Annotated in this window: 53 protein-coding genes and 2 tRNA genes (2 of these 55 running past the window's edge); 26 read left to right on the top strand and 29 right to left on the bottom strand. The window is 75.0% G+C overall.

Going from position 1 to position 55,848, the window contains the following annotated elements; translation table 11 throughout:
• The 4 genes from CHC11_RS19545 to CHC11_RS19535 form a co-directional block, all read right to left on the bottom strand.
• A protein-coding gene (locus tag CHC11_RS19545) for an MFS transporter (protein WP_089313198.1) crosses the window boundary here: on the bottom strand, window positions 1-1,174 show its 5' portion. Its footprint begins 32 nt before the window's first position; only the first 1,174 of its 1,206 coding nucleotides appear in the window; it begins with the start codon at window positions 1,172-1,174; its stop codon lies beyond the left edge, outside the window.
• Complete coding sequence (locus CHC11_RS19540) at window positions 1,171-1,929, bottom strand: DeoR/GlpR family DNA-binding transcription regulator (RefSeq protein ID WP_089313197.1); 759 nt, start codon at window positions 1,927-1,929, stop codon at window positions 1,171-1,173. Before CHC11_RS19540 ends, CHC11_RS19545 begins: the two co-directional genes overlap by 4 nt.
• A gap of 76 nt (window positions 1,930-2,005) precedes the next feature.
• Window positions 2,006-2,173 (bottom strand): hypothetical protein, encoded by a 168-nt coding sequence (locus tag CHC11_RS41410; RefSeq protein ID WP_179278906.1) that lies wholly within the window; start codon window positions 2,171-2,173, stop codon window positions 2,006-2,008.
• Between the two features lie 58 nt (window positions 2,174-2,231).
• Window positions 2,232-3,047 carry a glycerophosphodiester phosphodiesterase family protein gene (locus CHC11_RS19535; protein ID WP_089313196.1) on the bottom strand — a complete coding sequence of 272 codons (816 nt, stop codon included), beginning with the start codon at window positions 3,045-3,047 and terminating at the stop codon, window positions 2,232-2,234.
• 114 nt (window positions 3,048-3,161) lie between these two features.
• Between CHC11_RS19535 and CHC11_RS19530 the strand changes: the two genes are divergently transcribed.
• Window positions 3,162-3,380, top strand: coding sequence for an EF-hand domain-containing protein (locus CHC11_RS19530; RefSeq protein WP_089313195.1), 219 nt, complete (start codon window positions 3,162-3,164; stop codon window positions 3,378-3,380).
• 18 nt (window positions 3,381-3,398) lie between these two features.
• Here CHC11_RS19530 and CHC11_RS42765 read toward each other — a convergent pair whose 3' ends face one another.
• The 6 genes from CHC11_RS42765 to CHC11_RS19495 all read right to left on the bottom strand — a co-directional run bounded on the left by CHC11_RS42765 (window position 3,399) and on the right by CHC11_RS19495 (window position 9,728).
• Window positions 3,399-5,228 carry an MFS transporter gene (locus CHC11_RS42765; RefSeq protein WP_245919452.1) on the bottom strand — a complete coding sequence of 610 codons (1,830 nt, stop codon included), beginning with the start codon at window positions 5,226-5,228 and terminating at the stop codon, window positions 3,399-3,401.
• Window positions 5,229-5,545: 317 nt separating this feature from the next.
• Complete coding sequence (locus CHC11_RS19515; protein WP_089313194.1) at window positions 5,546-6,097, bottom strand: TrmH family RNA methyltransferase; 552 nt, start codon at window positions 6,095-6,097, stop codon at window positions 5,546-5,548.
• Window positions 6,094-6,708, bottom strand: a complete 615-nt coding sequence (locus CHC11_RS19510; protein WP_089313193.1) for a class I SAM-dependent methyltransferase — start codon at window positions 6,706-6,708, stop codon at window positions 6,094-6,096. The genes CHC11_RS19515 and CHC11_RS19510 overlap by 4 nt, the downstream gene beginning before the upstream one ends.
• A gap of 49 nt (window positions 6,709-6,757) precedes the next feature.
• A complete protein-coding gene (locus tag CHC11_RS19505; protein ID WP_089313192.1) occupies window positions 6,758-7,705 on the bottom strand; it encodes a VWA domain-containing protein in 948 nt (315 codons plus the stop codon).
• Window positions 7,702-8,715 carry a DUF58 domain-containing protein gene (locus CHC11_RS19500; protein ID WP_089313191.1) on the bottom strand — a complete coding sequence of 338 codons (1,014 nt, stop codon included), beginning with the start codon at window positions 8,713-8,715 and terminating at the stop codon, window positions 7,702-7,704. Before CHC11_RS19500 ends, CHC11_RS19505 begins: the two co-directional genes overlap by 4 nt.
• The gene (locus tag CHC11_RS19495) at window positions 8,712-9,728 is read right to left on the bottom strand and encodes an AAA family ATPase (RefSeq protein ID WP_089313190.1); all 1,017 of its coding nucleotides are present in this window, start codon (window positions 9,726-9,728) and stop codon (window positions 8,712-8,714) included. Before CHC11_RS19495 ends, CHC11_RS19500 begins: the two co-directional genes overlap by 4 nt.
• A gap of 765 nt (window positions 9,729-10,493) precedes the next feature.
• Here CHC11_RS19495 and CHC11_RS41405 point away from each other — a divergent pair.
• The 3 genes from CHC11_RS41405 to CHC11_RS19480 all read left to right on the top strand — a co-directional run bounded on the left by CHC11_RS41405 (window position 10,494) and on the right by CHC11_RS19480 (window position 13,176).
• The gene (locus CHC11_RS41405) at window positions 10,494-10,670 is read left to right on the top strand and encodes a hypothetical protein (protein ID WP_179278905.1); all 177 of its coding nucleotides are present in this window, start codon (window positions 10,494-10,496) and stop codon (window positions 10,668-10,670) included.
• 121 nt (window positions 10,671-10,791) lie between these two features.
• Window positions 10,792-11,433, top strand: coding sequence for a LysE family translocator (locus CHC11_RS19485; protein WP_089313188.1), 642 nt, complete (start codon window positions 10,792-10,794; stop codon window positions 11,431-11,433).
• A 96-nt stretch (window positions 11,434-11,529) separates the two neighbouring features.
• Window positions 11,530-13,176: a DUF885 domain-containing protein gene (locus CHC11_RS19480; RefSeq protein WP_089313187.1), complete on the top strand. Its 1,647-nt coding sequence runs from the start codon at window positions 11,530-11,532 to the stop codon at window positions 13,174-13,176.
• Window positions 13,177-13,267: 91 nt separating this feature from the next.
• Here CHC11_RS19480 and CHC11_RS19475 read toward each other — a convergent pair whose 3' ends face one another.
• The 3 genes from CHC11_RS19475 to CHC11_RS19465 form a co-directional block, all read right to left on the bottom strand.
• Window positions 13,268-13,615 (bottom strand): hypothetical protein, encoded by a 348-nt coding sequence (locus CHC11_RS19475; protein ID WP_089313186.1) that lies wholly within the window; start codon window positions 13,613-13,615, stop codon window positions 13,268-13,270.
• A gap of 190 nt (window positions 13,616-13,805) precedes the next feature.
• The gene (locus CHC11_RS19470; RefSeq protein ID WP_089313185.1) at window positions 13,806-14,720 is read right to left on the bottom strand and encodes an alpha/beta hydrolase; all 915 of its coding nucleotides are present in this window, start codon (window positions 14,718-14,720) and stop codon (window positions 13,806-13,808) included.
• A 130-nt stretch (window positions 14,721-14,850) separates the two neighbouring features.
• Window positions 14,851-16,311: a benzaldehyde dehydrogenase gene (locus CHC11_RS19465; protein WP_089313184.1), complete on the bottom strand. Its 1,461-nt coding sequence runs from the start codon at window positions 16,309-16,311 to the stop codon at window positions 14,851-14,853.
• Window positions 16,312-16,657: 346 nt separating this feature from the next.
• Between CHC11_RS19465 and CHC11_RS19460 the strand changes: the two genes are divergently transcribed.
• Both CHC11_RS19460 and CHC11_RS19455 read left to right on the top strand, forming a co-directional pair.
• A tRNA-Cys gene (locus CHC11_RS19460) sits at window positions 16,658-16,730 on the top strand.
• A gap of 40 nt (window positions 16,731-16,770) precedes the next feature.
• Window positions 16,771-16,843, top strand: a tRNA-Arg gene (locus CHC11_RS19455).
• 46 nt (window positions 16,844-16,889) lie between these two features.
• Here CHC11_RS19455 and CHC11_RS19450 read toward each other — a convergent pair.
• Window positions 16,890-17,336: a hypothetical protein gene (locus tag CHC11_RS19450; RefSeq protein ID WP_089313183.1), complete on the bottom strand. Its 447-nt coding sequence runs from the start codon at window positions 17,334-17,336 to the stop codon at window positions 16,890-16,892.
• 188 nt (window positions 17,337-17,524) lie between these two features.
• Window positions 17,525-18,250, bottom strand: coding sequence for a TetR/AcrR family transcriptional regulator (locus CHC11_RS19445; protein WP_089313182.1), 726 nt, complete (start codon window positions 18,248-18,250; stop codon window positions 17,525-17,527).
• 94 nt (window positions 18,251-18,344) lie between these two features.
• Here CHC11_RS19445 and CHC11_RS19440 point away from each other — a divergent pair, with 94 nt between their 5' ends.
• Both CHC11_RS19440 and CHC11_RS19435 read left to right on the top strand, forming a co-directional pair.
• Window positions 18,345-19,352, top strand: a complete 1,008-nt coding sequence (locus CHC11_RS19440; protein ID WP_245919450.1) for an ATP-binding cassette domain-containing protein — start codon at window positions 18,345-18,347, stop codon at window positions 19,350-19,352.
• Window positions 19,349-20,176 carry an ABC transporter permease gene (locus CHC11_RS19435; protein ID WP_089313180.1) on the top strand — a complete coding sequence of 276 codons (828 nt, stop codon included), beginning with the start codon at window positions 19,349-19,351 and terminating at the stop codon, window positions 20,174-20,176. Before CHC11_RS19440 ends, CHC11_RS19435 begins: the two co-directional genes overlap by 4 nt.
• 126 nt (window positions 20,177-20,302) lie before the next feature.
• On the opposite strand, the gene CHC11_RS19430 is transcribed toward CHC11_RS19435, so the two are convergent.
• Entirely contained in the window at window positions 20,303-20,818 is a 516-nt protein-coding gene (locus tag CHC11_RS19430) for a GNAT family N-acetyltransferase (RefSeq protein WP_218826161.1), read from the bottom strand.
• On the bottom strand, window positions 20,815-21,942 hold the full coding sequence (gene rsgA / locus CHC11_RS19425) for a ribosome small subunit-dependent GTPase A (protein WP_089313178.1): 1,128 nt from the start codon (window positions 21,940-21,942) through the stop codon (window positions 20,815-20,817). The genes CHC11_RS19430 and rsgA overlap by 4 nt, the downstream gene beginning before the upstream one ends.
• Window positions 21,943-22,225: 283 nt before the next feature.
• Here rsgA and CHC11_RS19420 point away from each other — a divergent pair, with 283 nt between their 5' ends.
• From CHC11_RS19420 to CHC11_RS19380, 9 genes are all read left to right on the top strand, one after another.
• The gene (locus tag CHC11_RS19420) at window positions 22,226-23,236 is read left to right on the top strand and encodes a hypothetical protein (RefSeq protein WP_089313177.1); all 1,011 of its coding nucleotides are present in this window, start codon (window positions 22,226-22,228) and stop codon (window positions 23,234-23,236) included.
• 118 nt (window positions 23,237-23,354) lie between these two features.
• A complete protein-coding gene (locus tag CHC11_RS41400) occupies window positions 23,355-24,488 on the top strand; it encodes a hypothetical protein (RefSeq protein WP_089313176.1) in 1,134 nt (377 codons plus the stop codon).
• Between the two features lie 85 nt (window positions 24,489-24,573).
• On the top strand, window positions 24,574-25,311 hold the full coding sequence (locus CHC11_RS19410; RefSeq protein WP_089313175.1) for a response regulator transcription factor: 738 nt from the start codon (window positions 24,574-24,576) through the stop codon (window positions 25,309-25,311).
• Window positions 25,308-26,801 carry a sensor histidine kinase gene (locus CHC11_RS43475; RefSeq protein WP_281258345.1) on the top strand — a complete coding sequence of 498 codons (1,494 nt, stop codon included), beginning with the start codon at window positions 25,308-25,310 and terminating at the stop codon, window positions 26,799-26,801. Before CHC11_RS19410 ends, CHC11_RS43475 begins: the two co-directional genes overlap by 4 nt.
• A gap of 90 nt (window positions 26,802-26,891) precedes the next feature.
• Window positions 26,892-28,247, top strand: a complete 1,356-nt coding sequence (locus tag CHC11_RS19400; RefSeq protein WP_089313174.1) for a bifunctional glycosyltransferase family 2/GtrA family protein — start codon at window positions 26,892-26,894, stop codon at window positions 28,245-28,247.
• A complete protein-coding gene (locus tag CHC11_RS19395; protein WP_089313173.1) occupies window positions 28,244-30,334 on the top strand; it encodes an ArnT family glycosyltransferase in 2,091 nt (696 codons plus the stop codon). Before CHC11_RS19400 ends, CHC11_RS19395 begins: the two co-directional genes overlap by 4 nt.
• Before the next feature lie 15 nt (window positions 30,335-30,349).
• Complete coding sequence (locus CHC11_RS43470) at window positions 30,350-32,398, top strand: ArnT family glycosyltransferase (protein WP_089313172.1); 2,049 nt, start codon at window positions 30,350-30,352, stop codon at window positions 32,396-32,398.
• A 61-nt stretch (window positions 32,399-32,459) separates the two neighbouring features.
• Window positions 32,460-32,759, top strand: coding sequence for a 4a-hydroxytetrahydrobiopterin dehydratase (locus CHC11_RS19385; protein ID WP_089313171.1), 300 nt, complete (start codon window positions 32,460-32,462; stop codon window positions 32,757-32,759).
• A 7-nt stretch (window positions 32,760-32,766) separates the two neighbouring features.
• Window positions 32,767-33,240, top strand: a complete 474-nt coding sequence (locus CHC11_RS19380) for a TIGR00725 family protein (RefSeq protein WP_089313170.1) — start codon at window positions 32,767-32,769, stop codon at window positions 33,238-33,240.
• Here the strand turns inward: CHC11_RS19380 and CHC11_RS19375 are convergent.
• From CHC11_RS19375 to CHC11_RS19365, 3 genes are all read right to left on the bottom strand, one after another.
• Window positions 33,237-34,763 carry an MFS transporter gene (locus CHC11_RS19375; RefSeq protein WP_089313169.1) on the bottom strand — a complete coding sequence of 509 codons (1,527 nt, stop codon included), beginning with the start codon at window positions 34,761-34,763 and terminating at the stop codon, window positions 33,237-33,239. The two genes, CHC11_RS19380 and CHC11_RS19375, sit on opposite strands and share 4 nt — an antisense overlap.
• A gap of 83 nt (window positions 34,764-34,846) precedes the next feature.
• Window positions 34,847-35,641: a DUF6071 family protein gene (locus CHC11_RS19370; RefSeq protein ID WP_089313168.1), complete on the bottom strand. Its 795-nt coding sequence runs from the start codon at window positions 35,639-35,641 to the stop codon at window positions 34,847-34,849.
• Window positions 35,638-37,104 carry a carbamoyltransferase C-terminal domain-containing protein gene (locus CHC11_RS19365; protein ID WP_089313167.1) on the bottom strand — a complete coding sequence of 489 codons (1,467 nt, stop codon included), beginning with the start codon at window positions 37,102-37,104 and terminating at the stop codon, window positions 35,638-35,640. The genes CHC11_RS19370 and CHC11_RS19365 overlap by 4 nt, the downstream gene beginning before the upstream one ends.
• A gap of 276 nt (window positions 37,105-37,380) precedes the next feature.
• Here CHC11_RS19365 and CHC11_RS19360 point away from each other — a divergent pair, with 276 nt between their 5' ends.
• Window positions 37,381-39,054, top strand: coding sequence for an alpha-amylase family glycosyl hydrolase (locus tag CHC11_RS19360; protein WP_089313166.1), 1,674 nt, complete (start codon window positions 37,381-37,383; stop codon window positions 39,052-39,054).
• A 226-nt stretch (window positions 39,055-39,280) separates the two neighbouring features.
• Here CHC11_RS19360 and CHC11_RS19355 read toward each other — a convergent pair whose 3' ends face one another.
• From CHC11_RS19355 to CHC11_RS19345, 4 genes are all read right to left on the bottom strand, one after another.
• Complete coding sequence (locus CHC11_RS19355) at window positions 39,281-40,288, bottom strand: hypothetical protein (RefSeq protein WP_089313165.1); 1,008 nt, start codon at window positions 40,286-40,288, stop codon at window positions 39,281-39,283.
• Between the two features lie 318 nt (window positions 40,289-40,606).
• Window positions 40,607-41,398, bottom strand: a complete 792-nt coding sequence (locus CHC11_RS19350; protein ID WP_089313164.1) for an SDR family NAD(P)-dependent oxidoreductase — start codon at window positions 41,396-41,398, stop codon at window positions 40,607-40,609.
• An 11-nt stretch (window positions 41,399-41,409) separates the two neighbouring features.
• Window positions 41,410-41,568 carry a hypothetical protein gene (locus CHC11_RS41395; RefSeq protein WP_179278904.1) on the bottom strand — a complete coding sequence of 53 codons (159 nt, stop codon included), beginning with the start codon at window positions 41,566-41,568 and terminating at the stop codon, window positions 41,410-41,412.
• The gene (locus CHC11_RS19345; RefSeq protein WP_245919448.1) at window positions 41,565-43,433 is read right to left on the bottom strand and encodes a hypothetical protein; all 1,869 of its coding nucleotides are present in this window, start codon (window positions 43,431-43,433) and stop codon (window positions 41,565-41,567) included. Before CHC11_RS19345 ends, CHC11_RS41395 begins: the two co-directional genes overlap by 4 nt.
• Window positions 43,434-43,571: 138 nt before the next feature.
• Here CHC11_RS19345 and CHC11_RS19340 point away from each other — a divergent pair, with 138 nt between their 5' ends.
• The gene (locus CHC11_RS19340; protein WP_089313162.1) at window positions 43,572-44,000 is read left to right on the top strand and encodes a cupredoxin domain-containing protein; all 429 of its coding nucleotides are present in this window, start codon (window positions 43,572-43,574) and stop codon (window positions 43,998-44,000) included.
• Window positions 44,001-44,003: 3 nt separating this feature from the next.
• Window positions 44,004-45,317: a hypothetical protein gene (locus CHC11_RS19335; RefSeq protein WP_089313161.1), complete on the top strand. Its 1,314-nt coding sequence runs from the start codon at window positions 44,004-44,006 to the stop codon at window positions 45,315-45,317.
• 818 nt (window positions 45,318-46,135) lie between these two features.
• Here CHC11_RS19335 and CHC11_RS19325 read toward each other — a convergent pair.
• Window positions 46,136-46,660, bottom strand: a complete 525-nt coding sequence (locus CHC11_RS19325) for a pyridoxamine 5'-phosphate oxidase family protein (protein WP_089313159.1) — start codon at window positions 46,658-46,660, stop codon at window positions 46,136-46,138.
• Between the two features lie 93 nt (window positions 46,661-46,753).
• On the opposite strand from CHC11_RS19325, the gene CHC11_RS19320 reads away from it, so the two are divergent.
• Window positions 46,754-47,224, top strand: coding sequence for a PPOX class F420-dependent oxidoreductase (locus CHC11_RS19320; protein ID WP_089313158.1), 471 nt, complete (start codon window positions 46,754-46,756; stop codon window positions 47,222-47,224).
• Here CHC11_RS19320 and CHC11_RS19315 read toward each other — a convergent pair.
• On the bottom strand, window positions 47,221-49,551 hold the full coding sequence (locus CHC11_RS19315; protein ID WP_089313157.1) for an ATP-binding cassette domain-containing protein: 2,331 nt from the start codon (window positions 49,549-49,551) through the stop codon (window positions 47,221-47,223). The two genes, CHC11_RS19320 and CHC11_RS19315, sit on opposite strands and share 4 nt — an antisense overlap.
• A 62-nt stretch (window positions 49,552-49,613) precedes the next feature.
• Between CHC11_RS19315 and CHC11_RS19310 the strand changes: the two genes are divergently transcribed.
• The gene (locus tag CHC11_RS19310) at window positions 49,614-50,567 is read left to right on the top strand and encodes a helix-turn-helix transcriptional regulator (RefSeq protein WP_089313156.1); all 954 of its coding nucleotides are present in this window, start codon (window positions 49,614-49,616) and stop codon (window positions 50,565-50,567) included.
• 72 nt (window positions 50,568-50,639) lie between these two features.
• Here the strand turns inward: CHC11_RS19310 and CHC11_RS19305 are convergent, their stop codons facing one another.
• Complete coding sequence (locus tag CHC11_RS19305) at window positions 50,640-51,071, bottom strand: MarR family winged helix-turn-helix transcriptional regulator (protein WP_089313155.1); 432 nt, start codon at window positions 51,069-51,071, stop codon at window positions 50,640-50,642.
• A gap of 98 nt (window positions 51,072-51,169) precedes the next feature.
• Between CHC11_RS19305 and CHC11_RS19300 the strand changes: the two genes are divergently transcribed.
• On the top strand, window positions 51,170-52,024 hold the full coding sequence (locus tag CHC11_RS19300; protein WP_089313154.1) for an NAD(P)H-binding protein: 855 nt from the start codon (window positions 51,170-51,172) through the stop codon (window positions 52,022-52,024).
• A gap of 58 nt (window positions 52,025-52,082) precedes the next feature.
• Window positions 52,083-52,454 carry a VOC family protein gene (locus CHC11_RS19295; RefSeq protein ID WP_089313153.1) on the top strand — a complete coding sequence of 124 codons (372 nt, stop codon included), beginning with the start codon at window positions 52,083-52,085 and terminating at the stop codon, window positions 52,452-52,454.
• 13 nt (window positions 52,455-52,467) lie between these two features.
• Here the strand turns inward: CHC11_RS19295 and CHC11_RS19290 are convergent, their stop codons facing one another.
• Complete coding sequence (locus CHC11_RS19290; RefSeq protein ID WP_245919446.1) at window positions 52,468-53,844, bottom strand: cytochrome P450; 1,377 nt, start codon at window positions 53,842-53,844, stop codon at window positions 52,468-52,470.
• 59 nt (window positions 53,845-53,903) lie between these two features.
• On the opposite strand from CHC11_RS19290, the gene CHC11_RS19285 reads away from it, so the two are divergent.
• A complete protein-coding gene (locus tag CHC11_RS19285) occupies window positions 53,904-54,680 on the top strand; it encodes an IclR family transcriptional regulator (RefSeq protein ID WP_179278903.1) in 777 nt (258 codons plus the stop codon).
• A gap of 12 nt (window positions 54,681-54,692) precedes the next feature.
• Here CHC11_RS19285 and CHC11_RS19280 read toward each other — a convergent pair whose 3' ends face one another.
• Window positions 54,693-55,607, bottom strand: a complete 915-nt coding sequence (locus CHC11_RS19280; protein WP_089313151.1) for a LysR family transcriptional regulator — start codon at window positions 55,605-55,607, stop codon at window positions 54,693-54,695.
• An 84-nt stretch (window positions 55,608-55,691) separates the two neighbouring features.
• On the opposite strand from CHC11_RS19280, the gene CHC11_RS19275 reads away from it, so the two are divergent.
• On the top strand, window positions 55,692-55,848 hold the 5' end (the start) of the coding sequence (locus CHC11_RS19275) for an aminotransferase class V-fold PLP-dependent enzyme (protein ID WP_089313150.1). It continues 902 nt past the right edge of the window; 157 of the gene's 1,059 nt are visible here — the first part of the coding sequence; its start codon is at window positions 55,692-55,694; its stop codon lies beyond the right edge, outside the window.

Genomic DNA, 55,848 nt, shown 5'->3' with positions numbered 1-55,848 from the left:
GGCGCAGACCGGCGCCGGGCCGGGGGCGCACGAGCCCCGCCGCCGCGGCCGCGACGACGCACAGCGCCACCGGCAGGAGCAGCGTGAGGCCGAGCGGCACGGCGCGGGTGAGCGGGCCGATCACGGCGGGCCCCGCGAGCATCCCGAGGTAGCCGAGCCCGGCCACGCGGGAGACGTTGGCGCCCGAGGACCCCCGGTCATGGTGGCCCGCCGCGCTGAACAACTGGGGGACCGCTCCCGACAGCCCCGCCCCGAGCACGGCCCAGCCGATCAGGGCCGGCGCGGCCCAGGGCGACAGCGCCGCCACCGTCAGGCCGGACGCGGCCAGGACGGTGCCGTTGCGGAGGACGGCCACCGGCCCGTAGCGCGCGGCGACCCGGTCGGCCAGCAGGCGCCCGCCGGTCATGGCGGCGGAGAAGGCCCCGAACGCGAGCGCCGCGGTGCCGGGGGACGCGCCCAGATCGCGCAGGTGGAGCACGCTCCAGTCGTTGGCCACCCCCTCGCACAGCATGATCATGAAGGCGAGGGCGGCCAGCCCCCGGATCCGCCGGGGCGTCCGCCGGCGGGCCGGCGGGGCGGCGGTGTCCGGCGTTCCACCGGACCGCAGCAGCGCCGGAGCCGCCGCCGCGCCCACGGCCGTGCTCAGGATCGCGACCATGCCGAAGGTCGCCGCCGGGCTCCACCCCCAGGTGAGCGTCCGGGCGCCGGCCAGGGCGGCAAGCACTCCCCCGAGGGAGAAGGCCGCGTGGAAGGCGGCCATGACGGGCCTTCCGTAATCACGCTCGACCTGGACGGCGTGGGCGTTCATGGCGACGTCCAGCGCTCCGTGGGCGGCGCCGAGGACCAGCAGTGCCGCGCCGAGGGTCCAGGCGCCGCCCGCCAGGCCCGGCAGGACCAGCGCGGCACCGGCCGCCGCGGCGCTGAGCGGCGCCACCCCGCGGGCGCCGGCGCGGTCGGTGAGGGGGCCCGCGACCCGCATCCCGACGACCGCGCCGGCGCCGAGCAGCAGCAGGACCCGTCCGAGCACCGCGTGGTCGATCCCGGTCCGGTGCTCGATGGGCGGAATATGGACGATCCACATCCCCAGCAGGAATCCGGCCAGGGTGAAGTAGGCGAAGGTGGCCAGCCGGGCCGCCCGCAGTGATCCGCCCGTTCCGGCGGCGGCGCCGGTCATACGAGCCTGACGTCCACGCCGGCGTCCCGCAGCCGTGCGACGGCGGGGCCGGGGGCGGACCGGTCGGTGATCACCATGTCGAGGGCGGTGGCCGGGCAGACGAGGCCGAGGCCGCTGCGGCCGAACTTGGCCCCGTCGCATACCGCGACCGTGCGGCGGGCCGCCGCGATCGCCGCGCGCTTGACCGGGACCTCGTCCAGGTCGTGCGCCGTCAGCCCGTGCTCGGCCGACAGCCCGCACACGCCGAGGACGGTGGTGTCCACGCGCAGCGCGGCGAGCGAGGCCTCGGTGAGCGGCCCGGTGAAGGCCAGCGCCCCGGGCGTGGTCCGCCCGCCCGGGACCAGCAGCCGGATCTGGGCGGCCCCGCTGAGGGCGTTGGCGGCGTGCAGGTCCAGGGGGACGACGGTGAGCCGCCGCCCGGCGATCGTGCGGGCGACGGTCAGGGCGGTGGTCCCGGCGTCCAGGACGACGGCCTCGCCGTCGGCGAGGATCTCGTCGACCTCGGCGGCGATGCGCCGCTTGGTCTCCGCGGCCTCGTGCTCGCGCACGGCGAAGGGCATCGCCTCGCCGCGCAGCAGCAGGCTCACCGCGCCGCCCCGCACCCGGCGCAGTACGCCCCGCCCGGCGAGCACGTCGAGGTCGCGCCGGATGGTCATCTCCGATGCACCGGTCTCGTCGGCCAGGTCCGTGACGCTCACGCGCTCGGTGGTTCGCAACCGCTCGATGAGCATGTCCACCCGTTTCGAACTTTCCATGTGTTCAATCAACCAGGTTCAATGTTCGAAAGTCAATCGAAACCCGAGGAGTCGCCATGCCGTGCACCGTCTTCGACTACGCCGGCGTGATCAGCGCGTCCCCGCCCGTGGGCGCCGACTGCTGCCCGAGCCGGTGGAGGCGCCGCCCGGCCGGCTCGGGGCGGCCCGGGGCGAGGTGGTGTTCGTGGACGACCGCGAGGAGAACGTGCGGGCCGCCAGGATGCTCGGGATCCGCGCCGTGCACTTCACGGGCGTTCCGAGGCTGCGCCCCGACCTGGCCCGCGTCGCCGGGCAGCCGCGGGTCAGGACGGGGCGGGCGGCGGGTCCTGCTGGGACCACAGGCCGCGCGAGGCCATCACGTCGCGGAGGGTGACCAGCTCGTCGGTCATGATGCCGTCGATGCCGAGGTCCAGGAGGCGCTTCATGGTGGCGGCGTCGTTGACCGTCCAGGCGTGGACCTGCAGCCCGAGCCGGTGGGCGTGGTCGATGAACGCCTCGGTGACGAAGGGGACGGGGCCGAGGCCGTAGGGCACCTGGGCGCAGGCGACGCCGGTGGCGGCGAGGCGGACGAGCTTGGCGGTGGGGCCCCCGATGCTCTTGGCGCGCAGCGCCATGAGGCCGCGCGGGCCGAGCGCCATGCACACCTCGCGGTCGGTGAACTCGGGGAGCCGGGCGCGCATCTGCGCCAGCCGGCGGGTGGAGAACGACGTGATGCACACCCGGTCCCAGGCGCCGGTGCGGCGCAGCGTCTCGGCGAGCGGGCCGATGACGGGGGCGTCCTTCAGGTCGATGTTGACGCGCGCCCCGGGGAAGGAGCCGAGGACGTCCTCCAGGCGGGGGATGGGCTCGGTGCCGCCGATGCGGGCCCTGGCGACCTCGGCGTAGGGGAGCCGGGCGATGGCGCCGGTGCGGTCGGTGACCCGGTCGAGGGTGCGGTCGTGGAAGGCGACCACGACGCCGTCGGCGGTGGCGTGGGCGTCGGTCTCCAGGTAGCGGTAGCCGAGGTCGGTGGCGCGCTGGAACGCGGCCATCGAGTTCTCGGGGCGTCCGGCCGCGCCGCCGCGGTGGGCGAAGGGGATCGGGCCGGGATGGTCGAGGAATTCGTACGAGCGCCGCACCCGTCCGATTATGGCCGACCTCGCCGCCCGTTTTGACCTTACTGCGTAAAGGGCGGGGGCGGGGGCACCGCTGCTAGCGTCGGCGCCTCAATCGATCGGCGAGGGAGCACGAGCATGGCGGACGTGAACGACTACAGGGCGACCTTCGAGCTGGTGGACGTGGACGGCGACGGCTACATCTCGACGGCGGAGCTGAGGAACCTGATGACCCGGCTCGGGCAGGACGTCACCGAGACCCGCGCCGTGGAGGTGGTGGTGGCCGCCGACGCCAACCGGGACGGCAAGATCTCCCTGGAGGAGTTCGCCGCGCTGATGGAGCAGACCTCCCGGTGACGGCGGCGGCCGCGCGGGTCACCGCGCCCGGCGCCGCAGCTTGAGGGCGTTGTCGGTGCGGGTCATGGTGCGCCCGTCGGGCGCGGTCTGGACGCGTTCGTGCTCGTCGCTGCGCAGGACCTCCCAGTCGCCGTCCGGCAGGGCGAGGGACTCGAGGACCTCGTCGGGCGTGGGCAGGTGCACGCCCGGGTGGGCGTCGGGGTCCCACGGCGGGGGCCCGGCGTGCCCGACGACGAGCAGGACCCCGCCGGGGGCGACGGCAGCGGCGGCGGCCCGCAGGACCTCCTCACGGGGCATGTCGGCGGGGGAGTGCAGGAACTGCGCCGAGACCAGGTCGTAGGACCCCTCGGGGAACGAGGCGGCCAGGTCGCGGCACTGCCAGTCGACGCGGTCGGCGACGCCGGCCTCCGCGGCGTGGCCGGCGGCGCGCTCGAGCGCCACGCCGGAGATGTCGACGGCGGTGACGCGCCAGCCGCGGCGGGCGAGCCAGACGGCGTCGGCGCCCTCGCCGCATCCGAGGTCCAGGGCGGTGCCGGGCTCCAGTCCGGCGGCCTCCTGCACGAGGACGGCGTTGGGTTCGCCGCTCCATATGTGGTGGTGTTCGGAGTAGCGGGAGTCCCAGTACTCCTGGTGGGTGGTGTCGTCCATGCTCCGATCGTGCGCGGTGACCCCGCCTGGAGGCGAACTGCGTTGCCGTTTCGGCAAGACGAGCAGGACGAAGGGGACCAGGACGGCCGGGGCCGCGGCGACGGCGTAGCACGCCGGGAGCGGCAGCGCTTCCAGGGCCGCGCCCGTGGCGGCGGTGCCGCCGGACGCGCCGAGGTTCAGAGCGGTGTTGACCCAGGCCACGGCACGGGTCCGGGCGCCGGGCGGCGCGTCGGCGTCTGCGAGGAGGTAGGCGGTGGTCAGCGTCGGGGCGACGAACAGCCCGGCGGCGCACGCCGTCGCGGCCAGGATCGCGACGGACGGGGCGAGTCCCGCGGCGGCGAGGCCGAGACCGAGCGGGCAGGCGAGCACGGCGAGCCGGGACCGGCCGGGCGCCGAGCGGCTCAGCGCGCCGTAGGCGAGTCCGCCGAGGGTGCTGCCGACGGCGAGCGCGGCCTCCACCCAGGCGACCGCGGCGGGCTGGTGGTGCCGCTGGGTGAACGCGACGGCCAGCAGGCCGGTCGACCCGAGGACGACACCGGTGGCCGCGGCCGCGATGGCGGGCGCGAGCGGGAACACCCGCACGCGGACCGCGCGGTGATGCCGTTCCGGCCGCGGCGCCGCCGGGGACGCGGCCATCCCGACGGTTCCGGCGGCGATGAGGACGGCCCCGAGAGCGACCCCGAGGGACGGCGCGGCGACCGCGGCGAGCAGTCCCGCCAGGAGCGGGCCGGTGACGAAGACCAGCTCCTCCGACACGGTGTCGAGGCTGTAGGCGCGCCGCAGGAGCGGGCCGTCCGGTAGGAGGGCGCTCCACAGCGTCCGCATGACCACGCCGACCGGGGGCGCGGTGATGCCGCCGGCGACGGTCAGGACGGCGAGCAGCGGGACGGGCGCGCCAGGCCGCGAGGTCAGCACGGCGAGGGCGGCGAGGACGAGGGCGTAGGCGGCGGCCATGGGGACCAGGGCGCGGCGCGGCCCGTGCCGGTCGATGAGCGCGGCACGGGCCGGTGACACGAGGGAGATGGTGAGGCCGAGCAGGGCCAGCAGCCCGCCTGCCTGGGCGTAGGAGCCCGTGGTCGCTGTGAACGCCAGTGTGAGGGACAGGAAGACGGTCCCGTAGGACAGGCGTCCCAGGAAAGCGAAGGCGAAGGTGCGGGAGGCGTGGGGGGTGCGCAGCACGGCCGCGTAGGACGATGTCACGGGAGTCGTTCCTCAGAGGGGGTTGCGGGGACGCCGGAAGCCGCCACCGCACCTGCGGCGGCGGGAGCGTCTACCCGTATATGAGGAACTGCATGGCCCGATCGTAGCGCGCACCCGTCTAACGCGATATCCCCGCCCGCCTCGCGGGGGTCCCTAGGGCTGGGGCTCTCCCGTGGCCTCACTCGGCCGAGCCTCCTGCGTGCCCGCGCACCGGTCGGCCTTGTGAGAATCCACCACGGGGGTGTCGCCGAGGTCCCAGCCTAGGGCGAATGCGCTCGATCCGTCCGTGCCGGACCCCACCTGCGGAAGGGCCCGGGTCATGCGCTCCATTCGCGGCGGCGGGCTTCGGCGAGGGCGATGGCGGTGGCGACGGCGACGTTGAGGGAGCCGACGCGTCCGATCTGGGGGATGTAGGTGACGGCGTCGGCGGCGGTCAGGAGGGCGGGGGAGCAGCCGTGGTCCTCGCTGCCGATGGCCAGGCAGACGTCCCCGTCGAGGGGCGCCTCGTGCAGGGGGACGGCGTCGGCGGTCAGCTCCACCGCGACCAGGCGCAGGCCCGCCTCGCGGACGGCGGAGGCGGCCTCGGCGGCGGTGCCGGCGTGCTCCCAGGGGACGAGGCGGTCGGTGCCGAGGGCGGTCTTGGCGACGTTGCGGTGGGTGGGGGGAGTGGCGTTGCCGGCGAGCCAGAGGTGTTCGACGCCGAACACGGCGGCGCTGCGGATGATCGAGCCCATGTTGAAGGGCTGGGTGACCGATTCGACGAGCAGGTCGAGGCGGGCGCCGGTGCGGCGGCGCCAGTCGCGGTTGAGGCGCTTGACGTCGGTGGGGCGCAGCTGGCGGCGTCCCTGCGCGGGGTCGGGGGTGCTCATCGGGTGTGGCCTTCCGTGCGGGGTGCGACGCGCAGGACGCGATAGGCGGACCGGGAGGCGATCCGCTCGGTGGGGAAGCCCTGGCCGGCGAGCCACTTCTGGAGGGAGTCGGAGCCGAGGTGCTTCTGGACGACGAGGTGGGCGAGGCCGCCGGGCGCCAGGCGGGGGAGCCAGGTGAGGAGGAGGTCGTGCAGGGCGGCCTTGCCGATGCGGATCGGGGGGTTGGACCAGATCGCCGCGAACCGCAGCTCGGGGTCGGCTTCGTCCGCCAGACTGAACCTTACATTGTCAAGGCCGGCGGCTGTGGCATTGCCTCCAGCGAGTTCAATGGCCCGTTGGTTCACGTCTACTCCCAAAACCCTCGCCTGGGGCGACCGGCTGCCCATGGTGATGGCGATGGGACCGTATCCGCAGCCGAGATCGAGCAGGTCGCCGGTCGCCGGGGGTGCGGGGACGGTCTCCAGCAGCACGCGGGTGCCGGGGTCGACGCGGTCGGGGGAGAACATGCCGCTGTCGGTGTCGAGCCGCAGGTGCAGGTCCGGCAGGACGAGGTCGACGGTGCGTCGGCGGCTGGCGGCGCCCGGCCGCTCCGCGAAGTAGTGTTCCCCCACGTGCGCCGACCGTATCAGCGTTCGGGGCCCGCCCGTGCCGTGCGCGCGGTCAGGGGAGGCGGGAGAACCAGGCGAGTGACACGCCGCCGGCGGCGAAGGCGAACAGCAGCGCGATGCCGACGTAGCGGGCGGCGACGTCGCGGTGCTCGGTCCTGAAGCCGAGGGAGCTGCCGATGTTGGCGTAGACCTCGCGGAGCTGGTCGGCGTCGGCGGCCTCGTAGGCCTTGCCCTCGGTGCTCTCCGAGAGGCTCTTCAGGGTCTCCTTGTTGACCGAGACGCTGGTCGTCTCGCCTTCGATGTCGACGGTGCCGTAGGGGGTGCCGAAGGCGATGGTGGAGACAGGGACGTGGGCGAGGCGGCTGGCGTCGACGGCCTCCTGCACCGAGCGTCCGGTGGTGTTGTCCCCGTCGGACAGCAGGACGATGTGGGCGGGCGGCGGATCCTGGCGGGCCTGGGCGTCGAAGGACCGGACGGCCTGCAGGGAGGTGAACACCGCCTCGCCGATGGCGGTGCGCTTGGCCAGGACGAGCTGGTCGAGGGAGGCGACGGCGGCGTCGCGGTCGGCGGTCGGGGCGGCGATGAGGTTGGCGTTGCCGGCGAAGGCGACGACGCCGACGTTGAAGCGGCGGGGCAGGTCGCCGATGAACCGCTTGGCGGCGGCCTTGGCGGCGTCGAGGCGGCTGGGGGAGACGTCCCTGGCCATCATGGACAGCGACACGTCGACGGCGACCACGATGGTGGCGCGGTCGCGGGGGACCTTGACGGCGGTGGCGGGGCGCGCGAACCCGAACATCATGAAGGCGATCATGATGAGGAACAGGACGGCCGAGACGTGCCGGCGCCAGCCGGGGCGGCGGGGGGCGACCTGGGACAGCAGTGCGAGGTTGGTGAACCGGACGGCGTACTGGCGGCGGCGCAGCTGCAGGAGCAGGTAGGCGGCGGCCACGAGCGGCAGGAGGCCGAGGAGCCAGAGGCGTTCGGGTGACAGGAAGGTCATGGGCGCACTCCCGCGTTGGTGACGGGCCGGCCTCCGGCGCGGCGCTGGCGGAGGGCGAAGCGGGCGACGTCGGCGATCCAGTCGCGGTCGGTGCGCAGGACGAGGTGGTGGGCGCCGCAGCGGCGCAGGGCGGCGCGGGTGCGGTCGCGCTGGTCGGCGGCCGCGGCGGCGTAGCGTTCGCGGACGCGGCGGCTGAGGACGATCTCGTGGACGGTGCCGGTCTCGGGGTCGGTCATCTCGACGAGGCCGATGTCGGGCAGGTCGAGTTCGCGGGGGTCGATGATCTCGATGGCGAGGACCTGGTGGCGGGCGGTGAGGCGGCGCAGGGGGCGTTCCCAGGCGGGTCGGCCGTGGGGGCCGTCGGCGGCGGGGTCGGCGCCGTCGGGGGCGAGGAAGTCGGAGATGACGACGCGCAGGCCGCGGCGGGTCTGGCCGCGGTCGAGGGAGGCGACGGCGGCGGCGAGGTCGCGGGGCGGGGCGGTGGAGCCGGCGCGTGGTCCTGCGCCGTCGTCGACGGACTGGGCGTCGAGGACGGCTTGGAGGAGTGCGTACATGGCGGCCTTGCCGGTGCGGGCGGGCCAGCGGCGCATGCCGTCGTCGTGGAGGAGGTAGGCGCCGACGCGGTCGCCGAGGCGGACGGTGAGGAAGCCGACGGCGGCGAGGGCGGCGACGGCGAGGTCGCGTTTGATCATGGTGCCGGTGCCGAAGTCCATGCTGGGGGTGAGGTCGACCAGGGCCCAGGCTTCGAGTTCGTGGTCGGCGATGAGGTCGCGGACGTGGGGGGTGGTGGTGCGGGCGGTGACGGCCCAGTCCATGTGGCGGACGTCGTCCTCGCCGGGCTGGTAGAGGCGGGCTTCGGCGAGTTCGGTGCCGGGGCCAGGGAGCAGGCCGAGGTGCTCGCCGTTGAGGAGGCCGTCGAGGCGGCGGGTGACCTGGAGTTCGAGGCGGCGCAGGGTGCGTTCGGGGGCGAGGTGGGCGAGTTTGCCGCTGCGCCGGCGCCGGGGGGTCATGCGGTGGTCACCGCCGCCGCGCCGTGGTTCCAGACGACGCGGGGTGGGGGGACGGCGGCGAGGATCTGGTTGATGACGTCGGCGGTGTCGATGCCGTCGGCGAGGGCGTCGAAGGTGAGGACGATGCGGTGGGCCATGACGTCGCGGGCGACGGCGCGGACGTCGTCGGGCAGGACGTAGTCGCGTCCGGCGAGCAGGGCGAGGGCGCGGGCGGCGGCGGCGAGGCCGAGGGTGGCGCGGGGGCTGGCGCCGATGTCGATGACGCCGCGCAGGTCGGGGAGGCGGTACTGGTCGGGTTCGCGGGTGGCCATGACGAGCCGGACGATGTAGTCGGCGATGAGTTCGTGGACGGAGACCTCTTCGGCGGCGCGCTGGAGGCCGGCGAGGCGGTCGGTGTCGAGGATCTGGGCGGCTTCGGGGGGGTCGACGCTCATGCGCTGGAGGATCTGGAGTTCCTCGTGGGCGGCGGGGTGGTGGACGTCGACCCTCATGAGGAACCGGTCGCGCTGTGCTTCGGGGAGGGGGTAGACGCCTTCGGACTCGATGGGGTTCTGGGTGGCCAGGACGAGGAAGGGGCGGGGGAGGGGGTAGGTGTTGCCGCCGAGGGAGACCTGGCGTTCGGCCATGACCTCCAGGAGGGCCGACTGCACTTTGGCGGGGGCGCGGTTGATCTCGTCGGCGAGGACGAAGTTGACGAAGACGGGGCCGAGTTCGACGTCGAACTGCTCGGTGGAGGGGTGGTAGATGCGGGTGCCGACGATGTCGGAGGGGACGAGGTCGGGGGTGAACTGGAGGCGGGCGAAGGTGCCGCCGACGACGCGGGCGAGGGTGCCGACGGCGAGGGTCTTGGCGACGCCGGGGACGCCTTCCAGGAGGCAGTGGCCGCGGGCGAGGAGCGCGACGATCATGCGTTCGACCATGTGCTCCTGGCCGACGATGACCTTCTTGACTTCGGCGAGGGAGTACTGCAGGAGGACTGCGGCCTCGTCGACGTCGGTGGCGGCGATGGTCATGTGGGCGTCCCTCACTTGTCCGTCGTGTGCCCTGTCCTCGTGCGTCGGATGGGGTGCCTTACGACCCTACGCGATCACTTGTACCCGTTCGCCGGGGATACGTGCGTGCGGAGGGTGATCGGTTCGGAGGTGCGGCGGGGGGTGTTCCCGGGGCCGATCGTAGGGCGTCGTTGTTAGTGTTGCGGCCATGTCGAGGCCGTTGCCGCCGGGTGATCCCGCTCAGTTGGGGCCGTTCCGTCTGTCGGCGCGTTTGTCGGAGTCCGCTGCCGGGATCGTGTTCCTGGGGGTGGACGGCGAGGGGCGGCGCGCGAGTGTGGCGGTGCTGAACCGGGGTGCGGCGGGTGATGCGGCGGCGCGGGACCGGTTCCGTGCGGCGATCAATGCGGCGGTGCCGGGGCGGGGGCGTGCGGCGCGGGTCGCGGGTTCGGGGGAGGGGGCGCCGGTGGTGGCGGCGCAGCCGGATGGGCCGGCGCCGTGGGTGGCGACGTCGTATGAGGCGGATCGTGCGGGGGCGGAGCGGTTCTTGGAGCCGGTGGTGTTCCAGGGGTCGGGGCGTGGGCGGTGGGGTGGGCGCCGGCGTGGTCCGCAGTTCCAGCCGTACTGGTTGGGTTCGGGTGAGCCGGCGTTGGAGGGGCCGCGGCCGGTGCCGGGCGCGGGTCCGGTTCCGGTGGGGGAGCGTGCTCCGGAGCGGAATCTGGTGGCGGCCGTGGTGGGGTTGGCGGCGGCGTTGCTGGTGTTGGCGTTGTTGATGGGGGTGTTGTTCGCGTGCCAGCCGGTGGCGAAGGAGCCGCCGCCTCCGCCGCCGGAGCCGACGCCGTCGTTTCAGGTGCCGTCCCGGTCGCCGGTTCCCACGACGCCGGCTCCGTCGCCGTCGGTGCCGCCGCGGTCGCCGGGTCCGTCGTCGCCGGGTCCGTCGCCGTCGTCGGGTTCGGGTGGGGGTGACGGCGCTCCCTTGTAGGGGGCCTCGCAGGGGGTGTGGCGGGGTGTTCGCCCGCATGGAAAAGGCCGTTGTGCGGAGAAATGGGCGTTGCGTGGTGGTGCGGTGGGCCGACAGCATGGGGGGATGCTGGAGAGTCTGCTCGCGTTCGCGGGCGCGGCGGTGCTGATCGCGATGGCGCCGGGCCCGAGCACGGTCGTGATCATGCGTCAGTCGATGCGGTCGGGTCGGCGTGCGGGGCTGGCGGCGGTGCTGGGCAACGAGACGGGCGTGCTGCTGTGGGGGGTGGCGGCGGCGGTGGGGCTGTCGGCGCTGCTGTCGGCGTCGCGGCTGGCGTACGAGGGTTTGCGGGTCGCGGGTGCGGTGGTGCTGGTGTGGTTCGGGGTGCGGGCGTTGTGGCATGCGCGCCGTGGCGGTCCGGGCGCTGTGGGCGAGGATCTGGGCGCGGTGTCGGACGGGGCCGGGGGTTCGGGGTGGAGGTCTTACCGGCTGGGGTTGGTGACGAATTTCGCCAATCCGAAGGCGGGGGTGTTCGCGGTGTCGTTCCTGCCGCAGTTCGTGCCGGAGGGGTGGCCGGTCGCGGGGGTGCTGGTGGGGTTCTCGGTGCTGTGGGCGCTGATCGACCTGGTCTGGTACACGGCGGTGGTGTGGCTGGTGGGGGCGGCGCGGCGGGTGCTGGGGCGTCCCGTGGTGCGGCGGCGGCTGGACCAGGTGTCGGGTGTGGTGCTGGTGGGGCTGGGTGTGCGGCTTGCGGCCGAGGTCCGCTGAGGTTCTGCCGGCGGCCGGTGCCGAGGGCTGCCGGAGGCCGCCGGTTTGGCACTATCTCATGATCGCTTTTGGGGGCGCGGGTCGTAGCCTGGGGCGGTGACCGCTCTGGATGGCCTTGCCGACCGCTACGTGGACGAGTTCGCCGCGCTGGACCCGTGCCTGGCGGCGCTGATGGGGATCGCCGGGCAGGATGCGCGGCTGACCGACTACGGCCCGGACGGGCTGGAGGCGCGCGCGGAGCTGACACGGCGGACGCTGGCCGAGCTGGGCCGCGTCCCGGTGCGGGACGAGGCGGGGCGGATCGCGGCGGCGGTGCTGCGGGAGCGGCTGGAGGTCGAGGCGGCGCTGGACGAGGCGGGGGTGCGGGAGCAGTTCCTGGACACCACCGACGGGCCGGTCCAGCGGCTGCGGATGGCCGTGGAGCTGCTGGACCAGGGGCCGGACACCGACTGGGAGGCGGTGCGCGCGCGGATGGGGGCGCTGCCGGGGGCTCTGGCGGGGCTGCGGGCGTCGTTGCGGCGGGCGTGCGGGCGGGGCCGGGTGGCGGCGCGGCGGCAGGTGCTGCGCAGTGCCCGCGAGTGCGCGGAGACCCCGGCGTATCTGGCGGGCTTGGCGGAGCGGTACGGGGACGGGCCGCTGCGGGGCGCCCTGGGGGAGGCGGCGTCGGAGGCGTCGGCGGCGCTGGAGGGGTTCGCGTCGTTCCTGTCGGGGGAGCTGGCGGCGTGCGCGCCGGAGCGGGACGCGCTGGGCGCCGACCGGTACCGGCTGGGGGTGCGGGACTTCCTCGGGACGGATCTGGACCTGGCCGAGACGTACGCGTGGGGCTGGGAGGAGCTGGCGCGGATCGAGTCGGAGATGGCGGCCGCGGCGCGGGAGATCCTGCCGGGTGAGCCGCTGGGGGTGGTGATGGCGGCGCTGGACGCCGATCCGGTGCACCGGGTCGGGGGCGCCGATGCGTTCCGGGGGTGGATCCAGGAGCTGGCGGACCGGGCGATCGCCGATCTGGACGGGGTGCACTTCGACATTCCGGGGCCGCTGCGGCGGATCGAGTGCCGGATCCCGCCGGTGGAGGCGGGGATCTACTACCTGGCGCCGGCCGAGGACCTGTCCCGTCCGGGGACGGTGTTCTGGACGGTGGAGGACCCGTCCGCCGACATCGTCACCTGGACGGTGCCGACGACGATGTTCCACGAGGGGGTGCCGGGCCACCACCTCCAGTTGGGGGTGACGACTCTGAACCGGGGCCTGAACCGGTTCCAGCGCCTGTCGAGCGAGCTGCACCCGGGGCACTGCGAGGGGTGGGGGCTGTACGCGGAGCGGCTGATGGACGAGCTGGGCCACTACCGGGATCCGGCGCACCGGCTGGGGATGCTGGCGGGCGGGCAGCGGTTCCGGGCGGCGCGGGTGGTCCTGGACATCGGGTTGCATCTGGAGCTGCCGATCCCGGCGGGGGCGGGGTTCCATGAGGGGGAGCGGTGGACGCCCGAGCTGGGTTTGGAGTTCCTGCGGGCGCGTAAGGGGCCCGATCCCGATTCGGTGGTGGCGTTCGAGATCGACCGGTATCTGGGGCGTCCGGGGCAGGCGATCGCCTACAAGCTGGGGGAGAGGGTCTGGCTGGAGGCGCGGGAGGCGGCGCGGCGCCGGGAGGGCGCGGGCTTTGATCTGAAGGGGTTCCATCGGCGGGCGCTGGATCTGGGGCCGATGGGCCTGGACCTGCTGCGCGCGGAACTGGCCCGGTCGTGACCGGTGGCCCGGCAGGGTGTCGTGGGTGGAGTGTGCGATCGCGCCTGGCGGTGACGCAGGGCCCGGGGGAGGACGGGCGGGGCCGGCGGGGTCAGACGGGTTCGGAGGGGTTGAGGCGGTTGCGGCCGGGGGTGTTCCAGGTCTCGATGCCGGTCTCGCGGAGCCACCGCCGCTGGTTGGGCTGCAAGTCGGTCTCGGGGGTCTCGGCCGCGCCCAGTGCGCCGGCGCCCGCGGTGTCGGGTGCGGTGTCGGTCACGTAGTCGGTGATGTCGTCGGATCTGCCGATGTGGCAGGCCCGCTCGTCCCCGGGTTCGACGATGGTCTTGTGGTAGCGGGGCGGCCATTGCAGCAGCAGGCGGCGCCCGCATGTGGGGCAGGCCCACTCCTCCAGCCCGGTTTCCCCGGTCCGGACGCGGCGCAGCTCGTGGGTCCGGTACAACTTGCCTCTTCTCGAGCGTCGGCTGAGTTCCGGCATAGGTTCGTGCGTTAGTGATTGCCCGCGTTCAGCAGGCTAAACGACAGGCGAGCGGCTTTAAGGTCGGAAGTTCGTCGCGTCTGGCATGTCCGTAATTCGGGTCCGCGGCCGGCGGTGGCAGTGGTCCGGCCGGGTGCCCGGGGCCGGAGGGCGATCAGGTGAGGGCGCGGCGCACGGCGGCGCCGATCCGCGCGACGGCCTCGGCGGGGCGGCGCGCGAACGCCCCCCACCCGAGGAAGCCGTGGTCCAGGCCCGTCCCGGGCACGAGCGCGACGGGCACGCCGGCCTCCCGCAGCCGCGCGGCGTACGCCTCGGCCTGCGGGCGCAGCCGGTCGTGCTCGGCGGTCGCGATCACCGCCGGGGGCAGGCCCGACGGGTCGGGGTCCAGCAGCGGCGACACCTGCGGGCCGGTGCGGTCGGCGCCGCGCAGGTAGGCGTCCAGGGCGCGGCCGATGCCCGAGGGCGGGAACCGCAGCCCGTCGGGGTCGGGCAGCGGCGGCGGGACCTCGCGCAGGTCCAGCGCCGGGTACAGCAGGACCTGCAGGGCGGGCCGGGCGGGCCCCGCGGCGCGCAGCAGGCCGGCGGCCGCGGCGGCGAGCTGGCCGCCCGCGCTGTCCCCGGCCACCCCGACCCGGGCGGGGTCCAGGCCGAGGCGGGCCGCGTTCGCCGTGACCCAGCGGACGGCGGCGACGGCGTCGTGCAGCGCGGCCGGGAACGGGTCCTCGGGTGGGCGCCGGTATCCGGCCGACACCCACGCCACACCGCTGGCCACGGCCAGCGCCCGCACGACCGGGTCGTAGGACTCGACGTCGCCGAGCACCCATCCGCCGCCGTGCAGGTACACCAGAACCGGCGCCGGGCCGTCCCACGCCGGCCGGTAGAGCCGGGCGGGGATCGGGCCCGCGGGTCCCCGCACCGTCAGGTCCGCCACGGTGTCGACGGGCGGGCGCGGGGATCGGGCGAGGTCGGCGGCGTGCTCGCGGCGGGCGTCGCCGACCGTGCGGCCCGTCCCGCCGGGGGCGGCGAGGCGGGCCCGCAGGAACGCCAGGTATTCCGGATCGCGGCCCATCACCCCTCCTCGGCACCGAGCCTACGGGCCCGGGGTGATCCCGTCGGGTCCGGGAGAGCGGGGCTCCTGACCGGTCGCCGCTGGACTCGCGGCCGCGGCGCCGACCGGGGCCGCGGCTGCGGGCGCGGGGTCAGAAGGGGTAGGTGGCGATCTCGCCGCGGACCGTGACCCACTGCGTCTCGGTGAACGCCTCGATGTTGGCGTCCGGGCCGCCGAACCGCGACCCGTTGCCCGACGCCGCCACCCCGCCGAACGGCACGACCGGCTCGTCGTTGACCGTCTGGTCGTTGATGTGGACCAGCCCCGTCGGTACCGCGTCGGCGATCTTCATCGCCTGCCCGACGTCGCCGAGGATGCCCAGGGACAGGCCGTACTCGGTCGCCGACGCCAGCTCCACCGCCTCCTGCGGGGTGGAGAACGGCACCACCGGCGCGACCGGCCCGAACACCTCCTGGGCGTAGGCGGGCATGTCGGGCGTCACCTCGTCCAGCACGGTCGGGCGGTAGAACAGGCCCTCGTGGGTGCCGCCGGCCGCCAGCCGCGCCCCGGCCGCGACCGTCGCCTTGACCAGCTCGTCGACGTGCGCGAGCTGCCGGGCGTCGATGATCGGGCCGAGCGCGACCGGCCCGGCCGCCGGGTCGCCGACCGGGAGCTTGTCGGCCTTGTCGGCCAGCGCCGCCACGTACTCGGCGTGCAGGCTCTCGTGCACCAGGTGCCGCCCGGAGGTCATGCAGATCTGCCCCTGGTGCAGGAACGCGCCCCACGCGCCCGCCGACACCGCGTCGGCGACCCGCGCACCCGGCAGCACGATCAGCGCGTTGTTGCCGCCGAGCTCCAGGTGGGCGCGCTTGAGGAGCCGCCCGCACACCTCACCGATCTTGCGTCCGGCGGCGGTGGAGCCGGTGAACGACACCACCCGCACCTCCGGCGCCGCCACGACCGCCTCCCCGGCCTCGCGGCCGCCCGGCAGCAGGTGCAGCAGCCCTTCCGGCAGCCCCGCCTCCTGGAAGATCCGCGCGATGCTCACCCCGCCGCACACGGCCGTGCGCGGGTCCGGCTTGAGCAGCACGGCGTTGCCGAGCGCCAGCGCCGGCGCCACCGACCGCATCGCCAGGATCAGCGGGAAGTTGAACGGCGCGATCACGCTCACCACTCCGGCGGGGCGGCGCCGCGCCAGGCTCCACCGCGGCTGCGCCGACGGCAGCACCAGTCCCTGCGGGTGCGAGGCCAGCGCCGCCGCCTCGTAGCACAGGTTCGCCGCGAAATGCGTCTCCAGGTCCGCCTTCGGCGGGATCGACCCCGCCTCCCGCACGATCCAGTCGCCGATCTCGGCGGCGTGCTCCTCGAACAGCCGGCCCGCCGCGCGCAGCACCGCGGCGCGCTCCTCGTAGGTGCGGGCCGCCCAGTCACGCTGCGCCGCCGCCGCGGCCCGCGCCGCCCGCGCCACGTCCGCGGCGCCCGCCTGGCCCAGCGTGCCGAGCGTCCCGCCGGTCGCGGGCTCGCTCACCTCGAACACGCCGCCGTCGCCGGCCGCCGCCCAGCCGCCGTCGAAGATCTTCCCGGTCCACGCGCCAGGGTCGAGCAACGTCATCGTTCCTCCTCGCAGAAGGGGTGCCGCGCCGAAACTCCCACCCTCACCACCGGAGGAGCACGCCGGAACGTCAACGTTCCGCTCAGTGGAAACCGGCCGGGTGGAAAACCCGTTGCGGTGCGCCGCCGCGCGCGGGCACTCTGATCATGCAGCATCCGCACGGGCCCCGCGAAGGCGGGCCACGGCACCGGAGAAGGGAGGGACGGGAGATGACCCGCTGTCGCCGCGCACTCACCGCGCCCCGGTCCCGAACCACCGGCCGGACGCCCCGCTGATCCACCTGCGTTCCATGCCCCCCGGCGGGGGCGGCCCCGATTCCTCACCGGCCCGCAGGGGCCGGTCCCGTGACGCCGTGGCCGAGCGGCTCAGGCGGCGGTCCGCAGAACCGTCACACGTGGGTTCGAATCCCACCGGCGTCTCCCGTCCCGTCCCCGCTGTCACCCTGGGGGCGGGACCCCACTCCCCGTAGCTCAGCGGACAGAGCGCCGGCCTCCGAAGCCGGAAGCCGCAGGTTCGATTCCTGCCGGGGAGGCACCGCGCCCCCGCCGCGGGCGGGGGCCGGCCGAGCCGGGAACAGGTCAGCGGCCTCCGAGCGGGCCCGGTGCCGGGTTCGGCGCGGGCGGCCACACGAACACGTGGGCGTACCAGGCGCCCGCGTCGGCCCGCACGGGCCGCCTGCCGTAGGTGACGGCGATCGCGGCGACGTTGCAGTCGCGCCCGGCCTCCGCGCCGGGCGCGCCGCCGGGCCGCAGGACCTCGCCCAGCAGCAGCCTGACCGGCTCGTGCAGTTCCAGCCGCAGCACCAGCGAGCCGCGGCGGCGCGGGTCCGCCCGCGCCACCACGTCCTGGATCAGCGGCGCCAGCCGGTCGGTCAGGCTCGCCGTCGCCGGCCCCAGCCCCCACACGTGCAGGGCGCCCTGCACGATCCCGCGGACGCTGCTCGCCGCGGCCCGCCCTCCGGGCAGCGGCCACCTGCCGCTGTGGAGGGTCGGTCGCGGAGCACCCCGGGCGGGAATCACGGTCATGTGCCTCTCCGATCACGAACGAACTGCGGGCCCTGCGAGCCGCCGGGCCGAACGCAATCGTCACCTCGCCGGGTTCGTGCCCGGCCCGCCCCAGCTCATGCGCCCCCAACCCGGCCGATCCAACCCGGCCGATCCAAGCGCGGACCCCGTCGCCCCGCGGCCCCCTCGCCTCGGTGTGGCGGGTCCGGTCAGGCCGGGTCGGGCAGGGCGCCGGCGATGCAGTCCAGGACGCGCTCCAGCCCGTAGCGGAACTGGTCCTCGCCGGACATGTGGGGCAGGCGCGCGTCCTTCACGATGCGCTCGAACATCGGGTACCTGCCGGAGTCGAGCAGCTCGCGGACATAGGGGGCGCTCTGCATCATCCAGCGCTCGGGCGTCATCCCGCTCTGGCGCATCTCCCGCATCCACTCGATCTCGTTGCGCACCGTGCGCTCGATGTAGCCGTTCAGCATGTTCAGCAGGGCGACCATGTCGTCGATCGGGATGCCGACGTCCAGCGCGCCGAGGGCGAACTCCAGCAGCCGCAGCTGGTTGGGGCCGAGCGTGGCGCGCGGCCGGGCCAGGCCCGACAGCCAGGCGTGCCCGCGCCACACCGCGCGGGTGTTCTCGGCGATCAGCGTGAGGTCGGCGCGCCAGTCCCCGCTCGGCCGCTCGGGGATGTCCATCTCCAGCAGGACGTGGTCGGCCATCAGCTCGATCAGGTCCTCGCGGGAGGGCACGTAGCGGTACAGCGACATCGCGCCGGTGCCCAGTTCGGCGGCGATGCGGCGCATCGAGGCCGCCTCCAGGCCCTCGGCGTCGGCGATGCGGATCGCCGCCTCGGTGATCTGGGCGCGGCTGTAGGCCGGGCGCGGCCCCCGGCCCTGCCGCTCGGGTACCGACCAGATGCCGACGTGCCGTTCGCCGCCTGTCAAGGGACCTCCTCGTGACTCTCTCGAGCATCCTAGTTGCGTACGTCGTACTCAGTTGTCTACCGTAGTTGCGTACAACGTACCCAGAGGAGGGTTTGTGACCGACGAACCGATCGTGGTGGCCGAGGGGCTGCGCAAGCGCTTCGGGGACACCCAGGCCCTGGACGGCCTCGACCTGGCCGTCCCCGCCGGCACGGTCTGCGGGGTCCTCGGCCCCAACGGCGCGGGCAAGACCACCGCCGTGCGGATCCTGGCCACGCTCGCCGACGCCGACGCCGGGCACGCCCGCATCGCCGGCCACGACGTCGCCCGCGACCCCGACCGGGTCCGCGCCCGCATCGGCCTGGCCGGCCAGTACGCCGCCGTCGACGAGAAGCTCACCGGACGCGGCAACCTGCGCATGTTCGGCCGCCTCTACCACCTGCCCCGCCGCGAGGCCCACCGCCGCGCCGACGAGCTGCTGGAGCGGTTCGGGCTCGCCGAGGCCGCCGACCGGCAGGTCGCCGGCTACTCCGGCGGCATGCGCCGCCGCCTCGACCTGATCACCAGCCTGATCCTGCGGCCCCAGGTGCTGTTCCTGGACGAGCCCACCACCGGCCTGGACCCCCGCAGCCGCGGCGAGATCTGGGACGCCGTCCGCGGCCTGGTCGCCGACGGCACCACCGTGCTGCTCACCACCCAGTACCTGGACGAGGCCGACCGGCTCGCCGACGACATCGCCGTCGTCGACCACGGCCGCGTCATCGCCACCGGCACCCCCGACCGGCTCAAGGCCTCCGTCGGCGACCGCCTCGACGTCGTCCTGGACGACCCCGCCACGGCCGGCCGCGCCGCCGCGCTCCTGCGCACCCTCACCGGCAGCCACCCCGCCCTGGAAGGCGAGCGCCTCACGGTGCCGCTCACCGCCGGATCGGTGCGGCTGGCCGACGTCGTCCGCGAACTCGACCGCGCCGGAGTCACCGTCGGCGACGTCGGGCTGCGCCGCCCCACCCTCGACGAGGTGTTCCTGCGCCTCACCGGCAACACCGCCGGCACCGACACCCCCGGCACCGACACCGACACCGGCACCGACACCGCCGGGCGCCGCAAGGAGACCGTCCGATGACCGCCCTCACCGCCCCCGCCTCCCGTGCCGGACGGCTGCGCTGGGCCCTCACCGACGGCCTCACCCTCATCGGCCGCGAACTCGGCCGCATCCGCCAGGAACCCGGCGAGCTCATCGCCGCCCTGATCTTCCCCGCGGTCATGGTCGTGCTGTTCGGCTTCGTGTTCGGCAGCGCCATCTCCGTCCCCGGCGGCGGCAACTACCGCGAGTACCTGATGCCCGGCCTGTTCGCCATGGTCACCTTCACCTCCACCATGGCCGTCACGATGCGCGTCGCCACCGACGCCTCCCGCGGCGTCATGGACCGGTTCCGCTCCATGCCCATGGCCCGCGCCGCCGTCCCGTTCGGGCAGACCGGCGCCGAGATCCTCAACGGCGTCCTCGGCATGACCATCATGGCCGCCGCCGGCCTGGCCGTCGGCTGGCGCGCCCACAACGGCGTCTGGCAGACCGCCGAGGCGTTCCTGCTGCTGGCGCTGATGCGGTACGCGCTCAGCTGGGCCGGCTGCTACCTCGGCCTGGTGGTCAAGAACGAGCAGACCGCCGACCAGCTCATCCCGCTGGTCTTCCCCGTCACCATGCTGTCCAACTCCTTCGTCCCCACCGGCGGCATGCCCAAGGTCCTGCAGGTCATCGCCGAATGGAACCCCGTCAGCGCCCTCACCGCCGCCTGCCGCGAACTGTTCGGCAACCCCGGCGCGCCCGCCGGCGACCTCGCCTGGCCCCTCGCCCACCCCGTCCCCGCCACGATCGGCTGGGCGCTGCTCCTGCTCGCGGTGTTCGCGCCCCTGTCCGTGCGGACCTACCGCGTCCGCGGCCGCTGACCCCCGGCAGCCGGCCCCCGTGACAGGGGGACGGCGCCGCGGGCCGGAACCGCACCGCGACCCCCGGCCGGCCCGGGCCCCGCGCGGGGCCCGGGCCGACCGGGGGTCGGCAGGTCAACGCGCAGGTCAGACGCCGAACGGCGCCGGGTACCGCACCGTCCCCGACGGCACCGGGCCCGGCCCGTCCAGCACCAGCGCCATCAGCGCCTCGTCGGGCACCTCGAACTCAACGCCGACGCCCAGCCGCGACGCCCGCACGAACCCGAACCGCGGGTAGTACTCCGGATGCCCGAGCACCACCACCAGCCGCTCGCCCCCGGCCGCCGCGCGGGCCGCCGCCGCCTCCAGCACCGCCCGGACGGCCGCGCCGCCCGCGCCGCGCCGCTGCGCCCGCGGCAGGACCGCCACCGGCGCCAGCGCCAGAGCGCCCGCCCCGCCGACCGCGCACCGCGTCGCCAGCGCGTACCCGGCGACCCGGCCGTCCTCGTCCTCGGCCACCACCGACAGCTCCGGCACCCACGCCGCGTCCCGGCGCAGCGCGTCCACCAGATCCGCCTCGTGGACGGTCGGGAACGCCGCCCGCACCACCGCGCGGACCGCGCCCGCCTCGCCCGCCGCCTCCGGCCTGGTCGTCCAGCTCACCGGTCCCGCCCCCGCTCCCTGTACATCTGCCGCTGCCACCTGCTGATCGCCTTGGTGCGGTTCTCCCGCTCGGCGCGCAGCCGCTGGTCGGTGCGCGAGGCCGCCCACGCGTTCTCGCGCATCAGTTTGCGGTAGCTGTCGAGGCGGCGGCGCGGCAGCGCCCCGTCCTCGATCGCCTCCAGGACGGCGCAGCCCGGCTCGGACTCGTGCGCGCAGTCGCCGAACCTGCACCGCGCGGCCAGCTCCTCGACGTCGGCGAAGGCGCGCTCCAGCCCCTGCGACGCCTCGAACAGGCCCACGCCGCGCAGCCCGGGCGTGTCGATCAGGACGCCGCCGCCCGGCAGCGGCAGCAGCTCCCGCCGCACCGTGGTGTGGCGGCCCTTGCCGTCGGCCTCCCGGACCGCGCCCGTGGCCAGCGCCTCGGCGCCCAGCAGCGCGTTGCCCAGCGTGGACTTGCCCGCGCCCGACGGACCGACCAGCACCACCGTCCCCGGCAGGACGGCGCGGACGGCCTCCACGCCCTCACCGGTCGCGGCGCTGCAGGCCACCACGTCCACGCCCGGCGCGGCAGCGGCGACCTCAGCGGCGACCCCGGCGCGTTCCCCGGCGGCGTCGGGGACCCGGTCGGCCTTGGTGAGCACGACCACCGGCCGCGCCCCGCTCTCCCAGGCCAGCGCCAGCAGCCGCTCGATCCGCCCCAGATCCAGCGGGGCGGCCAGCGACACCGCGACCGCGACGGTGTCGACGTTGGCGGCCAGCACCTGGCCGCGCGAATCCCGCGACGCCGACGACCGCACGATCGCGGTACGGCGCGGCAGCAGCGCCGCCACCGCCGGCCGCCCGTCCGGGCCGCCGGGGCGCAGCGCCGCCCAGTCGCCCGTGCACGGCGCCGCCGACCGGTCACCGCCGGACCCGGCGGATCCACTGGACCCGGCGGACAGGACGGGCCCGGTGGAGGCCCGTGCCGGGCCGTTCTCGGTGACCACATCGCACAGGCCGCGGTCGACCGCGGCCACCCGCGCGGGGATCAGCCCCGCCGCGCGGTGAGAGGTGAACTCATGCTCCAGGGCGTCGTCCCAGCCGTAGGCGGCCAGAGGAGACGACCCCGTGAAAGAGGAAGACAACGGATCGGAACCCTTGCGTGAAGGGGCTTCGGCGTGACGGCGCCGCAGTCGGCGCGCAGTGGGACGGTCAGCCGGAGGCCCGGGAAACGAGGACGGGCTGAGTGCTGCTGCGGGCAGCAGCCACCGCGGCGACGGCCATAGGTCCTCATCCCCCTTCCGGTTCCGCCCCGGACACTACCGGCCCGCCCCCGCCCGGCCAACCGCTTTTCTCACCCGCTCGGGGGAGCGGCCTCGGCCGCGGCGGGGAGGCCCCGCGCGCCCCGCCGCGGCCACGATCGTGACCATGGCCACCACCCTCGCCGCACGCCTCTCGCCGCACGCCCTGGGACGCCGCCTGCCCGCGGCCGCGCTCGCCTGGGTCACCGCCTACGGCGCCCTGCGCGCCTACTGGGCCTCAGGGCACCGGCCGCACGACATGTCGCCCATCGGCACCGACCTCGTCGTCTTCACCGGATGGGCGGGCGCCGGACTGTGCGGGGCCGCCGCGCTCGCCCTGGCCGCCCTGACGCTCCCGCGCGCCGACCTCCTCGCCCGCGCGCCGCGCCTTGCGCTGGCGGGCGCCGCTTGGACCGCCGCGGCGTGCCTGGTCGCCTCCGGCGCGATGCTCCTGCTGGACGCGGTCGGCGCGGTCCTGCCCGGCCTGGGCCTTGGCTTCCACCCGCTCGGCGCGCTGTCGCGGGCCGCGGCCGTCACCGCCGGGGTCCTGACGGCCCTGTCCGCCCGCGCCTACACCGCCCGCACCCGCACCGGACCGGCCTGCGCCTCCTGCGCGCGTCCCGCGGCCGCGGGACGCGCCCTGCCCCGCACCCCCGCCTGGGCGTACGGGGCCGCCTACCTCGCCGTCGCCGGATGCCTCACCCGCATCGCCGCCCAGGCCGTCGTCGGGTTCGGCGAGTCGCCGCTGTCGGGCGGCGCCTCGGCGGTGCTGTTCGAGGCCGGGTTCGTGCTCGGCGGCTGCCTGCTGCCCCTCGCCCTCGTCCACCCCTTCGGACGGACCTGGCCGCGCCGGGTCCCCGTCCTGTCCGGGCGCGGCGTCCCCCGCCGGCTGGTGCTGTGGCCCGGCGCCGCGATCTCCGGCGGCCTGGTCGTCTACTTCGGGCTGATGCTGCTGCAGATGGCCTGGGAGCGGCTGCACGGCCGCAACCCGTTCCCGCCGGAAGGCGGCCTGGACCTGCCCGAGGCGTTCTTCTGGGTCGCCGTGCCCGCCTACTTCGCCTGGGGCGCCGGCATGGCCGCCGCCGCCCGCGCCTACGCCCGCCGCACCCGCACCCCCTGCCCGTCCTGCGGCCGCTGACCGCGCCCACCGGGGCGCGTCCCTGCCCGGGCGGCGGCGGAACGCGGCGCGGCGGCCGGAACTGGCGGCACTGTTCGGCAGTTATGGTGATTTGGGGGCGGGACCGCGATGAGGGGGCGTGACCGTGGACGACAACGACGAACGGCCGACCGGGCTCGACCGGGCCGACCGGGCCGACCGGGCCGCCGCCCGGCGGGTGCAGGAGACCTGGGACGGCCTGGCCCCGGCCGCCGCGCGGATCGCCACCGCGAGCGAGCCGGTCCGCGACGCCGCCCGCGGCGCGGCGGCGGTCGCCGCCGACCGCATCCTGGCGCAGGTGTCGGGGACGCCGGTGATGAGGGCCGTAGAGCAGGCCGCGCGGGACGCCGCCGTCAGGGCCGCCCGCGCCGCCGCCGAACGCGCCGTCACCGAGGCCCGCGCCGCCGCCGCGGCCAACCCCGCCACCGCCGGCGCGTTCGAGGCCGCCACCGCCGCGATGACCCTCGCCGAGCAGGCCGCCCGCCACCCCATGGCCGCCGCCGCGCGCCGCCTGGCCGCCCAGAGCCCCTTCGCCCGCGCCGCCACCGCCGCCGCCCTGGACGCCGCCGGCCGCACCGCCACGGCCCCCGCCGTGCAGGCCGCCACCCGGATGGTCGTGGACGCCGCCGTCGACACCGTCGCCGACGCCGCCGTGGACGCCCTCATGGCCGCCGGCCGCGACGTCGTCGCCCGCGTCGTCCGCCAGACCGCCGAGCAGGCCGCCCGCGACCTGGCCGCCGCGCTGCGCGACACCGCCCGCGGCGCCGCCCGGACCACCGGCGCCGCCGCCGACCTGGCGCCGCTGGCCGACCTGGCCGCCCGCGCCGGCCGCGACCCCGCCGTGCGCGACGCCGCCCGCGCCGCCGCCGGGCTGCTCACCGCCGCCGCCGGCAGCGCCCTGGCCCGCACCGCCCGCGACCTGGCCGCCCGCGCCGCGACCGCCGCCGTCGAGGCCGTCCTTCGCGAACTGCTCCGCGACGCCCTCAAGCTCGCCCTGCGCGACACCCTGCGCGGCATCATCGTCGAGGTGTCCCGCGACGTCGTCGTCGACGTCGCCAAGACCACCTGGACCACCGCCACCCGCCCCGCCCCGGCCGCCGCGACCGCCGTCGTCATCAAGGCCGCCACCGAGGCCGCCACCGAGGCCGCGGGCGGCGGCGACGCGTGGGCCGACGCCACCGGCGACACCGGCGACACCGGCGACACCGGCGCGCCCCCCGGCCTGGAACGCTGAACCGCCCCTCAGAAGATTCTGAAAGAACCATGAGAAACCAGCGCCGGTGGCCGGGCCGCCCACCGGCGCTGTTTACCGTGAGTACATGGAACCCGGCGCGCAGGACGCACCGCCCCCGCGGATCCTCGTGGTCGACGACGAACCCGCCGTCCGCGAGTCGCTGACCAGCAGCCTGGAGTTCGAGGGCTACCGGGTCACCGGCGCCGCCGACGGCGTCACCGCCCTGGACCAGGTCGAGCGCGAGACCCCCGACCTGGTCGTGCTGGACGTGCTCATGCCCCGCATGGACGGCCTGACCGCCTGCCGGCGGCTGCGCGCCCTCGGCGCCACCATGCCGGTGCTCATGCTCACCGCCCGCGACATGGTCGGCGACCGCGTCACCGGACTGGACGCCGGCGCCGACGACTACCTCGCCAAACCGTTCGACCTGGACGAACTGCTCGCCCGCGTCCGCGCCCTGCTGCGCCGCGCCGCCATGGCCGCCCCCGCCGCCCGCCCCGCCGCGGCCCCCGGCGACGTCCTGGCCTTCGACGACCTGCGCATGGACACCCTCACCCGCGAGGTCACCCGCGCCGGGCGACCCCTGGAACTGACCCGCACCGAGTACATGCTGCTGGAGATGTTCCTCACCCACCCCCGCCAGGTCCTCACCCGCGAGCAGATCCTGGAGACCGTCTGGGGGTTCGACTTCGAACCCGCCTCCAACTCCCTGGACGTGTACGTGATGTACCTGCGGCGCAAGACCGAGGCGGGCGGGCTGCCGCGGCTGGTGCACACCGTCCGCGGCGTCGGGTACGTGCTGCGCCCGGCGGCGTCCCCGTGAGCACCCGCGCGCCGGTCGCGCGGCGGCTCACCCGGCGGCTCACGCTGCGCGCCCGCATGGCGCTGCTCACCGCCGCGGCCGTCGCGCTGGCCGTCGCCGCCTGCGCCAGCGCGGGCTGGCTGCTGACCCGCAACCAGCTGTACCGCGAGCTGGACCGCCGCCTCGGCGCGGTGTCGGGCGGCCCGCCCGGCGCCCGGGACGGCGGCTACCGCGACGGGCAGCCCCCCTTCCACGGCCCCCGCCTGCCGCGCCGCCCCGAGGCGATCCTGGCCGCCTGCTCCTCCGACCCCACCGGCACCGGCGCCCAGAACCCGCCACCGGGCCCCTACGAGATCATGCAGCTGGTCCGCGCCGACGGGCGGCGCTGCACCGTCCCCGGCGCCGGCGCGCTGGAGGTCACCGCCGAGGACGCGCAGACCGCCCGCGGCGAACGCGACCACGTCTACCGCGACGGCACCGGCGTCACCGCCTCCGGGACCGAGAACGGCGTCCGGATCCTCACCCGCTCGTTCCGGCTGCCCGACGGCACCCCCGCCGCCGTGTCCTACGCCATCTCCCTCGACGAGGTCCAGGGGCCCCTGGACAACCTGGCGCTGCTGCTCACCGCCGTCACCGCGCTCGGCGTCCTGGTGTCGGCCGCAGCCGGCCTCATGATCGCCCGCGCGTCGCTGCGGCCCGTGGACGAGCTCACCGGCGCCGTCGAGCACATCGCCCGCACCGAGGACCTGGACACCCGCATCCCCGAGGAGGGCACCGACGAGATCGCCCGGCTCAGCCGCTCCTTCAACACCATGACCGCCGCCCTGGCCGCCTCCCGCGAGCGCCAGCAGCAGCTCATCGCCGACGCCGGGCACGAGCTGCGCACCCCCCTCACCAGCCTGCGCACCAACATCGACCTGCTGCTGCGCGCCGAGGCCGCCGGCCGCGACCTGCCCGAGGACGCCCGCCGCAGGCTGCTGGCCAGCGTCAGGGCGCAGATGCGGGAACTGTCCAGCCTCGTCGGGGACCTGCTGGAGCTCGCCCGGCCCGCCGACACCGCGCCCGTCCGCGAGACCGTCGCCCTGCACGAGGTCCTCGACCGCGCCGTCGAACGCGCCCGCCTGCGCGGCCCCGGCCTCACCATCACCTGCGACGCCCGGCCCTGGCACGTCCACGGCGACCCCGCCTCCCTGGAACGCGCCATCGTCAACCTCCTGGACAACGCCGTGAAGTTCAGCCCGCCCGGCGGCACCGTCACCGTCGCCCTCGACGGCGGCGAGCTCACCGTCCGCGACCACGGACCCGGCATCCCCGCCGCCGACCTGCCGCACGTGTTCGAACGGTTCTGGCGCTCCCCGTCGGCCCGCAGCCTGCCCGGCTCCGGGCTCGGACTGTCCATCGTCGCGCGCGTCGTCGCCGAACACGGCGGAAGCGTCGCCCTCCGACCCGCCCCCGGCGGCGGCACCCTCGCCCGCGTCGACCTGCCCGGCACCCCCGCCCCCGGCGACTGAACTCCCCGCCCGGCGGGCCCGGCGCGTTTCTCATGCGGCGTTAAGACACGGCTCACCGCCCTCCCACACCGGCCCCCGAACCTCGGTCCCATGAGTCACCTCATCACCGAACCGGGCACGCCCGCCGCGCCGCCCCCGCCGCCGCACGACCACGGCGGACGGGGACGGCTCGTCGAGGTGGTCGTTCCCGTCCACAACGAGGAACGCGTCCTTTCCGCCAGCGTCGAACGCCTGCACGCCTACCTCGCCGACACCCTCCCCTACCCCTTCCGGATCACCGTCGCCGACAACGCCAGCACCGACGCCACGTGGCCGATCGCCCGCGACCTGGCGGCCCGCCACCCCCGCGTCCGCGCCGTCCGCCTGCGCGACAAGGGCCGCGGCCGGGCCCTGCGCCACGTGTGGGGGACCAGCGACGCCGACGTCGTCGCCTACATGGACGTCGACCTGTCCACCGACCTGGACGCGTTCCTGCCGCTGGTCGCCCCCCTCATCTCCGGGCACAGCGACCTGGCCATCGGCTCCCGCCTGACCCGCGGCTCCGCCGTCGTGCGCGGCCCCCGCCGGGAAATCATCTCCCGCTGCTACAACCTGCTGCTGCGCACCGCCCTGGCCGCCCGCTTCACCGACGCCCAGTGCGGCTTCAAGGCCGCCCGCACCGAGATCGTGCAGGCGCTGCTGCCCTCGGTCGAGGACGAGGAGTGGTTCTTCGACACCGAACTGCTGCTGCTCGCCGAACGCAACGGGCTGCGCATCCACGAGGTCCCCGTCGACTGGGTCGACGACCCCGACAGCCGCGTCGACGTCCTGCGCACCGCCCGCGACGACCTGCGCGGCATGGCCCGCGTCGCCCGCCGCATGCTCACCGGCGCGTTCCGCGCCCCCGTCGGCGGGCGCCCCGGCCCCTCTGCGGCCATCGGCGGGGCCATCGGCGGGGCCACCGGCGCGCTCCCCGCCGGCATGGCCCGCCAACTGCCCGCCTTCGCCGTCATCGGCGTCCTCAGCACCCTCGCCCAGCTCATCCTGTTCGTCCTGCTGCGCCTCTTCCTCGGGCCGCTGTGGGCCAACGCGCTCTCCCTGTTGATCACCGCCGTCGGCAACACCGCCGCCAACCGCCGCTTCACCTTCGGCGTCACCGGAAACCGCCGCGCGCTGCGCCAGCAGCTCGAAGGCGGCGCCGCGTTCCTGCTCGGCCTGGCCCTCAGCACCGGCGGCCTGGCCCTGCTGCACGCCGCCGCGCCCGGCGCCGGACGCGCCGTCGAGGTCGCCGCGCTCGTCGCCGCCAACGCCCTGGCCACCCTCGTGCGGTTCCTGCTCATGCGCGCCTGGATCTTCCACCCCCGCCGCCTCGGCGACCACCCCGCCGCAACCGCCGCGGGACCTGTCGCGGGGCCCGCCGCCGCACCCGCACCCGCCGCCGACCGCACCGGAGGGACCACGGCATGACCTCCACCCTCACCCCGCCGCCCGCCACCGGGCACGCCGCGCCCCGCGGCCGCGCCCGCCGGCTGCTCCTCGGCCCCGCCGGCGACCCCCGCTGGGCGCGCCCCGCCCTGTGGGCCGTCCTGATCGTCGCGGCCGCCCTGTACGCGTGGGGGCTGTCGGCCGCCGGCGACGCCAACGCCTACTACTCCGCCGCCGTCAAGAGCGGCACCCAGAGCTGGAAGGCGTTCTTCTTCGGCTCCCTGGACGCCGGCTCCTACATCACCGTCGACAAACCCCCCATGGCGCTGTGGGCCATGGGCCTGGCCGCCCGCGTCCTCGGCTTCGGGACCTGGAGCCTGCTGCTCCCGCAGGTCGCCGCCGGCGTCGCCGCCGTCGCCGTGCTGTACGCGACGGTCCGCCGCGCCTTCGGGCACGCCGCCGCGCTCACCGCCGCCGCCGTCCTGGCCCTCACCCCGATCACCGTCGCGATCAACCGCGACAACAACCCCGACACCCTCCTGGTGCTGTTCCTGGTCGCCGCGGCCTGGGCCTGCCAGCGCGCCATCGACACCGGCCGGCTGCGGTCCCTGCTGCTCGCGGCGCTCCTCGTCGGATGCGGCTTCAACACCAAGATGCTGCAGGCGTTCCTGGTCGTCCCCGCGCTGGCCCTTGCCTACCTGGTCGCCGCGCGGCCCGGCGCGGCGCGCCGCACCGGGCACCTGCTCGCCGCCGGCGCCGTCCTGGCCGCCTCCTCCCTCTGGTGGACGCTGCTGGTCGACGCCGTCCCCGCCCGCTCCCGCCCCTACATCGGCGGCAGCACCGACGGCACCGCCTGGGACCTGGTCATCGGCTACAACGGCCTCGGCCGCATCCTCGGCCAGGGCGACGGCCCGGGCGGGCGCGGCGGCCCCGGAGGCGGCGGCGGATTCGGCGGCCAGTCCGGCGCCGGGCGGCTGTTCAACGACATCCTCGGCGGCCAGATCTCCTGGCTCGTCCCGTTCGCCGTCCTCGCCCTGGCCGCCGGCCTCGTCCTGCTGCGCCGACGCCCCCGCACCGACCCCGCACGCGCCGCGCTGCTGCTGTGGGGCGGGTGGCTCGCCGTCCACTACGTGGTGTTCAGCTTCGCCCAGGGCACCTTCCACCCCTACTACTCCACCGCCATGGCCCCCGCGATCGCCGCGCTCACCGGCGCCGGAGCCGTCCTGCTGACCGGCGCGCACCGCACGTCGCGGGCCTGGGCGTGGGCGCTGCCCGCGGGCGTCGCCGCCACCGGCGCGTGGGCGTTCGTCCTGCTGGACCGCACACCGTCCTGGAACCCGTGGCTGCGGTGGGCCGTCGCCGCCGCCACCGTCCTGGCCGTCGCCGCCCTGATCGCGGGACGGGCGGCCGCCGGCCGCGCCGGGACACGCGCCACCGTCGCCGGCCTGGCCCTCGCCGTGACCGCGGGCCTGGCGGGCCCGGGCGCCTACGCCGTCTCGGCCGCCTCCACCACCTCCAACGGCACCAACCCCCTGGCCGGGCCCGCCTCCGGCGGCGGCTTCGGCCGGCCCGGCGCCTTCCGCGGCGGCCGCGGCACACCCCCCGCCATGCCCGTGCCCGGCGCGCAAGCCCCCGGCGGGCGGATGCCGCCGTGGCAGGCCGGCGGCCAGAACGGGCAGGCCCCCGACGGGCAGGCCCCGGACGGGCGCGGGCAGCGGCCCGGCGGGTCCGGCGCGCGCGGCGGATTCGGCGGCGGGCCCGGCGGCGGCGCCGACACCCAGATGATCTCCTACCTGGAGAAGAACCAGGGCGGCGCCACCTGGCTGCTGGCCGTCTCCAGCGCCCAGGAGGCCTCCTCGATCATCCTGCGGACCGGGCGCCCCGTCATCGCCATGGGCGGCTTCACCGGCAGCGACCCCGCCATGACCGTCGCCAAGCTCCAGCAGTACGTCAAGGACGGCAAGCTCCGCTACATCATGCTCGGCGGCGGCATGGGCCCCGGCGGCGACACCGCCGTCACCGCCTGGGTCCAGAAGAACGCGACCCCCGTCGACGCGAGCGCCTACGGCGGCACCACCACCACCGCCACCGGCGGCTCCACCGGCGCCCGGCTGTACAAGCTCGGCTGAACAGGGAACACGCACATGACCACCACGATCCCGACCGCCCCGCCCGCGCCCCGCACCCCGCGCGGGTGGGGCGGCCTCCCGCGGCGGCTGCTGCGCGGCCCCGCCGCCGACCCCGCCTGGGCCAGGCCCGCGCTGCTGGCCCTGCTCACCGCCACCGGCGCCGCCTACATCTGGGGACTCGGCGCGTCCGGATGGGCCAACGCGTTCTACTCCGCCGCCGTCCAGGCCGGCGCCACCAGCTGGAAGGCGTTCTTCTTCGGCTCCTCCGACGCCGCCAACGCCATCACCGTCGACAAGCCGCCCGCCGCGCTGTGGCCGATGGCCCTGGCCGCCCGCGTGTTCGGCGTCAACACCTGGAGCATCCTCGTCCCGCAGGCGCTCATGGGCGTGGCGACCGTCGCGGCCCTGCACGCGGCCGTCCGCCGCCGCTTCCCCGCCTGGGCTGCCCTGCTCGCCGGCGCCGCGCTCGCCCTGACACCGGTGGCCGCGCTGATGTTCCGGTTCAACAACCCCGACGCCCTGCTGGTGCTGCTGCTGACCCTCGGCGCCCACGCCGCGCTGCGCGCCCAGGAGGGCGCGAGCACCCGCTGGCTGCTGCTCGCCGCCGCCTGCACCGGGACCGGGTTCCTGGCCAAGATGCTCCAGGCGTTCCTGGTCGTCCCGGTGTTCGCGCTGGTGTACCTGCTCGCCGCGCCCACGCCCTGGCGGCGGCGGCTGTGGCAGCTGGCCGCCGCCGGGGGAGTGCTGGTGGCCTCGGCCGGGTGGTGGGTCGCGGCCGTCGCGCTGGTGCCCGCCTCCGCCCGCCCCTACATCGGCGGATCGCAGCACGACTCCGTCCTGGAACTGGCCCTCGGCTACAACGGGCTCGGACGCCTCAACGGCGAGGAGACCGGCGGCCTCGGCAACCTCGACCAGGACGCCGGATGGGGCCGCATGTTCGGGTCCGTCATCGGCGGCCAGATCTCCTGGCTGCTGCCCGCCGCGCTCGTCCTGCTCGCCGCCGGGCTGTGGGCGACGCGCCGCGCGTCCCGCACCGACCCCGCCCGCGCCGCCCTGGCGCTGTGGGGCGGATGGCTCCTGCTCACCGCCGCGGTCTTCAGCTGGATGCAGGGCATCTTCCACGAGTACTACACCGTCGCGCTCGCGCCCGCGATCGCCGCGCTCACCGGCATGGGCGCCGCGCTGCTGTGGGAACGCCGCCGCGACCCCGAGGCCGCCGCGGTCCTGGCGGCGACGGTCGCCCTCACCGCCCTGTGGGCCCACGTGCTGCTCGGCCGGTCGCCGGACTGGCACCCCTGGCTCGCGCCCGCGGTCGCGGCCGCCGGGCTCCTGGCGGCGGTGGGGCTGGCGGCCGTGCGGCTGCTGCGCGGGCCCGTCCTGGCCGGGGTCGCCGCCCTGGCGGTCCTGGCCTGCCTCGCCGGGCCCGCCGCCTACGCCGCCGAGACCGCCCGTACCCCGCACACCGGCGCCATCGTGACCGCCGGCCCCGCCGCCTCCACCGGGTTCGGCCCCGGCCGCGGCGGCCCGGGCCGGGGTCCCGGCCGCGCCGGACCCGGCGGCTGGACCCGCGGACCCGGCGGCGGAGCCCCGCCCCAGGGCCCCGGCACCGCCGGGCGCCTGCCCGGCGGCCCCGGGCGCGGCGGGGGGCCGGGCGGCGCAGGCCCGGGCGGGGGACCGGGCGGGCTCCTAGACGCCGGGACCCCCGACGCCGCCGCCGCCTCCACCCTCAACGCCGGCGCCGCCTCCTACACCTGGGTCGCCGCCGCCGTCGGGTCCAACACCGCCGCCGGCTACCAGCTCGCCACCGGCCGGCCCGTGATGGCCGTCGGCGGGTTCAACGGCACCGACCCCGCCCCCACCCTCGCCGAGTTCCAGCGCCTCGCCCGCCAAGGCGAGATCCACTACTTCGTCGGCGCGGACCGCGGCCAAGGAGGCGGCCGGACACGCGGCGCCGGCAGCGGCAGCGACGCCGCCCGGCAGATCAGCGCATGGGTCGCCGCGCACTACACCCCCGCCACCGTCGGCGGCACCGTCCTGTACGACCTGACCCGAGCCGCGGGGTGACGGGGCGTCCCGCAGCGGGAAGAAGGAGGGGGAACGGCAGCAGCGAACAGGGAGTGACCCGATGGCCGACACGCTCGACGCCGACGAAGTCGCCGACCGCCTGCGCGGCCTGCCCGCCTGGAGCCGGGACGGCGACCGGATCCGCAGGCAGGTCACCGCGCCCTCGTTCGCGGCCGGGATCGAGGTGGTCGCCGGCGTCGCCCGCGCCGCCGAGGACGCCGACCACCACCCCGACATCGACATCCGCTGGCGCACCCTGACCTTCGCCCTGTCCACCCACAGCGCCGGCGGCCTCACCGGCAAGGACTTCGACCTCGCCGCGACGATCGACCGGATCGCCGCCCGGCACGGCGCCCGATAGCCGCGCGATGGCCGTGCAGGTCGCGGTGTGCGGGCCGGGCGAGTGCACCGAACGCCAGTGGGACCACGCCTACGAGACCGGCCGGATCCTCGCCGGGCGCGGCGCCGTGGTCGTGTGCGGCGGGCACGGCGGCGTGATGGCGGCCGCGGCCGCGGGCGCCCGCACCGCCGGCGGCATCGTGGTCGGGATCCTGCCCGCCGCCGACCGCGCCGCCGCCGGCCCCGACCTCACCGCCGCCGTCCCCACCGGCCTCGGCCAGGCCCGCAACAACGTCATCGTCAACGCCGCCGACGCCCTCATCGCCGTCGGCGGCTCCTGGGGGACGCTGTCGGAGATCGCTCTGGCCATGCGCGCGGGGCGCGTCCCCGTCGTGCAGCTCGGCGGCTGGCGCGTCCACGACGAGGACGGACGGCCCGTCGGCGGCATCGTGCACGCCGCCGACCCCGCCGCCGCCGTCCACGCCACCGGCCTGTGGCCCTAGCCCCGCGCCCCGTTCCGCTTCCGCGGGCCGGTCCGCGGGCCGCGCGGTCGAGCGCGCCGCATGGTGACCAGCGGAAGAGTGAGGCACGCGGCGGCCAGCAAGACGACGAACGCGACCGTCAACGCGGTGGTGTAGCCGTGCACCACGGCCGCGTCCGGGCGGGGGTGCGGACGCGAGGCGAGATAGGCCGAGGTGGCCGAGGCGGCCAGGGTGTTGAGCAGCGCGGTGCCCAGGGCGGCTCCGAGTTGCTGCGCGGCGTTGTAGGCGGCCGACGCGGCTCCGATGTCATGCCTGCGCATGCCCTCGGTGGCCAGGGCGGCGGTCGGCGGCATCACGCAACCGAGGCCGAGCCCGGTGAGCACGAGCGCGGGAAGCAGCGAGAACGCGAAGACGTCCGTGCCGCCCGCCGACAGGCGGGTCAGGATCAGCATCCCGGCGGCCGCGGTGAGCAGACCCGGCACGATCAGCACCGCGGGCCGGACGCGGCCGTGAAGTCTCCCGGCGACGAGCAGGGACCCGGCCAGCGTGGCCAGCGCGTTGATGATCAGTGTCAGTCCGGCCCGGACCGGCGAGTAGCCCAGCACCGTCTGGGTGTAGTAGCTCATGAACAGGTAGAAGCCGAACATCGCCACGAACATCAAGGTGATGGCGCAGAACGCGCCGGCGCGGGCGCGGTGCAGCAGGACCCGCATCGGCAGCAGCGGATGGGCCGCGCGGGCCTCGACGGCGGCGAACGCCGCCAGCAGCACCATCCCCCCGGCCAGGAGCGCCTGTACCTCGGCCGAGCCCCACCCCAGTGGTTCGGCCCGGTTGAACCCGTACACCATCGCGGCGAAGCCGGCGAGGCTGAGCAGCGCACCGGCGACGTCCAGCCGCCCTCGCTCGACGACCGGCCGATCCGCGGGCACCAGCATCATGCCGAGCGCGGCGAGCAGCGCCATGGGCACGTTGATGTACAGGCACCAGCGCCAGCTGGCGTACTCGGTCAGCAGACCTCCGGCGATCAGGCCGATCGCCGAGCCCGCCGCGCCGACCGCGGCGAAGACCCCGAACGCCCGGCCGCGGTCGCGTGCCTGGGTGAAGGTGGTCGTCAGCAGCGACAGGCCGGCGGGCGCGAGCGCGGCGGCGAAGCCCCCTTGCAGCGCCCGGGCCCCGAATAGCATCAGCGGATTCACCGCCGCGCCGCCCAGCGCCGACGACGCGGCGAAGCCGGCCAGCCCGATCAGGAAGGTGCGCCGGTGGCCGAGTACGCCGCTGACCCTGCCGCCGATCAGCAGCAGCCCCCCGAACGCCAGCGCGTATGCGGTGATGGCCCACTGCCGGTGCCCGTCCGACATCCCGAGCGCGTGCTGCGCCGACGGCAGCGCGATGTTCACGATCGTCCCGTCCAGGACCACCAGCAGCTGCGCCGCGCTCACCACCGCCAGCGTCCACCAGCGCCGCTTGGACGCGTGCTCCTGCCTGTCACCGGGTGCCTCGCCGGCACGCTCCGCCACCTGCGGTTTGTTGTCTCCGACATCCATGACTCCCAGCGTTTCGTTGAAGTCGCTCCGGAGACTTCCCGCCGCTCCCGGCTCATTCACCAGGGCCGGGCGGCCGGCAACCCTCAACCCGCCGCTGAACCCTCCCGGCCCACGGAAGCCGTGCGTCCGGTGGACGGCGCGGCCGGCGGAACCGCCGTGTCGATTCCCTGGGTGCGAAGCCAGCGGGTCATGGAGGCACCGAAGGCCGAGTGGCCCTCCTCGAGGGGGTGCTGCATGTCACCGGTGGGAAACCTGCCGGTGGTCTCGCCGTTGAAGGAGGTCCGGGAGTTCGTCGCCGTCCCGCCGTAGACGGCGGTGGGGTCCAGGCTCGCGAGGAGGGCCCTGCTCTGGTCGTCCGGGTCGAACCTCAGCACGTCCCAGGCGAAGACGTAGCGGGCGCATGCTCCGCGGGAGCGCAGATAGCCGTCGAGCATCAGCCAGTCCAGCGCGAAGTTGGTGAGGGCGCCCCGCTCACTCCACAGATGCCGGTAGTAGGCCTCCGACAGGCGGTCCTTGATCTGGATTCGCCATCTGCTCAGCCGGTGCCAGTGGAGTTCGTCGGGCAGGGCGGGCCGGAATCCGTGGCCTTTGTCGCGGGGCCGGGTGAAGCACTCGTGGCGGGACAGACCCGTCCACATGCAGATCACCAAGACGTCCTCGACGCGCACATGGTGCTGGGCGGCGAGGCGGTCGAGATTGGCCACCGTCGTGCGGACGACGCGCCGATTGGAGCCGCCGTCGCAGCCCAGGTTCACCCACGGGATCCCGAGGGCGTCGGCGACCAGCGCGGGCCAGGCGTCCTCCGCCCGCCCGAGTTCCGCTCCCCGGGTGTAGCTGCATCCGTTGGCGACGAGCAGACGTACCGGCCTTGACGTCAATGGACCCGCACTCCTTCCCGTTCGCCGAACCGTTCGGCGTCTCGCCAGGTGTTCACAAGGGGTTCGCCGCGAGAGTTGAGGCTGGTGTTGAGCAGCATCGGACAGCCCGAGGCGTCCTCCCATGCGGTGAGCAGGGCGTGGAGGGCCGGGTGCTGGTCGCGGGAGACGCTCTGGACCCGGCTGCTGCCGTCGACGTGGACCACCGCGGGGTGTTCCCCGGGGTTTCGGCACCGCGCGGTGAACTGCATGTACGGGGTGTGCCGCACGGGCACGTCGAAGTGATGGTGAAGTATCTCTTCCCGGATCATCGGGGCGAAGGGTCGGAACCGCTCGCGCCCCTTGACCCGGTTGACGCGGTCCCTCATGTCGGCCGGCCGCGGGTCGGCCAGTAGCGACCGGTTGCCCAGGGCGCGCGGCCCGAACTCGGCGGGGCCGTTGGCGACCGCGGCGATGCCCTCCGTGGTGAGGCTGCGGACCACGGCGGCGATGTCGAGCTCGCGGTCGATGCGGGTTCCGAGGTAAGGGCCCGGCCATCGCAGTGGCCGCCGCAGGTGCGCGGCCACCGCACCGACGCTGGATCCCGCGTCCCCGGGGTTGGGAAAGATCCACACCTCGGAGAAGCCCGCATCCCGGGCGACGACGGCGTTGGAGACGCAGTTCAGCGCCACCCCTCCCATGAGGATCAGGTTCGGGGAGCCGATCTCCTCGCGGGCCCAGACCGCCGCCCTGAGCATGACCCGCTCGGTGATCTCCTGGATGCTGGCGGCGAGATCCTCCGGTCGTGCGTCGGGCAGCCAGTCACCGATGCCACGGTGCACGTTGGCCCTGAGGGCGTAACCCGGCCCGTCGAGCCGGATCCAGGCGTCCACTATGTCGTCGACATGCCGGGGCTTTCCGAACGCGGCCATCCCCATGAGGATGTATTCATCCTCGTTCGGCTTGAAGCCGCAGCGCCGGGTGAACGCACTGTAGAGCAGGCCGAGGCTGTGGGGGTAGCGGCGCCGGTGGCGCAGGCGGAGCCCGTCCCGGGCGGTGTAACCGAAGATGCTGAAGCAGTCGAACTCGCCGATCGCATCGGCGACCACGACGGCCGCGGAGTCGAATCCGCTCGTGGCGATCCCGGCCCAGGCGTGCGACTCGTGGTGACTCGCGTACGTGACCGGGATGTTTCTCCGCAGGCCGATCGAGCGAAGGTAGCGGCTCGGCAGATCCGATCTCGACAGGGCGTGCTCCCACTGTCCGGCCCTCAGATGCCGAAGTTTCTTGACCAGGGGCCGTTCGTACCAGACCACCTGGTCCGGAGGGCCGAAGGCCCGGGCCTCATTGAGGAGACCGGAATGGAGCAGCGCGTCGTTCTTGGCGCGGGAATAGCGCTCTGAATGCCCCGCGAACAGCAGCCGGTCGTCATGAACAACGGCCAGGGCCGCATCATGTGAGAGCGCGGAGACCCCCCAGACGATCAAGGATTTCCTCGTTCATTTGTACATGAACGGGTCGTCATGCCGGAGCCGCCTTCTCTTCATGAACCATTTAATACGGTGAATGAAATTTCGGGCGGCATGCGACACGACGCCCCTGCCCCGGCCTGACACGGGTTCTCCCTCTGTTCGAAGCCGGCCGCCGAACCGTCAAGGCGGCGATCACCTGCAGTACATCATTTGTTTTCGGGTAGAGACAAGTAGGCGGTGCGTGCGGGGCAGGGCTGGCCCGACGAGCTCCCGCATGCCTATAGTCCCCCCATGATCGAGTCTCCGGACCTGTCCCGGGACACCGGTCCGCCCGTGCCCGCACCCGAGGCCGGCGCACCAGAGTCCATCGCCGCCACTTCACTTGAGAAGCCGGCAGGGCGTCGTTATCACCCCTCACCGGAGGATTGGCGAGCGGAAATCTTCTATTCGATCGTCACGGACCGCTTCCAGGCCACCGAACCGATCGCGGCCGAAGGAGATCTCGCGGACGGGACCTCGCGCCACGGCGGCGACCTGCGCGGACTGACCTCCCGGCTCGGCTACATTCGCGACCTGGGCGCCACCACCGTCCAACTGTCGCCCGTGGCGCTCAATGGATCCGGTGCCTATCACGGCTACGCCCCTCGGCACTTCATGGCCGTGGACCCGAGGCTGGGCACGCTCGCCGAACTCCGCCGGACCGTCGACACCGCCCACCGCCTCGGCCTCCGGGTCGTCCTCGACCTCGTCCTCAACCATGCCGGACCCGTCTTCGACTACGCGGACGGCAGCAACGCCTGGAAGGGCACTCGGGAGGCGGCCGACGTCGCGGCGAACGGCATCGCGATCCTGCCGCTCGAACTCGCCTCACCTCGGCATTTCTCCCGGCGCGGCGTCATCGACGACTGGGACGACACCGACCAGGAGACCCAAGGCGACTTCCCGCCGGACTACCGCAGGCTCGCAACGGAGAATCCCCGGACCCGGGAACTGCTCCAGTACATCGCCTGCTGGTGGATCAAAGAGACCGACATCGACGGTGTGCGCCTGGACGCGATCCGGCACATGGACCGCACTTTCATCCGAGATCTCAGCTCGGCCGTCAAGGACTATGCGCGGTCCCTGGGGAAAACGAATTTCGCGGTCATCGGAGAACACGCCAGCAGTGATAACACGCTCATCGCCTCCTGCTTCGAATCCGGGGTGAGCGCCATGTACAACTACGGCGAATACCGGCGGCAGAACCGGGCGCTTCACGGTCGCGGGCCCGCCCGCCTACTGGAGCACAGCTTCGAGAACGCGGCGAAGGCGTTCGGCGGCGACCACGGGTCCACCGTCAGATTCATCGACAACCACGATGTCTACCGGTTCCTCAGAGATGGCGAACCACTGGAACGACTCCGCGTCGCCCTGGCCTTCCTTCTCTTCTCGCTCGGCATTCCCATGCTCTACTACGGTACCGAGCGGGGATTCCGGCAAGCGTCCGGCAGCCTCGATCCGGAGAATCTCGCGGATCCCGCCGATCCGGGAAATCGGGAGGACATGTTCCCGGAGGGGAAATTCGTCTCGGCGAGTTCCTCCGGCGACGGGTTCGACCGGTCCTCGCCGGTGTTCGGCTGGACGCGGCGGCTGATCGAGATCCGCCGACGGTACGCCGCACTTCGCTTCGGGGAGCAGGAGGTCGTCTTCTCCGATCCCAGCGGGCCCGGGAACTACGCCTTCGTGCGCCGCCACGGCGAGGGGTCGGCGTTGGTCGTCCTCAACACCGCCGACCGGGCCCGCCGGCTGGACCTCTCAGCGGGCGTTGAACCGGGGGGTCCGCTGGTGGACGTCCTCGATCCCAGTGCCCCGGCGCAGGTCGGCGGACCGGGGGACGGCCCGCTGAGCATGACGGTGCCGCCCTTCGGCGTCAGCGTCCTCGTACAAGACCCAGGACACCGGAAGCTACGGCCAGAGGCGAAGTAGCCGCCTGACCGCGAATCGGGCGGACTCACCAACGCTGACCGGCGTGCCTTATGCCCCCGCCGTTCTGGTCGCACCTCCTGCCCACCGATGGGCGATCGGACGCACCGAGTCGACCTGATCTACCGCAGCCGCATCCCGTCGCCGTCGTCCAACGACGGTTTCGGCCCCCGCTCCCGAACGTGTCCCCGCCCTTGAAGCAGAAATTGATCTTGAGGTCCGGTTCCGCTCAGCCCAGCTCGTCTCCGGCGAGGTGGAGGAGGATGTTGATCAGGCGGGCGTTGAGGGGGAGATTCTCGGCGAGGTAGTCCGGGGTTCGGACATCCCAGGTGGTGGTCCGGAGGGCGATGGCTTGAGCACGGGGCTCGTCCTGGGTGATGAGCGCCAGGGCGAGGTCCAGAGTGGGGCTGGGTCCGGCCAAGGTGGCTCGGAAATCGGTGAACTGCTTGAGCTGCGTCGTGGCCGCCGACGGGTTGAGCGCGGCCAGAAGGAGTAGCCGGGCCTTGTGGGCTTGCGGCGACAGCTGCCACAAGGCCAGCAGGTCGGGGACGGCATCGGCAACGGCCCGGGTCGTCAGGGCCCCCGGGCTGTCGCCCTCGGGCTCGGAGAGTGCCCAGGCGTCCTGGGAGGCGATGTAGAGCAGGTCTTGAAGGAGTTCGAGACGGCGTTCGGGGAGAATGCTCGGCGAGAGTGCGATTTGCGCCAGGAACGGGATGGTGCGCTCCGTTGCCGAATACATGGTGTCCTGGTGCACGATGGCGCTGAAGTACTCATGCATGGCGTCCGACCAGCCCTCATCGTTGGCGGCCAGCGCTCGAAGAATGTCGGGCGTGTCGTCTGCGGAGCCGTATGCGTGGTCAAGGGAGGACCAGTCAACATCGTCCAGTCCGGTGAGCATGATCGGTTCACCCTCGCCTGACAGCGATCGGGGTCCTTGGTCCAGCTGCCGCGGGACCACGGCGCTCTGGGCTCGGGGCTGGGTGCGAGCGAAGGACGCCATGCGGAACTCCCGCACGTCCTCTCTCGTCCGGTCGACGAGCAGCCCGTCGAGGGAGCCGAGTTCCGGCGGACTCGGATGGCGGACACCGTAGGCGTCCGTCAGCCGCGCAACGAACCGGTGCTCCTCGGCCGTCCACCATTCGATGTCGTCGTCGGGATATGGCCCGTCGTCCCACGCCAGGACACGCCAGCCTGGTTCGTCACCCCAGCGGCCGCGGTAGGTGCAAGGGGTGAGCAAGACCTGGGTATAGCCCCGCTCAACAAAGACCTCCGCAATTCGCCGAGCCGTCGGCTCGTCGCGACTGCGACGTCAGCGGCTTTGCTCCAGCGCTCGAGAACCTGCGTGAATTCGGTCACGTTGCAGCATTCTAGGCAAGGCCGGAACAGGCCTCAGTCTCATGGCCGCGCAGGCGTTGCGCCTCATTTTGGCACTGCGCTCCCGCCGCACCGCGTTGACGTCCGGGGCGAGGACGTAGTCATTGTGATGGGCGCCCCGCTGGTCCGCGCCGCCGAGGGCTCGTCACCCGGAGACCACCCCGACCCGGTCTGGCGCGCCCTAGTGGGCGGAGAAGCCGCCGTCGACGAATATCGCCTGGCCGGTGACGTAGGCCGCTGACGGCGACGCCAGGAACACCGCCGCGCCGGCGAAGTCCTCCGCCAGGCCGTTGCGGCCGACCATCGTCCGGTCGGCGAGCGCCCGCACCTTCACCGGGTCCGACGACAGGCGCGCGTTCAGCGGCGTCATCACGAAGCCCGGCACCAGCGCGTTGGCGGTGACGCCGCGGCTCGACCACGCCTCGGCCTGCGAGCGGGCCAGCGCCACCAGCCCCGCCTTGGACACCCCGTAGGCGCCGCTGGTCACCGACGCCCGGAACGCCTGCTGCGAGGCGATGTGGATCAGCCGCCCGAAGCCGCGCTCGGCCATCCCCGGCCCGAACCGCTGCCCGAGCAGGAACGGCGCCTCCAGGTTCACCGCCATCGTGGTGTCCCACACGTCGGGGCCGAGTTCGTCCATCGGCGGCCGCAGGTTCACCCCCGCCGCGTTGACCAGGATGTCGGGCTCGCCGAACACCGCCGCCGCGGCGTCGGCGGCCTCGGCGACCGCGTCCCGCGACCCCAGGTCGGCGCTCACCTGCGCGGCCCGGCAGCCGTGCCCCTCCAGCTCCCGCACGGTCGCCGCCAGGTCGGCCTCCCGCCGCGCCACGACCACCACCGAGGCCCCGGCCCGCGCGAGCGCCCCGGCGATCGCCCGGCCGATGCCCGAGCTGCCGCCCGTCACCACCGCGACCCGGCCCTCCAGCGAGAACAGCTCGGACAGGTAGGGGAGGGGAGAGGGCCTGTCGCTCATGACCGCAGAGTCTACGGGCCGTCCGGCGGGCCGGCCGGCGGGTCGTCGCCGCGGCGGCGGTCCCGCCACACCACGAAGACGATCACCGCGACCACCACGAACGTCGGCACGAAGAACGGCACCGCCGTGATGATCGGATGGGACGCCAGGACCCCCTCGGCCGCCGTCATGCGCCCGCCTTCGCGCGCGCCCCGTCCCGGGCGCGCCCGGGACGGTCCGGCAGCCGCCGCGCGATCCGCGTCACGCCCCAGCCCAGCGACAGCACCAGTGCCAGGGTGCACAGCAGCACCACCGCCGAGCACGCCGCCCACAGCCAGCCCGGCACGTCGGTCTTCAGCTCCCGCTGCAGGATCGTCCGCTCGCCCTGCAGGTCCCGGGTGAAGCGCGGCGGCGCGGGCAGCTCCTTCGCGCCGATCGCCGGGTCGTCGGGCAGGTAGACCGGGACGCCCGCCAGCGCCCGCCCGTCATGGACGCGCACCAGCGTCTTCCACTCGCCGTGCAGCGGCATCGGCTCGCTCGTCCGGTAGACGCCCTCGCGCACCTTCACCAGGCGGTCGACGTGCAGGCCCCGCCCCTGCCAGCCCGTCACCGTCACCCAGGCCGGGCCGTCGACGGTGTTGGCGGGGGAGAACTCGACGCGCGCGTCGGCGGTGCGGTGCGCGGCGTCGCCGCGGACGCCGGTGAGGGTGACCGTGGCCGTGCGGCCCTGCGGGACCGTGACGACCAGGCCGTTGGCGACCGCCGCCGCCACCGCCAGGATCGCCGCCGCGAAGAGCCCGCGCGCCACCGCCGGCCGCGGCGTCCGCCCGCGCAGCCCCTCGGCCAGCAGCGCCCCGCACACGCCGCCCGCGACACCGCCCGCCACGGCCATCGCCATGCCCTCGGCCACGATGTCCGGCGTCCACGGCAGCCGGAACGCCGCCTGCCCGTAGGCGTACTCGGCGCCGAACCCGGCCGTGCCGATCAGCACGCCCGACACCGCTCCCAGCGCCAGCGGCCGCCGGGCCAGCACCAGCGCCGCGACCTCCACGCACACCGCCTCGGCGAAGTACAGCGGCACCGCCGCCCACAGCTCCCCGATCACCCCGCCGACCAGGACCGACACCCCGCCGCGCACCACCATGTAGAACGCCACGGCGAACACCGCGCCGCCGCGTCCGGCCCACAGCCGCGCCGCGACCAGCGCGCAGCCCGCCGCCAGCGCGATCAGCAGCGGCTGGTGGACGAGCCGGAACTGCGGCACCCCGAAGTCGTACTCGGCCTGGAACACCGACAGCCCGATCAGCAGCCCGCCCGCGTGCATGCAGCGCCGCACGTAGCGCAGCCACCCCGGCGGCTGCCCGGCGTCCCCGCAGGCTTGGCGGCCCTCCCGCTCCAGCACCATCATCGCCACCAGCGACAGCCCCGCCCCGCCGATCAGCATCAGGTGCGTCGGCCCCCACAGCGTCACGTCCTGCCCGAAGATGCGGTGCCACACGTCGTCGAGGGGGAATCCCAGCAGCGCGTAGAAGCCGGCGCCGGCCAGCAGCACGCCGCCCGCCGGGGCGTGCCAGTCCCGGGTGATCCGCACCGACGCGGCCCCGGGGCGCTCGCCCTTGGGCAGCACGACGGCCAGCACCCCGGCGGTGAAGATGCCGAACAACCCGATCAGGATGGGGTAGTGGGCGATGTTGGCCAGCGGCCCCTCGTCCCGGCCGTGCGAGATGTGCAGGGAGATGTCCCAGTACATTCCGAGCAGCGCGACCAGCAGCGACACCATCGCGACCGGGATCGGCAGCGCCGCCCACCCCGGGGTGCCGCGTCCCGGGCCGCGCGTCGCCAGGTCCGCCGCCCGCGCCAGCACCGTGATGCGGCCGCTGCGATGCCCCCATCCCAGCACCAGCAGCGCCGCCGTCAGCGCGGCCGCGGCGCTCGAGGCGATGAGGATCTGGTCGAGTGCCGCGCCGCCCGCCGGCTTGGCCGGCGCCTCGGCGAGCCGCGCCGCGACGCCCGCGCCGCTGATCGTCGCGCTCATGCCCGTCACGTGCTCCAACACCGCTGCTCCCTTGACGCACGAACCGGGACGTCCCTCTATCGACCGGGACGAACCCCTGACCGGAGTATGTCACTTCCCAATGTGTCATTGTCTAGTGTCACAATCTGTGGTGTGCACCACCGGAACGGAAGGGGAGACATGCGGCGGCCGACACGAACGAGAGCGATCGCGGCGCTGATCACGGCCACGGCGGCGCTGACGGCGGCGGCCGCCTGCGGCGAGCCCGCGCCCCGGGCCCCGTCAGGCGCGCGGTCCAGCGCCCCGCCCACCGCGCAGGGCGGCGCGCCGTCCGCGTCCGGGCCGGCCGCCGTCCGGATCGCCGTGACCGTGACCGGCGGGAAGGCGCACACCGCGCGGCGCCGCGTGAAGGTCCCGCGCGGCGCAACCGTCGAGATCACCGTCACCGGCGACACCGCCGACGAGTTCCACCTGCACGGCTACGACCGCGAGCTGGAGCTCCGGCCCGGCCGGGCGGCCACCCTGCGGTTCACCGCCGACACCCCGGGCGTGTTCGAGGCCGAGCTGCACCACTCCGGCGCCCGCGTCCTCGAGATCCAGGTCGGGTGACCCGTGCACGTGCTCGCCCACGGGCTCGGCGGCCGCACCGACCTGCCGCTGGACGCCGTCGCCGCCATCGCCGGCGGCGGCCTCGCCGTCGCGGCCTCCTTCCTCGCCCTTACCGCCGCGTGGAAACGGCCTCGGCTCCACCCGGACGCCGGGCGCCCGCTGCCCCCCGCCCTCGCACGCGCGCTGGACGCGCCCGCCCTCACCGCGGCCGGACGCGCCCTCGCGCTGGCCGCGGCCGCCCTGGTCGTCGCCGTCGCGTTCGCCGGTCCCGCCTCCGACGCCCGCAACCTCGCGCCGTGGGCACTGTTCGTGACGTTCTGGGTGGGCCTGGTCCCCGCCAGCGTCCTGCTCGGGCCCGTGTGGCGGCGCGTCAACCCGCTGCGGACCCTGCACGCCGCGCTCTGCCGCGCCACCCGCACCCCGCCGTCGGGGCGGCGCGCCCTGCCCGCCCGGCTCGGGTACTGGCCCGCCGCGGCCTGGCTCACCGGGTTCGTCTGGCTGGAACTGGTCGCCCCGCACCGCTCCGACCCGCGCCTGGTCGGCGCCCTCATCCTCGCCTACGCCGCCTGCAACCTGGCCCCGGCCTGGTGGTTCGGCCGCGACTGGTTCACCCGCGGGGACGGCTTCGAGGCATACTCCAGCCTGCTGGCCCGGATGTGCCCGGTCGGGCGGCGCGGCGACGGCGCCCTCGTCCTGCGCACCCCGCTCACCGGCCTGATGCGGGGCGAACCCGAACCCGGCCTCACCGCCACCGCCTGCGTGCTGATCGGCTCGACCGGATTCGACGGGATCACCCGCACCACCTACTGGCGCGACAACGTCGACCCCTCCAGCGTCCCCGCCGGAACGTTAGGCCTGGCCGCCGCCGTCGGCGCCGTCGCGCTGCTGTACGTCGCGGCGCTGCGGCTCAGCGCCCGGATGACCGGCCAGGACCCCGCCGCCCCGCACCCGCCGTCCGGGCCCGCGCGGTTCGCCGCGACCCTGCTGCCGATCGCCCTCGGCTACACCCTGGCCCACTACTTCTCGTTCTTCGTCCTGGAGGGCCAGACCACGTTCATCCTCGCCAGCGACCCCTTCGGGACGGGACTGAACCTGCTCGGCTCCACCGGCAACCGCGTCGACTACGACCTCGCCGGACCCGCCCTCACCGCGCAGGTCCAGGTCAACGCCATCGTCCTCGGCCACATCGCCGGAACCATCGCCGCGCACGACCTCGCCCTGCGCGGTCCCGGCCCGGCCGCGCGGGGGCAGCCGCCCATCGCGGCCGTCATGGTCGCGCTCACCTGCGCCGGCCTGTTCGCCCTGCTGAGCGGCTGACCGCTTGCGGCGCTCGACCTCCCTGGCCGCCACGCCCACCGCGATCAGGACCGGCACCGCGACCTTCGCCGCCGCCGGCAGCGCGTGCGCCCACGGCGGCGCCGACACCTCCGGCAGATCGGGCCACGGCACGTCCGGCCACGGGATGTCGGGCCAGGGCACCGACGGCAGATCCACCTCGGGAAGCCCCACCTTCGGCCACGGGACCAGCGCCAGCAGCAGCTTCACAAGGACGCTCAGCCCCAGCAGCGGGAACAGCACCTTGCCCGCCGCCGCCGCGACATGGCGGGAGGCGTACAGCTCCGGATGCGCCCGCGCGAACGCCTCACGCTTCGCCGCCCGCGTCCCCGCCGGAGGCTCGAACGCCACCGGCCCCGGGGCCGCGGCCGCCTCCTCGGAGGCGTCCTCCTCGGTCCCCCCGGCGGACTCGCCGTCCTCGCCCGGCTCGGGCACGCGCAGCACGCAGCGCGCGGCCTGCCCGGTCACCAGGCCCGTGAGGCCGAACGCGGCCACCACCTCCAGCTCCCCGCAGGGGAGCGTGACCTTCGGGAAGCCCGTCGCCTCCGCGAGCCGCTCACCGTCGGCGTACAGACGCGCCGTGTGGTCCCAGCCGGCGCGTTCGGTCTCGACCTCCAGCCTGCGGCCGTCATGGACGAGCGTCCAGCGGCCCGCGGGCGCGCCGTTCAGTGAGCCACCCCCTGCCATACCGCTAGTCTCACCGGTGCGCGCGCCGGAGATCGACGCCCGAACGGCCACCGCCCGTAGACCAAAGTCGACACGCGCCCGACGTGCGCGCACCGGTCGTTCCGCGCGGGTGGTCAGCGCGCGAACCTCCACCGCATCGCGCCGTACGGCTCCACCGTCCCCACCGTGAACACCGTGTGGAAGGTGATCCGGTAGACGTGCCACGGCGGCGGCCCCGCGCTCTGCGCGCTGTAGGGCGCGGTGAACGCCGCGCCCTCCACCCGCGCCGGCCACCCGCCGTCCCGGTACCCGGCCGCGACCGCCTCCAGGACCGGCGGGTCGGTGACGCGCTCGGCCTCGCCCTCCAGCACGACGTCCCCGACCGGGGTGCGGACCGAGACCGTGCACGCCGGGTTCGCCGCCAGGTTCCGGGACTTGCGCGTACCGGGCCCGCTGACGACGTACAGGTCCCCGTCGTGCCACAGCGCGCCGACGCCCGCCGAGTGCGGGCGCCCGTCCGGGCGGACCGTGCCGAGGAACACCGGCGTCCCGGCCTTCGGCAGCGCCGCCTTCAGCGCGTCGCGCACACCGTCCCACGCCATCTCGCCGGCGCCGTAGATGTCGAGGTCGCGCGCCTCGACGGGATCGCGGTCGCTCATCGTCGCCCTCCTTCGTGAATCGCGGCAGCATTCGCAGGGGTAGACGGCGGGGCGGCGGCGAATTCATCGGTCCCCGTTCCTAGAGTTGCGTGCATGGCTCCTTCGATCGCCACCGCGAACCGCGTCGACCGCTCCGAACTGCTGGAGTTCCTGCGTCCCCGCCACCACGCGCTGCTGTCCACCGCCCGCGCCGACGGGCGGCCCCAGATGTCGCCGGTGACGTGCGGCGTCGACGGCCAGGGCCGCATCGTCATCTCCACCTACCCCGAGCGGGTCAAGGCCCGCAACGCCCGCCGCGACCCGCGCGTGTCGGTGTGCGTGCTGTCCGACGACTTCACCGGCCCCTACGCGCAGGTCGACGGCACCGCCGAGGTCATCGACATGCCCGAGGCCGCCGACGCGCTCGTCGACTACTACCGCTGCATCGCCGGGGAGCACCCCGACTGGGACGAGTACCGGGAGGCGATGCGCCGCCAGGACAAGTCCCTGATCCGCGTCACCATCGAGCGGTGGGGGCCGATCGCGACCGGCGGGTTCCCCGCCCGCCTCGTCCCCGACAACTAGCGGCGGGCCGCGGCCCGCCCGGGCAGGCCGCGGCGCAGGAACTCGGCCGTGACCGAGGACGGCGCCTCCAGCAGCGCGGCGGGGGTGCCGGCGAACACGACCTCGCCGCCGTGCCGCCCCCCGCCGGGCCCGAGGTCGACCACCCAGTCGGCGTGCTTGACCACCTGCGGGTCGTGCTCGACGACGATGACGGTCCCGCCGCCGTCCACCAGCCGGTCCAGCAGCGCCAGCAGCGCGCCGACGTCGGACATGTGCAGGCCCGTCGTGGGCTCGTCCAGCACGTAGACCGTGCCGGCGCGGTGCAGCCGGGTCGCCAGCTTGACGCGCTGGCGCTCGCCGCCCGACAGCGAGCCCAGCGGCCGCCCGAGCGTCATGTAGCCGAGCCCCACGTCGTTGAGGGCGCGCAACCGCGCGGCGATCGCGCGTCCGGCCGGGTCGGCGTCCTTCGGGGCGGCGCCGGGCGGGCCGGCGGGCTCGGCGAAGAAGGCCAGGGCCTCCTCGGCGGTCATCGCCAGTACGTCGACGATCGTGCGGCCGCGCAGGGTGTGCGCGAGGACCTCCGGGCGGTACCGGCCGCCCCGGCACGCCTCGCACGTGGTGGTGACCGGGTCCATGAACGCCAGGTCGGTGACGATGGCGCCGTTGCCGTCGCACCCGGGGCACGCGCCCTTGGAGTTGTGGCTGAACAGCGCGGCGTCCGCGCCGCTCACCCGCGCGAACAGCCGGCGCAGCGGGTCCATCGCGCCGACGAAGGTGGCGGGGCTGGAACGGCGCGACGCCGCGATCGCCGACTGGTCCACCACGACCGCGCCGGGGTGCCGGGCGGCGAACTCGTCCATGACCAGGGTGCTCTTGCCCGACCCGGCGACGCCGGTGACCGCCGTGAGCACCCCCGTGGGGAACCGCACCGTCACGTCCTTGAGGTTGTGGGTGCGGGCGCCGGTCACCGCCAGCCATCCGCCCGGTTCGCGGAACGCGGCCTTGACCGGCGCCTTGCGGCCCAGCGCCCGGCCGGTCGGCGTCGCGGCGGAGCGCAGCCCCGCGACCGTCCCGGTGAACACGACCTCGCCGCCGTGCACGCCCGCGCCGGGCCCCATGTCGACCACGTGGTCGGCGATGGCGATCACGGCCGGGTCGTGCTCGACCACCAGCACGGTGTTGCCCTTGTCGCGCAGCCGCAGCAGCAGCGCGTTCAGCCGGTCGACGTCGCGGGGGTGCAGGCCCGCGCTGGGCTCGTCGAAGATGTAGGTCATCCCGGTCAGGCTCGACCCCAGGTGCCGGACGACCTTGAGCCGCTGCGCCTCCCCGCCCGACAGCGTCCGGGTCGGCCGGTCCAGGGACAGGTAGGACAGGCCGATGTCCACCAGCCGCCGCAGCCGCCCGACGGCCTCCCCGGCGACCCGCGCGGCGACCGGGTCGGTGATCTCGCCGAGCGCGGCGACCAGGTCGCCGACCTCCATCCGGGACATCTCGGCGATGCCGCGCCCGCCGACGCGCGAGGCCAGGGCCGCCGTGTTGAGCCGCGCTCCGCCGCAGGCCGGGCAGGTGTCCTCGCGCACCACGCGGCGGGCCGCGTCGCGCACCTTGGGCGGCAGGGACGCCAGGTCCCGCTTGAGGTAGAGGCGGTGGAACCGCTCGATCATGCCCTCGTAGGCGTTGTGGCCCATCGACCCGGTCCGGTTGCGGCGCGGCACCCGGAACCCCTTGCCGTGCAGGAGCAGGTCCCGCTCCTCGGAGGTGAAGTCCCGCAGCGGCTTGTCCGGGTCGAACAGGCCCGACTCGGCGTACAGCTGCCACACGAACGTCCCCACGTCGAACGGCGGGAAGTTCACCGCGCCCTCGTTCAGCGACCGCCCGGTGTCCAGGAACCGGTCCAGGTCCACCCGCGCGACGTGCCCGAGGCCGTCGCATTCGGGGCACATGCCGCGCGGGTCGTTGAAGGAGTAGGCGGCGGCCTCCCCGGCGCTGGGCGCGCCGTGCCGGGAGAACAGGACCCGCAGGACGGGGGAGATGTCGGTGATGGTGCCGACCGTGGAGCGGGCGTTGCCGCCGATCGGCCGCTGGTCGACCACGACCGCGGGCGTGAGGCGGTCGATGACGTCGGCGTCGGGCCGCTCGCGGCGGGGCATCCGGTCGCGGGCGAACCAGCTGAGCGTCTCGTTGAGCTGCCGCTGCGACTCCGCCGCGACCGTCCCGAACACGATCGACGACTTGCCCGACCCCGACACCCCGGTGAACACCACGAGCCGGTTCTTGGGGATGCGCAGCGAGACGTCCTTGAGGTTGTTGCTCCTCGCGCCGGTGATGATGATGTGGTCCCCGTTCATGCCCGGAACGCTAGGCGGCAAAGAGGCCAGATCCTGGCCGCATTGGTCGGCATACTGGGAGCATGTCGTCCGAACGCCTGCTGCGGCTGCTGTCGCTTCTGCAGACCCGCCGGGAGTGGAGCGGGCCGGAACTGTGCGCGCGCCTGGCCGTCAGCCCCCGGACCGTCCGCCGCGACATCGAGCGGCTGCGCGGCCTCGGCTACCCGGTGCACGCCACGCTCGGCGCGGCCGGCGGCTACGTCCTGGAGGCGGGGGCGGCGATGCCGCCGCTGCTGCTGGACGACGAGGAGGCCGTCGCGATCGCGGTCGGGCTGCGCGCCGCCACCGGGGGAGCGGTCGAGGGCATCGCCGAGGCGTCCGTGCGCGCCCTGGCCAAGCTCGAACAGGTCCTGCCCGCGCGGCTGCGGCGCCGCGTCACCGCCCTGCACGCCGCCACCACCACCCTGGGCTCCCCGCCCGCCGGGCCGGTCGCCGCCCCCGAGACCCTGACGGTGCTGGCCGCGGCGTGCCGCGACCACGAGCGCGTCCGCTTCGCCTACCGCGACTCCGGCGACGAGGAGACCCGGCGCCTGGTCGAGCCGCACGGCCTGGTGTCGGCGGGGCGGCGCTGGTACCTGGTCGCGTTCGACACCGTCCGCGACGACTGGCGGATCTTCCGCGTCGACCGCGTGTCGGGCCCGCTGCCGACCGGCGTGCGGGTTCCCCCGCGCGAGCTGCCCGCCGCCGACACGGCCGAGTTCGTCACCCGCCATATGGCGGGATCGCGGTCGGCGACGCGGGCGGTGCTGCTCGTGCACGCGTCCGCGCGGGAACTGGCCGACCGGTTCCGCGTGACCGAGGCCGAGGTCGAGCCGATCGACGACCGCACCTGCGTGCTGCGCACCTCCGCCGACTCCCTGGAATGGACGGCGCTGCGCATCGCCTACCTCGACATCGACTTCGAGATCCGCGAGCCGGCCGAGCTGCGCGACCGCGTGGCGGCCATGGCGGACCGCCTGGCCCGCGCCGCCCGCTGACCCCGGGCGACCCCGGGCGCCTCACCGCCCGGCGCCCACCGCACGGACACCCGGGCACCTGGTGGGCGCCGGTCAGGTCTCCTCGGCCGGCAGTGCCGCCGCGGCGCGGTGGATCTTCTCCAGGGCGCTCATCAGGTGCGCGCGCTCGGCGCCGGTGAGACCGGCGGTGACCGCCTCCTCCAGCGCGCGGCGCTCGGCCTCGACCGGCTCGCGCAGGGCGCGCCCGGCGTCGGTGAGCCACAGCCGGACCAGGCGGTTGTCCCGCTCGTCCCGTCTGCGGACGAGCAGGCCCGCGGCCGACATCCGGGTGGCGGCCTTGACGACGGTGGGGGTGGTGACGTGCAGCGCGGCGGCGATCTCGCCGGGCGTGCGGCCGTCGCGCTCCCACAGCGCGCGCAGCAGGAAGTCCTGCCCGTAGTGCAGGCCGTGCCGCCGCATCCCGTTCTCCGCCGCGGCTCGCAGCGCCTTGGACGTCCGGCTGTGCAGGTCCAGGAAGTCGGGCATCGCGGGCTCCCTCGCCGGCAGATCGGTTGACGGCTAATGATTCACCGGCTAACGTTCTGCCGCGTACATCGATAGACGGCAAACGATTTGGAGGCCTCATGCTACTGGTCACCGGCGCCACCGGGAACATCGGTCGCGACCTCGCCCGCGAGCTGGCCGGCCGGGGCGCGCGGTTCCGCGTGCTCGTCCGCGACCCCGCGCGGGCCGCCGACCTGCCCGCCGCCGCCGAGCGGGCCGTCGCCGACCTCGGCGACGCCGCCACACTGCCGGCCGCCTTCGCCGGCGCGGACCGGCTGTTCCTGCTCCCGACCGGCACCGGCCTGGAGCACACCGCGGGCGCCGTCGCCGCCGCCCGCGACGCCGGGGTCCGGCACATCGTGCACCTGTCGTCCCTGACCGTGGTCGGCGACCCGGTGCCCGCCATGGGCCGCTGGCACCACGAGCGGGAGGGGAGCGTCCGCGCGTCCGGCATCCCCTTCACGATCCTGCGGGCCGGCGCCTTCATGGCCAACGCGCTGGAGTGGGCGGCGACCGTCCGCGGCGGCGGGTACGTCCTGGACCCGACCGGCCCGGGGCGGTTCGCGCCGGTCGACACCGCCGACATAGCGGCCGTCGCCGCCGCCGTCCTCACCGAGGACGGCCACCAGGGCCGGACCCACGCCCTCACCGGCGGCGAGCTCCTCACCGTCGCCGAGCAGGTCGAGATGATCGCCGCGGCCGCCGGGCGGGGCATCGAGGTCCGCCCGGCGCGGACCCCCGAGGAGGCCGTGCGGGCACGGTTCCCCGGCGGCGCGCCACCCGAGCTCGCCGACGCCCTCGTCGACTGGTACGCGCACATGCGCGCCGGCGGCGCCGCCGTCCGCACCGACACCGTGCAGCGGCTGCTCGGCCGCCCGCCCCGGACCTTCGCCGACTGGTGCGAGCGCAATGCCGACGCCTTCTCCGGTACCTGACAGAAGATGTCAGCTTCTCCTGGAAGCCTGGGCACACCGATCACGAAGGAGCCCATAGATGCCCGGTATCGCCGAGTTCGTCGCCGTCACCCTCGACTGCCCCGAGCCCCCCGTGCTCGCCGCGTTCTACGCGGCGGTGACCGGAGGCGAGGTCACCTACGACACCCCCGAGGCCTCCGCCGTCAAGCTGCCCAGCGGCCCGGACGTCTACTTCCAGGGCGTCGCCGGGCACCGGCCGCCCACCTGGCCCGAGGGGGAGCGGCCCCAGCAGTTCCACCTCGACTTCTACGTCGACGACCTGGACAAGGCCGAGGAGACCGTCACCGGCCTCGGCGGCGCCAGGCCCGACTTCCAGCCCGGCGGCGACCGCTGGCGCGTCCTGACCGACCCGGCCGGGCACCCCTTCTGCGTCTGCCTCCGCCAGAACTAGCCGGGGGCCGGGACTAGCCGAGCACCCGCACCGGCACACCGCCGCGCGGGCGCATCGCGGTCACGCTCGTGGGCGTGGCGGCGGGGGAGACCAGGGACAGCCGCGTGCGGCGCAGCAGGCACGCCAGCATCGTCTTGATCTCCACCGTCGCCAGCGTCGAGCCGATGCAGCGGTGCGGGCCGCCGCCGAACGGCAGGTACGTCGCGGGCGTGGTGGGACGGTACAGCTCGGAGGACCGGTTCCACCGCTCGGGCCGGAACCGCCCCGCCTGCGGCCACACCTCCGGCATCCGGTGGGTGACGTACGGCGAGTAGAACACCATCGCCCCCGCCGGCACCCGGTACCCGCCGTAGGAGAAGTCCTCGACCGGGACGCGGGCGCTGAGCACGGCGGGCGGGAACAGCCGCAGCGTCTCGTTCACCACCCCGTCCAGGTACTCCAGCGCGGGCAGGTCGGCGGCCTCGACCGGCCGGTCTCCGACCACCTCGGCCACCTCCCGCCGCGCCCGCTCCTCGGCCCGCGGATGGGCCAGCAGCGCGTGCACCGCCCACGCCATCGCGGCGCTGGTGGTGTCGTACCCGGCCGAGATGAGGCTGATGACCTGGTCCTGGAGCTCCTGGCGGGTCAGGCCCGCGCCGTCCTCGTCGCGCGAGGCCAGCAGCATGCCCAGCACGTCGTCGTACTCGCCGCCCTCGCGCAGCCGCCGCTCGATCTCCTCGTCCACCCGCCCGGCGACCAGCGCGCGCGACGCCGCGACGCGCCGCATGTAGGGGTTGGGCACCGACCGCAGCACCATCTGCAGCACGAAGTTGCGGTCGACGGCCGCGAGCGCGACCTGCAGGCGCCGCCCGATCACCTCGCTGTCGGCGGCGAGCCGGTCGCCGAACAGCACCTCCACCGTGTTACGGCGGATCACCCCGCGCAGCTCGGCGTAGGCGTCCAGCGTCCGGCCGGGGCGCCAGGACTCCAGCGCCGCGTCGGTGTTGGCCGCCATCCGCGCCACGTACCCGGCGACGCGCCGGTGGTGGAAGGCCGGCTGGACGAGCCGGCGCCGCCGCCGGTGGTCGGCGCCGTCGCTGACGATCAGCGCGGTCTCCCCGTTCACCGGCACCAGCAGGTCGAACGCCTCCCGCCAGCGGAACAGGCCCGAGTTGGCGAACACGAACGCGTTGGCGTCCGGGCCGAACAGGTGCACGAACGGCATCCGGCGCGTCCCGACGACCGCGACCGGGCCCGCGGCGGCGTGCAGGCGCAGCAGGCTCGCGCACGGGTTCCGCGTGAACCCGATCCCGTGCCGGACCGTCAGCGACGGAGAGGGGCCCCGCACCTTCCCTCCCGCGGTGCGGGCCTTGCGGGGACGGGGCGCGCGTACCGGGGTGTCGGGTGCCACGCGCCCCACTATCGCACGCCCCCGCCGCCCCCGCCCGGCGCGGTGGGAGGATGGGACCCGTGACGGAGTACCGCGAGGAAGGGACGCAGCAGCCCAAGCCGGGCACGCAGACGGTGGACCGCTCCGTGGCGGTGCTCCGCTCCTTCGAGGGCGCCGCCCGGCAGACCCCCACTCAGATCGCGCACCGCCTCGGCCTGTCGGTCAGCACGGCGCACCGCATCGTGCGCGCCCTGCACGCCACCGGGATGCTCGCGCAGGACCCCGCGACCGAGCGGTACTTCCTCGGCCCCACCACCGCCATCCTCGGCCGCCTGGCGCTGGAGCGGATGGGCGCGACCCTGCTGCAGCCCGAACTGACCGCGCTGCGCGACGGGACCGGCGAGGCGGTCAGCCTCGGCGTGCGGGCCGGCGACGAGGTCGCGGTGCTGCTGCACCTGCCCTCGGTCCATCCGCTGCGCTACGACCAGCCCCCCGGCGACCGCAACCCGATCCACACGTGCGCGATGGGCAAGGCGCTGCTGGCCTTCGACGGCGACCCGGTCGCCATGGAGGAGCCCTACGCCCGCCACACCCCCGCGACCCTGACCACCCGCGCCGAACTGGAGGCCGACCTGCGGGGCGTCCGCGAACGCGGCTACTCCGTCAACGACGAGGAGCGGCTGGCCGGCGTCCGCGCCGTGGCCGCGCCGGTTCGCGACGGCGGCGGGCGCGTGTTCGCGGCCGTCGCGCTGCAGGGCCCCTCGGTGCGGTTCGGCGGCGACCGGATGCCCGCCCTGGCCGAGGCCGTGCTGGCCGCCGCGGGCCGCCTCACCGACCTGCACCGCCACCTGTCCTAGCCGTCACCGGTCCTAGCCGTCACCTGTATCAGCCCGTTCCGCCGGGGGCGCGGCGGTCAGTTCGTCCAGCAGCGCCGCCACCGCGGGCGGCCGCTGGCCCGCCGCGACGACCGCGCTGATGCGGCGGCCGCCGACGTCGCGCACGTCGGGGAACGCCACGCCCGGCTCGGTGTGCAGGCCGAGCGCCAGCTCCGGCAGCGTCGTGACGGCCAGGCCCCGCGCGACCAGCCGCTGGATCGCGACGTGGTCCTCGGTGGCGAACGCGATGTCGGGGGCGAACCCGGCGCGCGCGCACGCCCAGCGCAGATGGTCGCGGCACCGCGCGCAGCCCGACGCCCACGTCTCCCCGGCCAGGGCCTCCAGCCGCGGCCGCCCCGCCGACGCCAGCGGATGCGCCGCCGGCACCAGCAGCCTCAGCGGGTCCTCGCGCAGCACGACCTCCCGGAACCGCGCGTCGGTCTCGGGTGCCATGGACGCGTGCCGGAACACCACCGCGATGTCGGCCTCCCCGGCCCGCAGCAGCGCCAGCGCCTCGGGCGGCTCGGCGTCCACCAGCGTCACCGACACCCCCGGCGCGCGGGCCCGCAGCCGGGCCAGGGCGTCGGGCATCAGCCCGCCCGCCGCCGTGGGGAACACCGCGGCCCGCACCCGGCCGGCGCGCAGCCCGGCGATCGCGGCGATCCGCTCCTCGGCGTCGCCCATGCGGGCCAGCACGTCCTCGACGTGCTCGACCAGGACCCGGCCCGCCTCGGTCAGCCGCACGCCCCGGCCGTGCCGGACCACCAGCGGGGTGCCGACCTCGGCCTCCAGCCGGGCGATGTGGTGCGAGACCGCGGGCTGGGTGTAGGCCAGGGAACGGGCGGCGGCGGTCATCGACCCGAGCCGCGCCACCTCGCGCAGGATCCGGCCCCGGTGCAGGTCGAGCATCACCGCAAGGTATCAACACCGTTGATGGGACGCCAAGAAAACCGTACTTTGTGCTATGGCGGGCCGGTGCCCCACGATCGGGGCATGACCCTTTCCCTGCCAGAGGCGCAGCGCGAGTTCGGCGCCGGAGTCGCCTTCCTCAACACCGCCACCTACGGGCTTCCGCCGCGCGCCGCGCACGAGGCGATGCTGGCCGCCGAGCACGACCGGGCCGCCGGGCTCCTGGAGCGCTGCGAACTGG

This window comes from Actinomadura mexicana (genome assembly GCF_900188105.1).
In the GTDB taxonomy this organism is placed as follows: Bacteria; Actinomycetota; Actinomycetes; order Streptosporangiales; family Streptosporangiaceae; genus Spirillospora; species Spirillospora mexicana.
The sequence above is the reverse complement of the archived record's forward strand: the minus strand, read 5'-3'. Positions and strand labels throughout refer to the sequence as shown.

Bases quoted from the DNA above. Each gene is read 5' to 3' on its own strand.
- CHC11_RS19540 (WP_089313197.1), bottom strand. From the start codon at position 1,929: ATGGAAAGTTCGAAACGGGTGGACATGCTCATCGAGCGGTTGCGAACC.
- CHC11_RS19530 (WP_089313195.1), top strand. From the start codon at position 3,162: ATGGCGGACGTGAACGACTACAGGGCGACCTTCGAGCTGGTGGACGTG.
- CHC11_RS19515 (WP_089313194.1), bottom strand. From the start codon at position 6,097: ATGAGCACCCCCGACCCCGCGCAGGGACGCCGCCAGCTGCGCCCCACC.
- CHC11_RS19505 (WP_089313192.1), bottom strand. From the start codon at position 7,705: ATGACCTTCCTGTCACCCGAACGCCTCTGGCTCCTCGGCCTCCTGCCG.
- CHC11_RS19500 (WP_089313191.1), bottom strand. From the start codon at position 8,715: ATGACCCCCCGGCGCCGGCGCAGCGGCAAACTCGCCCACCTCGCCCCC.
- CHC11_RS19495 (WP_089313190.1), bottom strand. From the start codon at position 9,728: ATGACCATCGCCGCCACCGACGTCGACGAGGCCGCAGTCCTCCTGCAG.
- CHC11_RS19485 (WP_089313188.1), top strand. From the start codon at position 10,792: ATGCTGGAGAGTCTGCTCGCGTTCGCGGGCGCGGCGGTGCTGATCGCG.
- CHC11_RS19470 (WP_089313185.1), bottom strand. From the start codon at position 14,720: ATGGGCCGCGATCCGGAATACCTGGCGTTCCTGCGGGCCCGCCTCGCC.
- CHC11_RS19465 (WP_089313184.1), bottom strand. From the start codon at position 16,311: ATGACGTTGCTCGACCCTGGCGCGTGGACCGGGAAGATCTTCGACGGC.
- CHC11_RS19450 (WP_089313183.1), bottom strand. From the start codon at position 17,336: ATGACCGTGATTCCCGCCCGGGGTGCTCCGCGACCGACCCTCCACAGC.
- CHC11_RS19435 (WP_089313180.1), top strand. From the start codon at position 19,349: ATGACCGCCCTCACCGCCCCCGCCTCCCGTGCCGGACGGCTGCGCTGG.
- CHC11_RS19420 (WP_089313177.1), top strand. From the start codon at position 22,226: ATGGCCACCACCCTCGCCGCACGCCTCTCGCCGCACGCCCTGGGACGC.
- CHC11_RS19410 (WP_089313175.1), top strand. From the start codon at position 24,574: ATGGAACCCGGCGCGCAGGACGCACCGCCCCCGCGGATCCTCGTGGTC.
- CHC11_RS19400 (WP_089313174.1), top strand. From the start codon at position 26,892: ATGAGTCACCTCATCACCGAACCGGGCACGCCCGCCGCGCCGCCCCCG.
- CHC11_RS19395 (WP_089313173.1), top strand. From the start codon at position 28,244: ATGACCTCCACCCTCACCCCGCCGCCCGCCACCGGGCACGCCGCGCCC.
- CHC11_RS43470 (WP_089313172.1), top strand. From the start codon at position 30,350: ATGACCACCACGATCCCGACCGCCCCGCCCGCGCCCCGCACCCCGCGC.
- CHC11_RS19385 (WP_089313171.1), top strand. From the start codon at position 32,460: ATGGCCGACACGCTCGACGCCGACGAAGTCGCCGACCGCCTGCGCGGC.
- CHC11_RS19380 (WP_089313170.1), top strand. From the start codon at position 32,767: ATGGCCGTGCAGGTCGCGGTGTGCGGGCCGGGCGAGTGCACCGAACGC.
- CHC11_RS19375 (WP_089313169.1), bottom strand. From the start codon at position 34,763: ATGGATGTCGGAGACAACAAACCGCAGGTGGCGGAGCGTGCCGGCGAG.
- CHC11_RS19360 (WP_089313166.1), top strand. From the start codon at position 37,381: ATGATCGAGTCTCCGGACCTGTCCCGGGACACCGGTCCGCCCGTGCCC.
- CHC11_RS19350 (WP_089313164.1), bottom strand. From the start codon at position 41,398: ATGAGCGACAGGCCCTCTCCCCTCCCCTACCTGTCCGAGCTGTTCTCG.
- CHC11_RS41395 (WP_179278904.1), bottom strand. From the start codon at position 41,568: ATGACGGCGGCCGAGGGGGTCCTGGCGTCCCATCCGATCATCACGGCG.
- CHC11_RS19340 (WP_089313162.1), top strand. From the start codon at position 43,572: ATGCGGCGGCCGACACGAACGAGAGCGATCGCGGCGCTGATCACGGCC.
- CHC11_RS19325 (WP_089313159.1), bottom strand. From the start codon at position 46,660: ATGAGCGACCGCGATCCCGTCGAGGCGCGCGACCTCGACATCTACGGC.
- CHC11_RS19320 (WP_089313158.1), top strand. From the start codon at position 46,754: ATGGCTCCTTCGATCGCCACCGCGAACCGCGTCGACCGCTCCGAACTG.
- CHC11_RS19315 (WP_089313157.1), bottom strand. From the start codon at position 49,551: ATGAACGGGGACCACATCATCATCACCGGCGCGAGGAGCAACAACCTC.
- CHC11_RS19310 (WP_089313156.1), top strand. From the start codon at position 49,614: ATGTCGTCCGAACGCCTGCTGCGGCTGCTGTCGCTTCTGCAGACCCGC.
- CHC11_RS19305 (WP_089313155.1), bottom strand. From the start codon at position 51,071: ATGCCCGACTTCCTGGACCTGCACAGCCGGACGTCCAAGGCGCTGCGA.
- CHC11_RS19300 (WP_089313154.1), top strand. From the start codon at position 51,170: ATGCTACTGGTCACCGGCGCCACCGGGAACATCGGTCGCGACCTCGCC.
- CHC11_RS19295 (WP_089313153.1), top strand. From the start codon at position 52,083: ATGCCCGGTATCGCCGAGTTCGTCGCCGTCACCCTCGACTGCCCCGAG.
- CHC11_RS19280 (WP_089313151.1), bottom strand. From the start codon at position 55,607: ATGCTCGACCTGCACCGGGGCCGGATCCTGCGCGAGGTGGCGCGGCTC.